This is a genomic window from Pandoraea faecigallinarum, from assembly GCF_001029105.3.
GTDB lineage: Bacteria > Pseudomonadota > Gammaproteobacteria > Burkholderiales > Burkholderiaceae > Pandoraea > Pandoraea faecigallinarum.
In genome coordinates, this window is sequence record NZ_CP011807.3 from 3,687,270 (window position 1) to 3,744,940 (window position 57,671).

The 57,671-nt window shown below is 63.9% G+C and carries 45 protein-coding genes and 2 tRNA genes (2 of these 47 cut by a window edge); 29 read left to right on the forward strand and 18 right to left on the reverse strand.

All coding sequences use genetic code 11. The features are described 5' to 3' along the window. The 4 genes from AB870_RS16125 to AB870_RS16140 form a co-directional block, all read left to right on the forward strand. Window positions 1-562, forward strand: partial view of a branched-chain amino acid ABC transporter ATP-binding protein gene (locus AB870_RS16125; protein WP_047905497.1) — the 3' portion only. 80 nt of this gene lie to the left of the window's left edge; the window shows 562 of its 642 coding nt (coding positions 81-642); its start codon lies beyond the left edge, outside the window; it ends in the stop codon at window positions 560-562. Window positions 563-595: 33 nt separating this feature from the next. After that, window positions 596-1,756, forward strand: a complete 1,161-nt coding sequence (locus tag AB870_RS16130; protein WP_047905498.1) for an iron-containing alcohol dehydrogenase — start codon at window positions 596-598, stop codon at window positions 1,754-1,756. Window positions 1,757-1,914: 158 nt separating this feature from the next. Beyond that, complete coding sequence (locus tag AB870_RS16135) at window positions 1,915-2,295, forward strand: DUF1801 domain-containing protein (RefSeq protein WP_047905499.1); 381 nt, start codon at window positions 1,915-1,917, stop codon at window positions 2,293-2,295. Window positions 2,296-2,777: 482 nt separating this feature from the next. Further along, a complete protein-coding gene (locus AB870_RS16140; RefSeq protein ID WP_237170137.1) occupies window positions 2,778-3,551 on the forward strand; it encodes an autoinducer binding domain-containing protein in 774 nt (257 codons plus the stop codon). 63 nt (window positions 3,552-3,614) lie between these two features. On the opposite strand, the gene AB870_RS16145 is transcribed toward AB870_RS16140, so the two are convergent. Further along, window positions 3,615-4,259, reverse strand: coding sequence for an acyl-homoserine-lactone synthase (locus AB870_RS16145; protein WP_237169961.1), 645 nt, complete (start codon window positions 4,257-4,259; stop codon window positions 3,615-3,617). Window positions 4,260-4,654: 395 nt separating this feature from the next. Further along, window positions 4,655-9,034, reverse strand: a complete 4,380-nt coding sequence (locus tag AB870_RS16150) for an Ig-like domain-containing protein (protein WP_047905501.1) — start codon at window positions 9,032-9,034, stop codon at window positions 4,655-4,657. 54 nt (window positions 9,035-9,088) lie between these two features. Here AB870_RS16150 and AB870_RS16155 point away from each other — a divergent pair, with 54 nt between their 5' ends. The 3 genes from AB870_RS16155 to AB870_RS16165 all read left to right on the forward strand — a co-directional run bounded on the left by AB870_RS16155 (window position 9,089) and on the right by AB870_RS16165 (window position 13,139). Further along, window positions 9,089-11,608 (forward strand): hypothetical protein, encoded by a 2,520-nt coding sequence (locus tag AB870_RS16155; RefSeq protein ID WP_157112359.1) that lies wholly within the window; start codon window positions 9,089-9,091, stop codon window positions 11,606-11,608. A gap of 104 nt (window positions 11,609-11,712) precedes the next feature. After that, on the forward strand, window positions 11,713-12,588 hold the full coding sequence (locus AB870_RS16160) for a winged helix-turn-helix domain-containing protein (RefSeq protein WP_047905503.1): 876 nt from the start codon (window positions 11,713-11,715) through the stop codon (window positions 12,586-12,588). Beyond that, on the forward strand, window positions 12,585-13,139 hold the full coding sequence (locus tag AB870_RS16165) for a hypothetical protein (protein WP_047905504.1): 555 nt from the start codon (window positions 12,585-12,587) through the stop codon (window positions 13,137-13,139). The genes AB870_RS16160 and AB870_RS16165 overlap by 4 nt, the downstream gene beginning before the upstream one ends. A gap of 128 nt (window positions 13,140-13,267) precedes the next feature. Here the strand turns inward: AB870_RS16165 and AB870_RS25710 are convergent. Then, window positions 13,268-14,066 (reverse strand): IS5 family transposase gene (locus tag AB870_RS25710; RefSeq protein ID WP_418303969.1). Its coding sequence is split into 2 segments (ribosomal slippage): window positions 13,268-13,796 and window positions 13,795-14,066, totalling 801 coding nucleotides; the frame shifts between segments, so codons are not numbered across the junction. Between the two features lie 42 nt (window positions 14,067-14,108). Beyond that, window positions 14,109-16,058: an autotransporter outer membrane beta-barrel domain-containing protein gene (locus AB870_RS16180; protein ID WP_237170138.1), complete on the reverse strand. Its 1,950-nt coding sequence runs from the start codon at window positions 16,056-16,058 to the stop codon at window positions 14,109-14,111. Between AB870_RS16180 and AB870_RS27150 the strand changes: the two genes are divergently transcribed. After that, window positions 16,008-16,535 carry a hypothetical protein gene (locus tag AB870_RS27150; RefSeq protein WP_237170164.1) on the forward strand — a complete coding sequence of 176 codons (528 nt, stop codon included), beginning with the start codon at window positions 16,008-16,010 and terminating at the stop codon, window positions 16,533-16,535. The genes AB870_RS16180 and AB870_RS27150 overlap by 51 nt on opposite strands. Here AB870_RS27150 and AB870_RS16185 read toward each other — a convergent pair. The 5 genes from AB870_RS16185 to AB870_RS16205 form a co-directional block, all read right to left on the reverse strand. Beyond that, entirely contained in the window at window positions 16,523-18,784 is a 2,262-nt protein-coding gene (locus AB870_RS16185; protein ID WP_053059410.1) for an autotransporter outer membrane beta-barrel domain-containing protein, read from the reverse strand. The genes AB870_RS27150 and AB870_RS16185 overlap by 13 nt on opposite strands. A 309-nt stretch (window positions 18,785-19,093) precedes the next feature. Further along, a complete protein-coding gene (locus AB870_RS16190) occupies window positions 19,094-20,317 on the reverse strand; it encodes a glycosyltransferase family 9 protein (RefSeq protein WP_053059411.1) in 1,224 nt (407 codons plus the stop codon). Window positions 20,318-20,472: 155 nt separating this feature from the next. Continuing rightward, on the reverse strand, window positions 20,473-22,116 hold the full coding sequence (locus AB870_RS16195) for a rhodanese-related sulfurtransferase (protein WP_047905506.1): 1,644 nt from the start codon (window positions 22,114-22,116) through the stop codon (window positions 20,473-20,475). A gap of 60 nt (window positions 22,117-22,176) precedes the next feature. Further along, window positions 22,177-22,860, reverse strand: coding sequence for a cysteine dioxygenase family protein (locus AB870_RS16200; protein ID WP_084663773.1), 684 nt, complete (start codon window positions 22,858-22,860; stop codon window positions 22,177-22,179). Next, the gene (locus AB870_RS16205; RefSeq protein ID WP_047905507.1) at window positions 22,857-24,128 is read right to left on the reverse strand and encodes an acyl-CoA dehydrogenase family protein; all 1,272 of its coding nucleotides are present in this window, start codon (window positions 24,126-24,128) and stop codon (window positions 22,857-22,859) included. The genes AB870_RS16200 and AB870_RS16205 overlap by 4 nt, the downstream gene beginning before the upstream one ends. A 251-nt stretch (window positions 24,129-24,379) precedes the next feature. Here AB870_RS16205 and AB870_RS16210 point away from each other — a divergent pair, with 251 nt between their 5' ends. From AB870_RS16210 to AB870_RS16250, 9 genes are all read left to right on the forward strand, one after another. After that, complete coding sequence (locus AB870_RS16210) at window positions 24,380-25,477, forward strand: LLM class flavin-dependent oxidoreductase (RefSeq protein ID WP_047905508.1); 1,098 nt, start codon at window positions 24,380-24,382, stop codon at window positions 25,475-25,477. A gap of 28 nt (window positions 25,478-25,505) precedes the next feature. Continuing rightward, the gene (locus tag AB870_RS16215; protein ID WP_084663775.1) at window positions 25,506-26,387 is read left to right on the forward strand and encodes a class II aldolase/adducin family protein; all 882 of its coding nucleotides are present in this window, start codon (window positions 25,506-25,508) and stop codon (window positions 26,385-26,387) included. A gap of 59 nt (window positions 26,388-26,446) precedes the next feature. Continuing rightward, the gene (locus AB870_RS16220; protein ID WP_084663777.1) at window positions 26,447-27,508 is read left to right on the forward strand and encodes an ABC transporter substrate-binding protein; all 1,062 of its coding nucleotides are present in this window, start codon (window positions 26,447-26,449) and stop codon (window positions 27,506-27,508) included. A 23-nt stretch (window positions 27,509-27,531) separates the two neighbouring features. Continuing rightward, entirely contained in the window at window positions 27,532-28,677 is a 1,146-nt protein-coding gene (locus tag AB870_RS16225; protein WP_084663779.1) for an ABC transporter permease, read from the forward strand. Next, the gene (locus AB870_RS16230; protein ID WP_084663781.1) at window positions 28,671-29,525 is read left to right on the forward strand and encodes an ABC transporter ATP-binding protein; all 855 of its coding nucleotides are present in this window, start codon (window positions 28,671-28,673) and stop codon (window positions 29,523-29,525) included. Before AB870_RS16225 ends, AB870_RS16230 begins: the two co-directional genes overlap by 7 nt. 93 nt (window positions 29,526-29,618) lie before the next feature. Next, the gene (locus tag AB870_RS16235; RefSeq protein ID WP_047908298.1) at window positions 29,619-30,914 is read left to right on the forward strand and encodes a c-type cytochrome; all 1,296 of its coding nucleotides are present in this window, start codon (window positions 29,619-29,621) and stop codon (window positions 30,912-30,914) included. An 83-nt stretch (window positions 30,915-30,997) separates the two neighbouring features. After that, complete coding sequence (locus AB870_RS16240; RefSeq protein WP_047905509.1) at window positions 30,998-31,966, forward strand: ABC transporter substrate-binding protein; 969 nt, start codon at window positions 30,998-31,000, stop codon at window positions 31,964-31,966. Between the two features lie 180 nt (window positions 31,967-32,146). Beyond that, window positions 32,147-32,788: a LysE family translocator gene (locus AB870_RS16245; protein ID WP_047905510.1), complete on the forward strand. Its 642-nt coding sequence runs from the start codon at window positions 32,147-32,149 to the stop codon at window positions 32,786-32,788. 15 nt (window positions 32,789-32,803) lie between these two features. Further along, window positions 32,804-33,046, forward strand: coding sequence for a DUF3820 family protein (locus AB870_RS16250; protein ID WP_047905511.1), 243 nt, complete (start codon window positions 32,804-32,806; stop codon window positions 33,044-33,046). Between the two features lie 67 nt (window positions 33,047-33,113). Here AB870_RS16250 and AB870_RS16255 read toward each other — a convergent pair whose 3' ends face one another. From AB870_RS16255 to tcuC, 3 genes are all read right to left on the reverse strand, one after another. Next, window positions 33,114-34,604, reverse strand: a complete 1,491-nt coding sequence (locus AB870_RS16255; RefSeq protein WP_047908299.1) for an amidase — start codon at window positions 34,602-34,604, stop codon at window positions 33,114-33,116. A 135-nt stretch (window positions 34,605-34,739) separates the two neighbouring features. Further along, entirely contained in the window at window positions 34,740-35,543 is an 804-nt protein-coding gene (locus tag AB870_RS16260) for a substrate-binding domain-containing protein (RefSeq protein WP_084663783.1), read from the reverse strand. A gap of 84 nt (window positions 35,544-35,627) precedes the next feature. Then, window positions 35,628-36,947, reverse strand: a complete 1,320-nt coding sequence (gene tcuC / locus AB870_RS16265; protein WP_047905512.1) for an MFS transporter — start codon at window positions 36,945-36,947, stop codon at window positions 35,628-35,630. Window positions 36,948-37,268: 321 nt separating this feature from the next. On the opposite strand from tcuC, the gene AB870_RS16270 reads away from it, so the two are divergent. After that, a complete protein-coding gene (locus tag AB870_RS16270) occupies window positions 37,269-38,186 on the forward strand; it encodes a LysR family transcriptional regulator (RefSeq protein ID WP_047905513.1) in 918 nt (305 codons plus the stop codon). A 197-nt stretch (window positions 38,187-38,383) separates the two neighbouring features. Next, window positions 38,384-38,812: a hypothetical protein gene (locus AB870_RS16275; RefSeq protein ID WP_047905514.1), complete on the forward strand. Its 429-nt coding sequence runs from the start codon at window positions 38,384-38,386 to the stop codon at window positions 38,810-38,812. 20 nt (window positions 38,813-38,832) lie between these two features. On the opposite strand, the gene AB870_RS16280 is transcribed toward AB870_RS16275, so the two are convergent. Together AB870_RS16280 and AB870_RS16285 are read right to left on the reverse strand one after the other, a co-directional pair. Next, window positions 38,833-40,020 (reverse strand): alpha-hydroxy acid oxidase, encoded by a 1,188-nt coding sequence (locus tag AB870_RS16280; RefSeq protein ID WP_047905515.1) that lies wholly within the window; start codon window positions 40,018-40,020, stop codon window positions 38,833-38,835. A 66-nt stretch (window positions 40,021-40,086) separates the two neighbouring features. After that, the gene (locus AB870_RS16285) at window positions 40,087-40,560 is read right to left on the reverse strand and encodes an Lrp/AsnC family transcriptional regulator (protein WP_044456604.1); all 474 of its coding nucleotides are present in this window, start codon (window positions 40,558-40,560) and stop codon (window positions 40,087-40,089) included. A gap of 268 nt (window positions 40,561-40,828) precedes the next feature. Between AB870_RS16285 and AB870_RS16290 the strand changes: the two genes are divergently transcribed. Together AB870_RS16290 and AB870_RS16295 are read left to right on the forward strand one after the other, a co-directional pair. Then, window positions 40,829-41,917, forward strand: a complete 1,089-nt coding sequence (locus tag AB870_RS16290; RefSeq protein WP_047905516.1) for a porin — start codon at window positions 40,829-40,831, stop codon at window positions 41,915-41,917. 210 nt (window positions 41,918-42,127) lie between these two features. Further along, entirely contained in the window at window positions 42,128-43,597 is a 1,470-nt protein-coding gene (locus AB870_RS16295) for an amino acid permease (protein ID WP_047905517.1), read from the forward strand. A gap of 176 nt (window positions 43,598-43,773) precedes the next feature. Here AB870_RS16295 and AB870_RS16300 read toward each other — a convergent pair whose 3' ends face one another. Then, complete coding sequence (locus AB870_RS16300; RefSeq protein ID WP_047905518.1) at window positions 43,774-44,541, reverse strand: CerR family C-terminal domain-containing protein; 768 nt, start codon at window positions 44,539-44,541, stop codon at window positions 43,774-43,776. A 102-nt stretch (window positions 44,542-44,643) separates the two neighbouring features. Here AB870_RS16300 and AB870_RS16305 point away from each other — a divergent pair, with 102 nt between their 5' ends. The 3 genes from AB870_RS16305 (at window position 44,644) to AB870_RS16315 (ending at window position 48,964) form a co-directional block, all read left to right on the forward strand. Further along, window positions 44,644-45,849: an HlyD family secretion protein gene (locus AB870_RS16305; RefSeq protein ID WP_053059412.1), complete on the forward strand. Its 1,206-nt coding sequence runs from the start codon at window positions 44,644-44,646 to the stop codon at window positions 45,847-45,849. 76 nt (window positions 45,850-45,925) lie between these two features. Next, the gene (locus tag AB870_RS16310; protein WP_047908302.1) at window positions 45,926-47,488 is read left to right on the forward strand and encodes a DHA2 family efflux MFS transporter permease subunit; all 1,563 of its coding nucleotides are present in this window, start codon (window positions 45,926-45,928) and stop codon (window positions 47,486-47,488) included. Between the two features lie 6 nt (window positions 47,489-47,494). Next, on the forward strand, window positions 47,495-48,964 hold the full coding sequence (locus AB870_RS16315; RefSeq protein ID WP_047905519.1) for an efflux transporter outer membrane subunit: 1,470 nt from the start codon (window positions 47,495-47,497) through the stop codon (window positions 48,962-48,964). A gap of 52 nt (window positions 48,965-49,016) precedes the next feature. Here the strand turns inward: AB870_RS16315 and AB870_RS16320 are convergent. Both AB870_RS16320 and AB870_RS16325 read right to left on the reverse strand, forming a co-directional pair. Then, window positions 49,017-49,093, reverse strand: a tRNA-Arg gene (locus AB870_RS16320). Between the two features lie 146 nt (window positions 49,094-49,239). After that, window positions 49,240-49,316, reverse strand: a tRNA-Arg gene (locus tag AB870_RS16325). A 401-nt stretch (window positions 49,317-49,717) separates the two neighbouring features. On the opposite strand from AB870_RS16325, the gene AB870_RS16330 reads away from it, so the two are divergent. Beyond that, window positions 49,718-51,370 carry an AMP-binding protein gene (locus tag AB870_RS16330; RefSeq protein WP_047905520.1) on the forward strand — a complete coding sequence of 551 codons (1,653 nt, stop codon included), beginning with the start codon at window positions 49,718-49,720 and terminating at the stop codon, window positions 51,368-51,370. 259 nt (window positions 51,371-51,629) lie between these two features. On the opposite strand, the gene tcdA is transcribed toward AB870_RS16330, so the two are convergent. Continuing rightward, window positions 51,630-52,466, reverse strand: coding sequence for a tRNA cyclic N6-threonylcarbamoyladenosine(37) synthase TcdA (tcdA, locus tag AB870_RS16335; protein ID WP_047905521.1), 837 nt, complete (start codon window positions 52,464-52,466; stop codon window positions 51,630-51,632). On the opposite strand from tcdA, the gene AB870_RS16340 reads away from it, so the two are divergent. The 4 genes from AB870_RS16340 to AB870_RS16355 form a co-directional block, all read left to right on the forward strand. Next, window positions 52,465-54,579 carry an AsmA family protein gene (locus AB870_RS16340; protein WP_237169962.1) on the forward strand — a complete coding sequence of 705 codons (2,115 nt, stop codon included), beginning with the start codon at window positions 52,465-52,467 and terminating at the stop codon, window positions 54,577-54,579. The genes tcdA and AB870_RS16340 overlap by 2 nt on opposite strands. Window positions 54,580-54,876: 297 nt before the next feature. Next, entirely contained in the window at window positions 54,877-55,524 is a 648-nt protein-coding gene (pdxH, locus tag AB870_RS16345; RefSeq protein WP_047905522.1) for a pyridoxamine 5'-phosphate oxidase, read from the forward strand. A gap of 112 nt (window positions 55,525-55,636) precedes the next feature. After that, a complete protein-coding gene (locus AB870_RS16350; RefSeq protein ID WP_047905523.1) occupies window positions 55,637-56,848 on the forward strand; it encodes an SAM-dependent methyltransferase in 1,212 nt (403 codons plus the stop codon). Then, window positions 56,845-57,671 carry the 5' portion of a DUF72 domain-containing protein gene (locus AB870_RS16355; protein ID WP_064674855.1) on the forward strand. It continues 325 nt past the right edge of the window, so 827 of the gene's 1,152 nt are visible here — the first part of the coding sequence; the start codon lies at window positions 56,845-56,847; its stop codon lies beyond the right edge, outside the window. The genes AB870_RS16350 and AB870_RS16355 overlap by 4 nt, the downstream gene beginning before the upstream one ends.

Below are 57,671 nucleotides of genomic sequence, written 5' to 3' on the forward strand. Positions count from 1 at the left end.
CGCGATCGTCGGCCTGATCGGGCGCAATGGCGCGGGCAAGACCACAACGCTGCGCGCCATCATGGGACTCGTGAAGGCGAGCGGCGGCACGTTGACGTTCGACGGCACCGATCTGATGAAGGCGCCCTCGCACGAGCGCACATCGCTCGGCATCGGCTACGCGCCGGAGGATCGCCGTCTCATCCCGGACATGACCGTCGAAGAGAACCTGTGCGTGCCGGCCTGGGCGCTCAAGGCAACGGACGTGCAAACCCGGCTGGACAAGGTCTACCGCATCATTCCCGAAGCGCGCGAATGGGCGCCGCGGCGCGCCTTGCAATTGTCCGGAGGCCAGCAGAAACTGGTGGCCGTCGGGCGCGCGCTGATGACCAGCTCGCGACTGCTCATGCTCGACGAGCCGTTCGAAGGCGTGGCCCCCGCCCTGTCGAAGCGCATTGCCGAAGTGATCGGCCAGATGCGCGGCGAAGGTCTCGCGGTGATTCTCTCCGGTGCTGACTTGCAGCACGCCGGCGCGGTGCTCGATACCGTCTACCGGATCGATCGCGGCCAGATGGTCGCATAGCTCTCAACACAAGGTTTCAAGAGGAAAACGATCATGAACGCGTTTCGTTTCCAGACGGTCCCCACCGTCGTTGTCGAATTCGGCGCCGCGCGCCGCCTCGGCGCACTGCTGCGCGAACACTTCCCCTGCGGCAAGCGCCTGTGCGTGGTAACGGACGGCTTCCTGCACAAAAGCGGTTTGCTGGCCCCCGCGCTGGCCGATCTGGCCCGGCACGACTGGCAGGTCTCGGTGATCGACGACGTGATCGCCGATCCGCCCGAGCATGTCGTGCTCGAAGCCGCCGAGCGCGCCCGCGCCGCGCACGCCGAGATCGTGCTGGGTCTGGGCGGCGGCTCGTCGATGGACGTGGCCAAGCTGCTCGCCGTGCTGTTGCCGGGCACGCAGTCGATCAAGGAGATGTACGGCGTCAAGAAAGTGACGGGCACGCGCCTGCCGCTGGTGCAGATGCCCACGACGGCCGGCACCGGCTCGGAAGTGACCGCCGTGTCGATCGTGACCACCGGCGAGACGACGAAGATGGGCGTGGTCGCACCGCAACTCTTCGCGGATCTCGCGATTCTCGACGCCGAACTGACGCTCGGCTTGCCGCGCGCGGCCACTGCCGCGACCGGTATCGATGCCATGGTTCACGCCATCGAAGCCTATACGTCGGCGCACCTGAAGAACCCGATCTCCGACATGCTCGCCGTGAAGGCGCTGGAGCTGCTTTCGCGCAATCTGCTGCCGGCCTGCAACGACGGCAACAATCGCGACGCCCGCGAAGCGATGCTCCTCGGCGCCATGTTCGCCGGGCAGTCGTTCACCAATTCGCCCGTGGCCGCCGTGCATGCCCTCGCTTATCCGATTGGCGGCATTTTCCATGTCGCTCACGGGCTGTCCAACGCGCTGGTGCTCTCGCACGTCATGCGCTTCAACGCGCCGGCCGCATGCAAGCTGTACGCCGAACTGGCCGACGTGATCCTGCCGGGCAAGGCCTCGGGCAGCGATGAAGCGAGGACCGACGCACTCATCCGGCATATCGAGTCCATGATCGTTGAGACCGCCATTCCCCGCACCCTGCGCGAGGTCGGCGTCAAGCAGGACGACATTGCGCGCATGGCCAGCGACGCGATGCTCCAGACGCGCCTGCTGGTGAACAACCCGCGCGAAGTCTCGGAGGCCGACGCGTTCGCCATCTATAGCGCTGCGTACTGACCCACGCCAACGCGCCTTGCGCTCAACGGCCCGGTCGACGGTCAATCGTCGCCCGGGCCGTTTCCTTATCGCTTATCATCCCCTTCGGCTCCGGTCCGCTCGGGACACGCTTCCTGTCTGCCCGGGTCCGCATCGCACTGCATCGCTGGAGACACGCCATGAAGAAAACCTTTCCCGACGCCGCGCAAGCCGCCACCCTCATCGACGCCCGCATCCGGGAACTCGCGGACTGGCGCGGCGACATGCTCGCCCGTGTGCGCAAGATCGTGACCGGCGTCTCGCCCGATATCGTGGAGCAATGGAAGTGGCGTGTGCCCGTCTGGTCATGTCACGGCATTCTGTGCACCGGCGAGGCATACCAGCGCGCCGTCAAAATGACATTCCCCAAAGGCGCCTCGCTTCCCGACCCTACAGGCCTCTTTAATGCCAGCCTCGAAGGCAATACGCGCCGCGCGATCGATTTTCACGAAGGCGACGTTATCGATGAAAAAGCCCTGACCAGTCTTATTCGTGCCGCGATCAATGCCAATCAATCCTGATCAAGCAAAAAATTAATTATCCATTTAATTCATACATTCAATTCATCTCGGATTTTCAACGAAATCGGGATAGGCAACACGAACTGAAATCGCCCAAAAAAATCGGATAGAACCCGCTCGATTTTCGAGGGTTCTTCAAAACAAAACCCTTAATTCTACGGCACCAAATCCAACAAAATAATATCTTGAAATTCGAGGGGTCTCGTTTTTTAATATTTTCGATGCACGCATTGAAAACGTGCAAACCGGTTGATATTCTTCAACGCATCGGTGTACGGATTCAAGTTCATACAAGCGGCGACTGGCCGCCCGGCCTCGATACGTAGCTTTCGGTTTATTGCATTGCCACGGCGTGCGAAGCGATTGCCAACGTCAGCAACACCATCCTGTTGTTGTATTCAATTTAAAACTCCGACGCTTTTATGACCCAGGGGCCGACATGGCGATAACGCCATGGTGGCGTCGTACGCGCGTCGGATTTGGTGTCGCTGCAAAACACAGTTGAACGCACAAGCATCGGACCCATTCCCCTGGAGGCCATCATGTCTGCCTTGATGCATTTACTCGAAACCATTCACGACGACTGCAGCGGAATAACCGACTCGCAGAAGCTTTTTCAGCAAATCGATTCATTTTCGAAGCGCATCGGGTTCGAATTTTGCAGTTATGGCTTTCGCCATCATCGCAGTGCTACGCAATCGGAAGTTCGCGTCTTCGACAGTTACCCTGAAGGCTGGATGGCGCACTATGGCAAGTGCGGGTATCTCGACGTCGACCCGACGGTCGCCGTAGGCGCTCACACGGAAAGCCTCGTGTTGTGGCGCGACCCGGCATTGCCCAAGGCCGATGCGCTGTGGCGCGACGCGCATGACTTCGGTCTGAACCACGGCATCGCGCGCTCCAGTTGGGGGCCGCACGGAGAGTTCGGTTTGCTGAGTTTCAGTCGTTCGACCGAATCTCTCACTCCCGTCGAACTGAATTCGTTGCAGGTTGGCATGGGCGTGCTGGCGAACTACACCCATGAATCGATGAGCCGCCTGCTGCGCCCGCAGCGCCCTCCTTTCGACATCACCTTGCTGTCGGTGCGCGAGCGCGAGGTGCTGCTATGGACAGCCGAAGGGAAAACCGCCGATGAAATCGGCGACATCCTCGGGATCTCGACTCGCACGGTCAATTTTCACATTCGCAACTGCCTCGACAAGACAGGCTGCCGGAACAAGGTGCAAAGCGCCATTCGACTCGTGATGTGGCGCTAGCCACCCGCGCCGACGCAAACGCGATAGAAATTGAATGAGCGGGGAGTCCGGCGGCGCGGTGCCTCAGTTGGCCGAGGCATTGCCCGACAAGCCGAGCGCCGACCGGGTGGTCGCGTCGATGTCGATGCGGTAAGCCGCTACCAGCCGGCCGTCGATACGATACGCCGCACCGAGCTTGTGGGTCGGCACGCCAATGCGCACGAACAGGCGCGCCAGGCTCACGAACGTGACGCCGATCAGCCGGCGCGCGCCCAGCGAACTTGCGGTGAACACCGCGGCACGCAGCAGTTCACGCGCCCCCTGCAGGGATTGCTGCCCCGGTGCGCCGTCGTGCAGGGCCCGATCGGCCTGGGGTGCCTCCCATGCAAACCGGGAGAGTTCCCAGACGGGTGTGGGAGGTGTCGAGGACGTCTGCGACGTTGCGGACGTTGCGCACGTCTGGGACGTGTGGCACGTGAGGGACGCGCCGTGGGCGTAGGCGCCCTCCCCCATGTCGAAACCGTCTCCCATGTGGATCGCAGCAGGAAGATCGTCTACGAGATGGGGAAAATGATCGCCGAGCAAACAGCGGTGCGTCGCCGGCAACAAGCGCGCGCACCCGATAATGGCGTCCTCATGGCGAAGCGTGACGTAGATCGTATCGTCGCGATCGTACTCATTGGACTCCTCACCGTCCGGCGACATCCCGTACTGGGACGACGTTTTCATTTCCCACCCCAGTTTTTGCACAAAAACGCGATGGCGAAAGCGCGCAATTTCGCCTCGTGCAGAAGGGATCAGTTGAGCACCGCGCATGACATCGACCCGCATTCCAAACCTCCATCGTTAGTAGATGGAGGCAGATTAGCGACGCCGAAATGCAGCGAAAACTGTCAAGGTTAACAGGTACCCAAACGTCAACGCAACGCGCGAAGGATGCGCCTTCAATAATCACTCATCTGTCGCGCCGACAGCGATTCAATGTGTGAATTCGGCGTTTTCACGGTTTTTCGAGAGATTCACCGGCACAAAAAAGCCACGGCGCGAACGCCGTGGCGAATGCTGGTGAATCGACTTGGGGAGCGGCAATCGACGACCGGTCGAACAGCCACAGGTCCAAGCCGTCAACCGTTCAAGGGCGTAAGGGCGGCAGCCTTGGCAAAAGCCCCGTGACCCGGGCCCACTCCTGGGTTGCTGAGCACGCAGCCGGACAGGGTAATGGTGTCCCACCCCATCTGACGGCCGTAGTTCGAGCCGCACCCGGCTTGCGACGATGCCCAATAGAAGAAGCTCTCCGGCCTCACCCCTCGCGAATAGACCTTCCTCAATACCGCGATTTCGGCGTCGCCAATACCGCGACCAACGCTATTGGCCCAACTGATGGCCTGCTGAATGCTAAGCCCCGGCACGTCCCAGATAATGAACTGGAAGACGTTGCTCACCACCACCGTATAGGACTTCGACGTACCTCTGCTGTCTTTTACGGTAATGGTTGCGGTGCCGTTTCTTTCGCCGACAACCTTGCCTTGCGCATTGACCGACGCAACGGATGGCTTGCTCGAGGTGTAGGTATACGGCGGCACACCGCCCGTGGCGGCACGGGTCTGCGCATTTCCGGGGGCGTCCTCTCCGGTCTTCGGCCAGCCCGTCTTGATCGCCAGACCGTTCAACACCATCTGCGTATCCGGCAACGTGAAGTCCGGAATCACTTCCATCTTCACCGTCAGTTCGGGGAACGGGATGGCGTTCGCCTCGTTGCTGCTGCCGTCGAACGTCACCTTCATCTCCACCCTCAGGTTCGACCCGTTGCGCAACGCCTCAAGGCGCGCTCGCGGAAGCGCCCTGTTGATCCCGGCGTCGACTTCCGCGGCAGTGACACCCACGCCCTCCGCCAGCACGATCGTATCGCTCGCGCCGCTCGCCAGCGTGCCATGGCACCGCAACCAGAATTTCTGGTCAGCGGCGATCGCCGGCCACTGTTTGACCGTGACCGCGGCGTTGCCGGTGAAGCTCGACAGTTTGAGCTGGCCGTTGGCCGCTTGCGGAATGACAGGCGTCGGCAGGTCTCCCGCCGCGAAGTCGTTGATGGTCAAATCGAGAATCCCGGACGCGGTCGTCTGACCGTTGCGAGTGACCGTGTAATAGACGGGCAGGGTCTTGCCGATGTAGGGCAGCACCTTGTCCGCGTCTACGGGTATGTCAACGGTGCCGCTCGCATCTCCCGCCACCGTATCGAACGACGCGTCGCCATCCCACACGAGCTGGATCGAGTCGGTTGCCTGCATGTCCTCATAGGTCACGCGAACCGTGACACCGTCGATCGCATCGATCGCGTCGAGCTCCCCGTCCTGTGCTTCGGTCACTTCCGGCGCAAACAGGTCCAGACCGTCCGAGAACCGGAGCGTGCGAACGCGGAACACCACGGCGTCGGCCTCGTTCGGGCTGCCATCGAACGTCACCTTGACCTCAAGCGTGAAGTTCGAGCCGTCCTGCAGCTTTTCCAAATCTACGCGGCGCAGCGTCCGGTTGAGTGGCTTGCCCGCTTCCTCGGCGGTAACGACATGCCCGCTCTCCAAGGTGATCGTGATTCGGCTGCCGCTGATTTGCGTCCCATGCAAACGCCACCAGATGCGCTGGCCTTGCGCCATGAGCGGCCACGCCGGCTGCCGTGCCGTGGCGTCTCCCGCGAAATTGGACAGATTGAGTACGCCGCCCTTTTGCTCGACGACCGTCGCGAGCGGCAGATTGCCCGGCAGGAAATTCTCGACCACGAGATCGAGCACCGGCGACTCGACGTCGATGCCTTTGCGCGTAACCACAAACGACACCGGCACGGTACGTCCGAGGCACATCGCGACCTTGTCCGGTGGCACGGTAAACGTCACCGTCCCCGACGGATCGCCCGGCACGGCGGGGAAGCTCGTGTCGCCGTCCCAACTCAGCTGAATCGAATCTTCCGGCGACATGTCTTCATAGGTGACGCTCACGGTAGCGCCCTGTTTCGCATCCACGGGTTTGAGCACGTTGCCCGTGGCTTCGAGCACCTCGGGCGCACTGAGGCCGGGTAACGGCAGTGCAACGCGCAGGTTCAGCACTTCGGACTTGAATACCCGATTGCCGCGCGTGATCGTATAGCGCACGGGCACGATTTCTCCGTGCCAACGGTCGATCACATCCTTTTCCACGCGGAATGGATAGTCCATTGGCGTGACGATGCCGATACTGTCGTGGTACTCGCGGCTGCCTTCTCCCCAGTAAAGATCGATTTCGTCGCCGGGGCGCATGTCGCGGAATTCCGGCACGACCGTCGTCGCGCCGCGCAGATACGCATCTTCCGGCAGGAAATCGCCGTCGGCCTCTTCCACGTGCGGGGCGGGCCAGATTTCCGCTTCGTGAATCTCGATGAGCAGTTCCTTCGACGTCTGTTCGCCGTCGGCGTTGGTCACCGTGTAATACACCGCGACCATCCGGTTGTTCAGCGCGAGAATCTTGTCCCTGGGCACGTACATGTTGACGGGGTTACCCACCATGTTGTCGGTGATCGCAAAGGACTGGATATGCTCGCCGGCGGTATTTTCTCCGAACCGGATCTTCACCACATCGTTGCGCGCCATCCCTTCGTATGGCGCGACCCGCACTGTCGCATCGATTTCCAGTTCGCTCGGATCGAGGATGCCGTCGACCGCTTCCACCACAATCGGCGCGGGCAGCGTAGTCTCCAGCGGCAGCACCACGAACGTCTTCGCCATCGATCCGGTCTTGCCGCCCGAGGCATGCGTGACTTCGTACAGCACGTTGACGGTATCGCCGCCCATCGCGTTGATTTCGATGACGTTCCGGTCGGCTACCACGACGATATCGCCCACCGCCGTCACCTGTTCGGTACCGGTCTGCTGGCCGCCCTCCGAAGTGCCGAGCCAGAACCAGGTGACGCTGTCACCTACCGCCATATCGGGCCAGGCCGGAATCGTCACTCTGGCGCCGGCGGGCACGAAGATCGGATTCAGCTCGCCGTTCACTTCCCCTTCGACCAGCGGCGCCGGCAAGGCGTCGGCCTTGAACACGGTCAGCGTCAGTGTGGACGACTCCCTGAGGCTCGTTCCGGACTGCACCGTGTACATCACGTTCACCGTACCGCCACCCAGCGGCCCGATCTTGCTGTACGGCACCGTGAAGCGAAGCGGCTCGCCCACGTTCTCGCGACTGATTTCGATGATGTCGAAGTACGTCACCGGATCACCGCCCTGCGTGGTTCCCTCCCACCGCAAACGCAAAAGATCGCCCAACGCCAGATTCGGCCACGGTTCGACGTCGACCGTGGCGCCATTGGGCACGTCTGCGGGGTCCAGCGTCGCGTCGTCGGACGCTTCGAGCACGCGCGGCGCGGGCAGCAAGACCGCCGTGCCCTCGACGGCGAAATTCGAGCGATACGAGCGTCCCTTGTGCACGCCGCCCGCGGTGCTTACCCGGTAGTACAACGACCCTTGTCCGGGCACGATCTGCGCGAGCGTCGCATTCGGCAGATCGAACGACAGAATCACGCCGCCGCCGAGCGTTTGCGACGCCGTATAAGTGACCTCCAGCCCTTCGTACGATCGGCCTTCGAAGACGAGTATCACGCCATCGCCCTGCTCCATGTCACCATTTTTCATGATGATCACTTGCGCATCGGCGCCGTCGAGCAAGTCGTAATCGAGCACGTCGTTGCTGACTTCCACGACAGCGGGCGGGTCATAGATCGCGTCGCCCATTTCGACTTCGATGAATGAAGACAGCGCCCGCCCTGACCAGTTACTCACGGTGTCGCGGATTTCGTACGTCACGGCGACCGCCTCGCCATCGCCTCCCGCCTCGATCACTGCTGCGGGCACCATCAGGATCAGCGGTTTGTCAACCTGCGATTCGTCGATGGGCGGCACTTCCCACGTCGCGGCGCCCCAGAACAGCTTGAGCCGGTCGCCGGCCGTCATGTTGAGCCACGGCGGAATCTCCACGCGGATGCCCTCCGGGGGAACGGCATCGATCGGCCCGGGGGGCAGAATCGCCTTCTCCAGCCCTTCGTTGACCGGCCACGTCGACTGATCGGGATCGTCACCGCCGGGCACCGAGAGTTTCACGAGCACAGACGTAATCGGCGACGGTGCCGGCGCGGGGTCGCCGAACGACGAGATGCGCTCGTACCAGACGTCCACGATGCCGTCGCCCACGTCGATGACATCCTTTACCGGCACCTTCATCTGAAAGTTCGGGTCGTTGGGAGACTCCACGATCATCAGATCGACAATGTGACCGACGCGCCCCCAGTACAACCGCAAGGTATCCCCCTTGAGCATCAGCGGGTTCCATGGCACCAGCACGTCGAGATAGCCTTCGAGATCCGCGTAGACCTCCTGTTTCCGGATACCGCCGTTGGCCTCGGCCAAAGGCACCTGCGGTGCCTGGAGCACCAGGGTTTCCTCGAGTTTGTCCGGCGCTCTGAGGAAGAAACTGTCGCGTGTATTCATGACCGACCTCCGGTTTGCAGCACGATTGCTGCGGGTGGAATCCGGCCCCTGACCGTGCGATCGGAGACCGGGAGAAACGCAGACACGGGGTCTCCATCTCGCCACCGCAACCGTCGCCCGGCAACTGTCAACGTTGACAGTTTTCCGTCGCGAATCCGGGCGCGACACTCTGCAAACCATTCGCCCACACCGTGGAGGTTCATCATGAGCGTCAAGCGTAAGGCCCTGCTTCGCACCGATAATGCCCCGGCTCGTCAGAGCACGCGCTCCCCCACCCGCGAGGGTCGCGTTGCCCCGGATCCCGCCGACATCGATGAGACCGTCGTGGTCGCCAACCCCGCCGACTTCCCGCCCGACGCGGCCCCGTACAACCTGATCAGATCGGATACGTTGACGCAACCGCTTCTGTTCAAGGGACCGATAACGGCCGCCATGTATCCCAGGTGTCTGTTTCGCGTCTACTACGACGGCGGTCTGGACACCGCGGAACACGAGATGCAACCCGCTGATTTCGAGAACGGCTACATCTCCATGACGCTCGCGCCCGAGGTCTACGCCCGCGAAGACGGCATGCATACCTTCAAGTGGGACTGGAAGTCCGATACCGAAACCAACTTTACAGACCCTTCCGATGTCACCTTCTTCACCATCGACCGGCAGAAGCCGGGAGTGCCTATGCTGGGAGACATCGAGTTTCCCGACGATGTGCATGAGAATGGCCTGACGGATGCGCGCCTCACCGAGCTGGGCAACAAGCTTCCCGGCGAAGTGCCCAGCTATACGGACCGGATTCACGGCGACACGGCGGTGGGCATTGTGCGCAATATCGCCGGTGACGAAGAACGAACGGCGCCCTTTCAAATTCCCTACATGCAGGCGGGTGAACCGGTCGTGCTTGAATTCACGCGCGAGATGCTCGCGCGGCTTGGCGACGGGTTGCTGACTTTCACGTACATCGTGACGGACCTCGCGGGCAATGTGAGCGACGAATCCGAGCCGGTCGTCATCGACGTCTTCCTGAAGCCTGGCATTCCGGATCTCGATCCGCCGCTCGTACCGCTCTACGACGACGATGCCCCAACCCCGCCCGATATCAAGCTCATTGACGAAGTCGATGCACGCACGCCCGTCGAAGTGCACATCCCCGGGCATCCCGAACTGGCGACCGGCGACGTGTTCGTCGTATGGTGGGGAACCCGCGAGCAGCCTCCGGTCATCTTTACAGGCGACGACGCGAGTGCGCCCGTGATCCTGCAAATCAAGATTCCGTACGGCGAGGTCTCAGGCGAATGGGCAGACGCCGCCCAGGACGCGGATGGCTTCGCAACCATTCCGGTCAACTACGTCGTCTTCCGCGCCAACAAGGAAGTCGGGCGTCCGCCGGCGCCTCATAACGTGGTGGTCAATCTGAGTCAGGCTGGTGGTGTCGACCCCGATCCCGAAACTCCCGAAAACGAAGCGCTGGGATTCCCGTACGTACACCATTCCCAGTGGAACAGCGACCGGATCAATTACATCCCCGACGCATCGCTTCAGGAAGACCACGAGTTCTTTGTGCCGTGGTTCGCACGCAATCCCGACGGCACCCCGTCAGGCGACGATGCCTTCCGGGGAGGCGACGATGTCATCGTCATGTACAACGGTGAGGTATTCGATGAACGTCCCGTATCGGGGTCGGACGTAAGCGCCAAACAGGACCTGAAGTTTGTGTTGCCGTGGGAAGTGGTCAAAGCTGCGGGCAGCGGGATCAAACCGATCCAATATCTCGCAATACGGTATTTTGACGACAATCGCAGGGAAAACACGTCCGTTTCGCCGCCAGCCGACGTCGAGGTCGAGGACAGCAGCGACATTCCGGGCGGCCCAGACGGTCTGTTGCCTGCCCGCTTCGTTGCCGACATCGTACGCTGGAGCGAAGTCTCGGTAGTGGGGCACGCCCCGCTGACTGTCAAAGCTTATGAAGGGATGCGAGTGGGCGACAAGGTGCGGGTCCATGTCACCGCCGACGAATTCTTTCCGAATGATCAAACCTACGGCGATCCGTACCCAAGAGCCGAATGGGGAGGCGACCAGAACAAGCATCCGCATCCGGTGTACCCGCACGAGATCGTCGTCACAGACGACAATATCGATACCGACCTTACGTTCGGGTGGCCGCAGGAGCTCGTCCACTGGACCTATATTTACGGAATGGCGCGTATTACCTATTCCGTTACGAGGCCCGATGGCAAGCGAGCCGATGCACGTGCCGGGGCCGATCAGCGCACGGACGTGTCGCAGGCCGGGCAGCCCGAGCCCGACTCGTACGGCCTCACGGCGCCCCGGATCACATTCTCCGAAGCGAACCGGACAGGCGCCAGGAATTCGCCGCAACGGATGGCGGCGCTCAACGACTTCGCCAGCCAGTTCCGGACCAGCCGGCAGGCGCGCGCACATTTGCGCCAGCGCCGGATGCAGGCCGGAAAGGTCAAACACGCGGCTGTCGCTGCGCGCGACGACAACCTCACGCCGATTCAGGCGAAGCTCCGTGAGATTGCCATGCGCCCGATCCCAAAGACCAAACGAAACGAGTAACATCTGGTGAAACAAAGTGCGCAGTGCAACGCGGGTTATGCGTGCCTGCGCACCCCATCCACCATTCCCACAACGCCAGGGCGCCTGTCGCCCTGGCACTTTCTATGGTCAAGTTTCTGCTCGGCGGGACCGCCGGCTTCGATACGGATACGTTCGCCCTCGTTTCCCGGCACGACAGCACGCAAAGCGTGCCACTCGGCGCCGCCGCCGGCCGCTGTCTGCAGGTGCTGCTCGAAGCCGACGGCGAAATCGTCACCAAGAAAACACTGCTCGCCCAGGGCTGGGAACAGTACGGCGCCGTCGTCTCCGAGAACAACCTCAGCCAGGCCATCGTTCGCATTCGCAAAGCGCTGGTACAACTCGGAGCCGACCCCGCCGTGTTGATCACCTTGCCGCGCATTGGCTATCGCATTACAGGCGTAGAGCGCGTGTCCGCCCATAACTCCGGACAATGGACAACGCCCTCCGGCATCGTTTCCGAAACCGGAACACACGTCGAAGACGAGGAAATCACCCAAAAATCAACGCCGTCCGAGGAAATTTCTACGCGGGAAACGGAAGCCCTCGATGGGATCGACAAGGCGGCGCCGCGCAAGGCGGTGCGTCTCGATGCAGCGGTCTTTGCGTGGATCGCCGCCGCGGCGCTGAGCACCGGCATCGCGTTGTGGGTCATCCCGAAGATTCACGGCGACCTGCGCTCGAACGCCCCCGAAGTTCGATGGGAAGCGCGCGATGCCAGCCCCGGCAACCGTGTGTTCGTGCCACCCGAACTGAAACAGGTCAAGTCCTTTATCGACGAGCGGCTCGACAGGCTTGCCCGCACGCCGCCGACATCCGTCGACGACCATGCGAAGCGCCTCGTGTATCTGAACGGTTCGCAAAGCAATGAAGTGGCCAGCTACTTTCTGTGCCTTCGCCCCATCACGCAACCGGATCCCGGCTGCGTGTCGTATCTGCTGATCGATCATCTTTCGCCATGAGTTTTTCCGCCGCTTCCGCCCCCCTCCCGCGTCGATTTGTCCGGCGAATTTCGCGCCGCGCGCTGTGGCTCGGCGTGACCGCCGCCGTCGTCGTCCCCTGGCTTGCCGCTTGGCCGCTTGTGCCGGACAGGCGCATCGACTGGCAATGCCTGTCGGATATCGAATTCGACACGGTGACACCGCACGGCAAGTTCGTGCAGGTTACCGGCACGATGGCGTCGGACTACTCGCACAATGGCACGGGAACGGCGCGTTTTTCCGGCCGCATACGTCAGGTCGACACCGTGAATGTAGTCCATCGCATGGCCGAATTCGACTATGTGGCGCTCGACAGCATGGTGCGCGTGAACACCATACGTGCGAGCCGGCTTGCCACCGACGATGCGCCGGACGACCTCGTCTTCCAGTATGTCTACGGTGGTTTCCGCCCCGGGCATACCGACTATTTTCAGGCGATGCGCACTGGCGCTGGCATGAGCGTCGGCTTCAACCAGCAGCCTCGCGTGTTCTGCGCAGCGCCGCCTGGCGCTCGGGCCGCAGGCGCGCGATGAATCGGGGCAATTGTCGAACTCGCAAAAAAGCCTGACAGCGGCAAGGCTGTCAGGCCAAGGTGCACCTGCGGTGCACGAAGTGGGGCGGTCATATGCACCACACCCCTTCGGAGATTCTTAGAGCCGGTTTACGATCTCCTGAGCAGCAGTGCCAAAAAGGCGAGATGGACAAACTGCAAGCTGGTGTTGAGCAAACGCTCACAGTTCTTCCATAAGCGCCGGTTCTTCTCCAGCCAGGCGAAACTGCGCTCGACGACCCAACGCTGCGGCAGGACCTTGAAAGTATGCAGTTCGCTGCGTTTGGCGATCTGCACCGTGACCCGCTCGCCCAAGATCTCGCGCACGCCCTGCGCGAAGGGTTCGCCCACGTAACCGCCATCGACCAGCACACTTTGCACCTGTCCCAAGCGAGGCTTGCCGTGCTCGAACGCCAGCAACGCTCCTTTGCGATCGTTCACCTCGGCAGTGGTTACCGCCACGGCGTGCGGTAAGCCCTGCGTGTCTACGGCAATATGACGCTTGATGCCCGACACCTTCTTGCCCGCGTCATAACCCTTATGCGCTGCCGTGTCAGTGTTCTTCACGCTCTGCGCGTCCACGATCAAGAACGTCGTGCTGGCGCTGCGTCCCTGTCTTGTGCGCGCCGCGCCAACCTGATTTTTTGAGTGCCTGCTCCAGCACGCTCACGCCGTGCTGGTCAGGCTGACTCCATTTGCTGAAATACGCGTAGACGGTTTGCCACTTGGGAAACTCGCTGGGCAAGAAGCGCCATTGGCAACCGGTACGCAACAGATACAGCACCGCGCAAAACACCTCGTACAAGTCCACCGTCGTGGGCTTCGTGCGCCGGCGCACGCTGCGCAACAGCGGCTCGATCTCCGAGAACTTCTCTCGGCTTATGTCACTCGCGTATTTCTTTCTCGTCATCCTCGAATTATCAGGGATGACCAGAAGATCGCAAACACGTTCTTAGAAGCGGTAGCGCACCCCCACATTGACGCCCCACGGTTTATCCAGCCGCTTGCCGAGCGAATAGCTCGCGTCGGCGTAGGCCTGGAGATTCTTCGTCATCTGCGCGGCCAGACCCGCACCGACTTCGACGCGCGTGCCCGAGATATCCTGCTGCAATTCGATGCCGTTCACGCGCACCGAGTTGCTGCGCACGAACTCTTGGGTGAGCGCGAGCTTGCCGTAAGGCTGGAACGTGCCTTTCGCGGTCTCGAACGTCTTGCCGAAATGCATGCCGATTGTGCCCAGCAGCGACTTCGTGCTGCTCGTCTTGGCATGCATGCCGTTATCCAGCGTGAAATCCGAGCCGTTGGCCCACATGCCCGTCACTTGCCCGAACGGTTCGATGAACCAGCGGTTGCCGAACTCGATCTTGCGGCCGACTTCCGCCGAGAGACCCACGCCATGATTGACGAAGTCGCCCTTGCTGCGCATGCCGTCGCTCATGCGCACATCCAGTTCCGAGCCAAAGCGGTTGTACTTGAGCACACCGTCGAAGTAGTAGCCGTTGTTGCCTAGCCAGGTCGCGTAAGCGCCCACCGTGTGGCTGTCGATCGTGCCACGCGAACCGTTATTGAATTTCAACTGGCTCGTGCTGGTACCGAACATGCCGCCGACGAGCCAGCGGCCCGCATCGTTTTGCGCAACGACCCTGTCGCTACCGCCGACCACCCCCCATTGATTCTGGTTGTAGCCGGAACCCGCCGAAGGACGCGCGTTGTACTTGCCGCCGAATACGCGCGCCCAGGTACCCCCTTTCTCGCCGTCGCCCAGACGCACTTCGCCCAGTCGCGTGCGCAGCACCGTGTGCTCGCCGAGCCACGCCGTCGGCAGCGCGCTGTGCACGTTCACCACCGCGTCGGTACCCGGCGTAATCTCTTCGGTTTTCTCCAGATACCACGATTGCTCGCCCCCGGCCTCGCCGCTGGACTTCAGTTCGTAGGAATACACACCAGCATCGACCTTGCCGCCCACGAGCGAGAACTTGCCGTCGCCACCGCCCTGCTCGACCAGAAGCTGCGTCTGGACGCCGCCTTCCGTCCCCGTATTCCTGACGTGCAACTGGTGCTCGCCGGTGGCGTTCTCCACGTCGAGCAGGTCGGCGCCGCCCAGTTGCAGATCGGCTTGCATCTGGAAGGTGCCGTTGCCGGACAGGTCAGCGACGTCGAGCGTATGGAACGTGCCGTCGGCCGCCGTGCCGTGAATGTCGATCAGGCCGCCGTCCATCGTGATCCGGGCCATTTCCTGGTCGGCCGTCAGGGCCCATTTGCCGTTCGAATTGACCGCCAGCGAATCGACGTTGATCAGCTTGCCGGTGATCGATCCGTAATTTTGCAGCGTCAGATCCATCGTCGCACTGCCATCGCTCACGATGTCGCCGGTGAGCTGGGAATTGTCAACGGTCACGGTCGAATCGACGCCCTTACTGAGTTCGATCAGCACGCCGTCGCTGCCGGTGATTGTCGTGCCGTTCGCAATCATGAGCGACACCCTCTTGCCCTCGACATGCGCCGCGTCGGCCTCGATCAGAATCCCCGCGCCGTTCCTGCCTACGATATGTGTGCCGTTCAGCACAGCGAAGGATTCGTCGCCTAGCGAACCACTCGACAACCAAAGTCCCTTGTCGCCGGTGATCGATCCGCCATTGACGAAAAGCTGGGCGTCGCGAACGTAGGCCCCGATATTGTGTCCGCCGAGGAACCCTTCGTTGGCGGTGACGTGCGAATCGTTGAGCACAAGCGTCGCCTCTCTGCCCATATGAACGCCAGACCCTTTACCGCTGATCGTGCTGTTTGTGACCGTTGCGGTGGAAGGCTTTGCGCTCCCCGCGGCCTGTCCCAGCCATAGACCACTTCCGTTGTGACTCGTGACACTGGAGTTGGTAATCGTCGCGGACGCACTTTCGAGCATTACGCCGCTGTTCGCCCCGACAGTGCTGACGACCTGCGCGCCGTCCAGGATCAGGCGGCTGTCCGCGCCGACATGGATCGAGTTGGTTGCCGTGCCCGGTTTGACGGTCAACTGACTGCCATTGACCACGCTCCAGACTTCGTCCGGATTGCCGGGGGCATCGAGCTCGTGCTCTCCCCCGTCGTCAATCCTTGCGGCGTGGGCGGTCGCACTCAGGCAGGCGAGAAGAATCGCAACGGCTCCTGCGATTCGGCTCGGGAAAGGCGTTGCGGCGATGCGCCGCAGATTTGTCGTACGCATAATGGTCGTTTCCAAAAAGAAATCAAAAACGACGCGAAGCGTACTAAAAATCGCTCAAAAACCTCCAATGAAATGGAGAAAAACATCAATATTCACGATAATTCATCGATATTCCACCATATTCACCAAAACACACCCACCCCCTTTGAGGGTCCTGAATCGGCTCAGAACGTGTAGCGAACGCCCAGTTGCACGCCCCACGGCTGGTTGATATGACGTCCCACGCTCGACTCGACTTCCGAGTAGATCTGGAGATTGCGGCGCACCTGACCCGTCACCCCCGCACCGAACTCGAAGCGGGTGCCGGACAGATCGTTGTTAAAGGAGATCGCGTTGACGGTGACCCGATTGCTGGAAATGAATTCCTGCACCAGGGCGAGCTTGAGGTAAGGTTGAATGACACCACCGCCGCTCAATGACACGGTCTTGCCGAACGCCGCGCCGACTCGCGCCTGCACCGATCCCGTATGGTCGGTGTTCGACGCCATGCCGTTGGTCAGGGTGAAGTCGTCGCCGCCCACGCGAAGCAGCGCCAGATGCACGTATGGCTCGACGAACCAGTCGTTCGCGAATCTCATGTGGCGGCCAAACTCGAACGTAATGCCGAAACTGTTTTCACCAAAGCTGCCATGCGCGCCTTCGCCGTCGCTCATGATGACATTGGCGTCGTTCTGAAAGTGGTTGTAGCGCGCCACCGTCTCGAAGTAGTACCCCGTCGGCCCGAGCCATGTGCCATACAGACCAGCCGTATAGCTGTTCACGCCGCCGGTCGAACCGCCATCGAAAGACAGCTTGCTGTGGCTGGTGCCGAGCAATGCCCCCACGAGCCAAGTCCCGCCCCAAGCCTTGCCGACAACAGCGTCGGCACCGCCCATCACGCCATATTGCGTCTGGCGATAATCCACGCCGGAGACCGGTGTCGCATGAAACTGCTTGCCGAACGTGCGGACCCACACGCCGCTGTTGCTCTGATCCGCGATACGCACATCGCCGAGACGGCTTCGCAGGATAGCCTGTTCGCCGTACCAGACCGTGGGCGCCACGCCCGAGATACCGATGACGGTCTGGGCGCCCGGGGTCAGATCCGGACCGCCCGGATCGCCGGGATCGTGCGGATCGGTCGCGAGCACCCAGTTGTTGCCGTCCTGGCGCAGGTCATAGCTGTAGACGCCCGCGTCGACCTTGCCGCCGACCAGCGAAAAGGCCGCACCGCCCCCGCCAGTCGTGACCACCGTCAGCGGCGTCAGATCGGTGGGCTCCGCCCCGCTATTGCGAACATGCAGTTGATATGCGCCTGTGGCGTTGCCCGTGACCGCCAGCAGGTCGCCGGTGTGCGCAGCGATGTTCGTGCCCATCCGGAAATCGCCATTGCCGGACAGAGAGCCGAGCGTCAGCGTGTGAAACGCGCCAGTGCCGGCGGCCGTGCCGGAGATATCGATGGTGCCGGCATTCATTGTGACGGTAGGCACCGAATTGTTGCCGGTGAGCATCCATTGCGATCCTGAATTCACCGCAAGCGAGGTCAGGTTCGTCAGCGATCCAGTCAACGACGTGTTGTTCTGCAAGGTGAGGTTGACAACCGCGGTGCCATCGCCGGTCACATTGCCGGTGAGCGGCGTATTGTCGATCGTGATCGCCGACGTGATCGGGCCGACGGCGCTGATGAGGTTGCCGTCCGACCCCGAGATCCTGGTTCCGCCGTCGATCAGCAGCGTTGCGGAGCGGTTCCCGGTTTGGCCAGGCGACGGTTGAATCAGGATCCCGGCCCCGTTCGTGCCGACGATATTGGCGCCGGAGAGGGTCGTCGACGACGATGATCCGCCGGCCCCCGTAGTGACCCAGACGCCGTTCCGGCCTGTCGACGATCCGCCATTCATGATCACGGTGGAATCGAAATTCGCCACCCCGGCGTTGAACTGCCCACCGCCGACCAGACCGGTGCCTGTGCTCATCGTGCTGTTGTTCAAGGTGAGCGTGCCCTTCCAACTGACCTGCGCGGCAATGGCGAAACCGGAAATCGTGCTGCCGGTGACGGTGGCGTTTGGTGCAATCGCATTCGTGCCTAGCGTTCCGAGCGCCAATCCCGCGCCAGCCGCGCTGGTGATCGTCGAATTCGTGATGACACCGGAGGTATTCAGAAGCTGCACGCCAGGGTTGTTCCCGGTAGCGCCGACCGTCGCGCCATTGAGCGTTAGCGTGCTGCCCGTATCGACCACGATGGCGTTGGTCGCCGCGCCCGGCTCTACCGTGAGCGACCCGTTGTTGTGGACCTGCCATGGTTCGTTCGGGTCGCCCGGCGCCGTCACTGTCTGCGAAACGCCATCGACGATGCCAGCATGCGCCTGAGCCGCCAGACAGGCCAGCACCACGCCGACGGCCAGGGAGATCTGATGACGCGGCGGCGTCGGGGACTTTGACGTTTTCATACGGTTCTCCTATGCAAAGGCATGACAAACCGATCGATACGACAAGACCGGCGGACGCCCCCACCAAGCGATCCGCCGTAAACCAGGCCCCCGGGATCACGGACTGTCACGCCGCTTGTTGTGTGCAGGGAAAACCCTATGCAATCATGGAGTTGCGGCGTCTTTATTGATTGAAAGTTAGGTTCCGATGCACGAAACCGCACCTGTCAACGTTGACAGGTGTCATCGCGGGGCTTTCGTGCAATGCTCGGGGCGCGGCCATCCGGGCGCCTATGGCGTGCGGGTACGGCGCAGGGTGGAAGAACTGTCCTAGTGCGATGCGCCGGGCGTTGGGGAAGACAGCGATGCCGGCGATGGCCTTGGCGATTGTGGCGTTTGCGACGATTGCGACGATTGCGTCTGCCCCGCAAGATTGGGCACGAACGACGGCATGGCCGACAGCGTGGCCAGGATCGTGTCGGCCAGTTCGACCGGATCGAGCGCGCTCACGTCGCTTTCCGTCTGCAACGGCGTCGACCGGCAACGCGGTGTGAGGCGAAGATACGGTGGCTCCGCCGCCGCGAACAGGGTGACGCTCGGGGCGCGCGTGGTGTGCGCCACGTGCATGAGCCCACCGTCCGCCCCAACGAACAGCGACGCGTTGGCAATCACGCGCTTGGCGTCGCGCAACGTCAGTTCCCCGACGAACGACACCAGCTCCAGGTGCTCGAAGGTCGCTTCCATGAGCACGCTGGCCGCGTCCGCACCGTTGCCCGAACCCAACAGGACAATGCCCGTGGGCAGGTCCGGGGTCCACGCCGCGTCGTAGGCGTCCAGGCACGCCCGCCAGTGCGCATACGTGCGTCGCGGCTCGACACCGCCCATCGCCAGCACGATGAACGGTCCCGGCGGCAACCGGTTCACGACCGCTTCCGGCAAGTCCGTCTCTTCGCGCAGATAAGGCTTCGCGCGCGCGAAGAGTTCGTCCGCCGCGAGTTGCAGACCGAACACATCGTTGACGGCGGCCAGACTGAACTGTGTCTGATTACGGTCCGGGCCGTGGAAGAAACGGAACAGGCACGCGAACGGCAGCGTCGCGAAAAAGCGGCGTTTGATGCGCAGCGTCGGATAGTTGAATTCCTGGAGGACGACGACGTCGTAGTCGGCCGGATTCACGGCTGCCGGATCGTCGAAGATCTTGCGAAAGATGTCGTCGCCCTCGAACACGGCCTTGAGGTTCGGCCCAACGAGCAAATCGATGTGACCTTCGCGATCGCGCAGCAACGCGCGACCGGACATGTCCATCACGGCATCGCCGACCGACGCCTTCCCGCCATAGATCCACAGGACGCGCGCGCCCGGCGCGACATGACGCACCTCGCGGCGTGCCTGTCCGCTAAGCGCGAGACGCACGCGTCGATGGAGGTACTTCTTGGCGACGGAAAGCCGGGACGTGCGCTGCAAGAAGACGTCGGGCTCGTGATACACCCACTCGTAAGGTATGCGGGTGCACGGATCGATAAGGCTGGCGAAGCGGCGCTGCGGCTGTGACATGGTCGGATCGAGGGCAGGTCGGCCGCAACGCGGCCCCCGTCCGGCATATCGGACCGACGGGGCACGCGGGGCGGCGTTCGAAGTTCGGGAGTATGCCACGGGTGCCGGCCCGGGACGGTCGCCCACCTCGCCTTCTCGCGCCGCCTGCGCACGTGTCACACGACCTGGAAGTGGTGCGTGCCGTCGCGCCGCAGTTGCTCGACGAGGCCGAACTCCCAGTCGAGATACGCCTGCATGGCGGCCGCCGCATTGCCGGTGCCTTCGTACGGACGGCGATAGCGATCGTCGCGCGCGCTGGCCAGATGCGTCTCGCCCGAGGCCAGCGGCAGCCCGGTATGGATCCACGCCTGCGTACCGCCTTCGAGCACGACGATCTCGGCATCGGTCAGACGCCGCAGGTCGGCGGCCGCGAAACGCGCCAGCAGGCTGGAACCGCACGTCAGCACATAACGCTGCACGGGACCGATCTTGCGCAAGGCCTCTGCGAGCCGGGCGCGAATCACGAACCACGCGCCCGGAATGTGCCGTTTGACGTAGTTGACGCCCGACGTGAAATCCAGCACGGCAAGCTGGCCCGGCGCTGCTTCGTCGAGCCAGCGCGCGAGCAGGGCCGGGGTGACGGTGGCCACGTCCGGCGCGCTAGGCGTGTGAAGCGGCCAGCCGCCCTGCGCGCTGCGTGCGTCGGCGCCATGCGGCTCGACGACGTAGACCGTCCAGCCCATCTGCGCGAGCCACGAACCGGTCATGTCGGCGCGCACGCCGTCGTCATCCGTCAGCACGATCCATGCGCCGCGCACCGGGGCGTGATGATCCGTTTCCTGCACGAGTTGTCCGCCGGGGGCACTCGCGAAATCCGGCAGATGCCCGGCCGCGTATTCTTCCGGCGTACGCACATCGAAGCGATAGACGGTGCGCCCCGGCACGTTCAGCGAAGGCACCGCTTCCAACGCAATGCGGCGCACGCCCGCACGATCCGCAACGGCCCGGGCGCCTTCGCGCGCCACGGCCAGCGTGGCCTCGCGCACCGTCGCCGGGTGACGGCGATGGGCGCCATGTTCGAGCGTCTGACCGGCGAGGGTCCAGCCGATGGTACCGTTGCGAAGCGCGGCCACCGGATTCGGCAGACCGGCGTTCACGAGCGATTGCGTGCCGATGATGCTGCGCGTGCGGCCGGCGCAATTGACGATCACACGCGTGGCCGGATCCGGGGCGAGTTCGCGAATGCGCAACACCAGCTCGGCGCCGGGCATGCTCGTCGAACCGGGAATGTTCATGGTCTGGTATTCGTCGAAACGGCGTGCATCGACGACGACCACGTCGGCTTCCGAATCGAGCAGCGCCTGCACCTCCTGCGCGCTGAGCGAGGGCGTATGCCGCAGCCCTTCGACCCATTCGCCGAAGGCTTTGCTCGGCACGTTCACGTCGCGAAACACCTCGCCACCGGCAGCGATCCAGCCGTCCAGCCCGCCGGCGAGCAGATTGACGCCGGTGTAGCCGAGTCTGCGCAGCACGGCCGCCGCACGCGGCGCAAGATCTTCGCCGTCATGTGCGCCGTAGAGGACGATGCGCGTGTCGCGGCGCGGAATGCGCGCCCACGCGTCGATTTCCACGCGGGACAACGGCAGGTTCGCGGCCCACAGGGGGTGCGCCTGCGCATAGGGATCTTCTTCGCGCACGTCGAGCAGCGCGATTTCCTCACGGGCGAGCAGCGCGGCACGCACGTCGGCGTAAGTCAGTTCGGGGAAAGTGGCGTCTGCGGCCTGCGACGGCACGTCGGTCGATTGAACGGACACGGTCATTCCTTGAATTCGTCAGAAGTTGATGCGGAGCTGCCTGTCGATGGTCGGTCCATCGCCGAATTATGGCTTGCCGTCAGGGGGCGCAGCCTTGCGCCAAGGATTCGGCAACTGCGCGTTGGCATAGCCGGACACGAAGCCCTTGCGCTCGCCCGTCTCGGTGAAGACGCTGCGATGCACCACGCCGATGTTCGCGCCATACACGTGGATGCTGACCGACACCCGGTCGTCGTACGCGTTGCTGACGCGGTGAATGTCGCCCAGACGCGGCGACAGCACCTCCACGTCGCCCGGCGAGAGCCGGACCGGCTCGCCGGCCACGACGGGAATGCCGTTCGCATCGAGCACATACGGCTGGGAATTCTCTGCGCCGCGCAACATGCCGATCAGCCCCCACACCGTGTGGTCGTGAATCGGTGTGCGCTGTCCGGGGCCCCAGACGAAGCTCACGATGGAGAAGCGCTGTGCCGAGTCGCAGTGCAGCAGGAATTGCTGGTAATGATCGGGATGCGGCGCGGCGAAGGCATCCGGCAGCCAGTCATCGCGGGCAACGAGCCGGGCGAGCAGCCCCGCGCCCTCTTCGAGCAACGTCGTCTCGTGCGGACGACGTTCCAACAGGCGCGAGAAGGCCGCGACGAAGTTGCGCAACGGGTCGAGCGGGTCGAGCGGGTCGAGCGCGTTGTATTCATGTGCTGGCAAATCGCGCGACAAGGCGATGCCATCCAACACTTCGGTAGTACCTGTCATGCAGATTCCCGGAAAGCAGCGAGCGCCTGCCGGCCGGCAGCGCCCAGAATGGTGTCGTTTTGCGGCGTGTGGATACGGCTGCACAGCACGTCGCGATGATAGCGCTCGAGCGGGTTGTTGCGCGACAGCCCGTGGTTGCCCGAGAGCTGCAAGGCCAGTTCCAGCACACGGATCGCGTTGCCCGTCACCGTGAACTTTAGCGCACCGCTGGCGATGTCGTCATCGGGTTCTCCCGTATCGGCCGCCTGTGCTGCCGCGTCGAGCAGGCGCCGATTGACATGCAGCAGCGCGGCGATCTCGCCAACGGCCTCCTGAACGCGAGGCAAGGTCGCGAGCGGTGCGCCGAGATTGCCGGGCACACGCGTGTTGAGAAAGGTGACGAGCCAATCGACACCGGCGCGCGCCACGGCGTCGTACAGCGTGCCGAGCAACACGCTCATCCACGCCTGTTGCTCGACGTGAGCGTCGTTGTCGCGTTGGCCGATACCGGCGCTCGCCCATTCGCCCGGCAGCCGGATATCCACCGCATTGCCGAACGGCAAATCGATGTCTTCGAGCACCACCTCGTGACTGCCGGAGGCGCGCAGGCCGAGGTGATCCCAATTCGGGACGACGCGAATCCCCGGTCGATCTGGCGACGCTTCGGGTCCGGCCGGACGCGGCACGAGAAACACCCCGACGCGCGGCTCCGCTTCGTCGGTGCGTGCCCAGACCGACAGCCAGCGCAACGCCGGAATGCCCGTGCAATAGAGTTTGCGGCCGGACAAACGCCAGCCGGTTTCCGTGCGGCGCGCCATCGTCGATGGCAAACCGCCACGCGCAGGCGTGCCGAGATCCGGTTCGACACGCAGCGCATTGATGAGCGCGCCGTCGCGCACCGCGCTCTCGAACACCATGCGGCGTTGCGCCTCGGGCCAGCGTGTACCGGCACGCGCGAGCGAGCGGTGCTGGAGATACGTCATGGTCAGCACGAGCGCCGTGGCCGACTCGCCCGCGGCGATGGCGCCGACGATGCGGCGCGCCGTTGCCAACCCGCCGCCACCGCCGCCCGCAGCGCGCGGCACGACCTCGGCGATCAGGCCGTGACGATGCAGGAGCGAGAAGTTATCGAACGGAAAGCGCGCATCTCGGTCGAGCGACGCGGCGCCTTCGGCCAATGCGCGTGTGATGGGCGGCAGCAGTGCGTCCAGTTGCGCCAGACGTGCCGGGCCGTCGGCACGCGGCAGGGGCAGCACCGCCCCGGAAGGTGCGAGACCGGAAGAAGACATGATTTTGGAATAAGCAAATACGCGTTCGACGCAGGACGCGCCGATCTACGCAATGCCCATAGCGTAAGGCCCGGCACAGTCCGCCCCAACCATCCATATCGAATAATCTTTGCGGAAATGATTATTTAACGGCCGAAGATTGTTTGCGTAGGCTCACACCCATTCACCGTCTGTTCCGATCGATGGGCGTGTAGCGCAAACCGACCCACGTCGCCGTGCACGCGCCCCTGAGTCCACATAAGGAGAGCGTCATGAGCGTCGAGATCATCGGCATGATTCAAAGCAGTAAGCAGTCCGAAATTCATCCGAAGCAAGGCCCCGCTGTCGACCGCGATTACGTGCGCAACTTTGCGCGCGCCCACGAGCAATCGGGCTTCGACCGGATTCTCGTGCCGCACCACTCGACCAGCCCATCGGCCACACTCACGATTGCGTACGCGTCGACCGTGACCGAGAACATCCATTTCATGCTCGCGCACCGCCCCGGCTTCGTCGCGCCGACGCTCGCCGCACGCCAGATCGCCACGCTCGACCAGTTCAGCGGCGGACGCCTCGGCGTGCACTTCATCTCCGGCGGCTCCGACGAAGAACAACAGCGCGACGGCGACTTCCTGCTGCATGACGAACGCTATGCGCGCACCGACGAGTATCTGGGCATCCTGCGCCGCATCTGGACGGAAGACACGCCGTTCGATCACGACGGCAAGTACTACCGCTTCAAGCAGGGCTTCTCGGAAGTCAAGCCGGTGCAGCAGCCGCACGTGCCGATCTTCTTCGGCGGGGCGTCGGAAGCGGCGCTCGAAGTTGCGGCCAAACATGCCGACATCTATGCGCTGTGGGGCGAATCGCTCGATCAGGTGCGGGACATCACCACGCGCGTACGCGCCGCCGCCGCGGTGTACGGCCGCGTGCCGCGCTTCTCGGTGTCGTTCCGGCCGGTGCTGGCCGAGACCGAGGCCAAGGCGTGGGAGCGCGCCGAGAAGATTCTTGCGCAGGCCAAAGCCATTCGCGAAGCCGCCGGTCTGCCGCAGGGCTCGGCGCTGCAAAGCGAAGGCGCGCGACGCCTGCTCGCCGCCGCCGACAAGGGCGCGCGCCTGGACAAGGTGCTGTGGACCGAGATCGCCAAGCTCATCGGCGGGCGTTCGAACTCGACCGCGCTCGTGGGCACGCCGGAGCAAGTCGCCGACGCCCTGCTCGACTACTACGACCTCGGCGTGACGACATTCCTCATTCGCGGCTTCGACCCACTGGGCGATGTCATCGACTATGGCCGCGAACTCATCCCCCGCCTGCGCACGCTCGTGGCCGAACGCGACCGGCAGAACGACGCCACGCGTCGCGCGGCCTGATGCCCTTTTGACGCATAGGAGAAACCCAATGGCTGCCGTTCTGCCCGTCGACACCCCCGGTTTCGGACGTAGCGCGTACGTGCCGGACACCCGCACCACGCCGACCGGGCTCGTGCTCAATGCCGCCCCGCGGCAACGCTTCTGGTTCGATACGCCGCCCGTGCGCAGCGACATCGTCGCCGAGCGCCGCCATCGCCAGACTCGCCTGGCCGCGGCCTTCCGCATCTTCGCCCGCCACGGCTTCGATCTCGGTCTGGCCGGGCACATCACCGCGCGCGACCCCGAGTTGACCGATCACTTCTGGGTGAACCCGCTCGGCGTGCATTTCTCGCGCATCAAGGTCTCGGATCTGCTGCTCGTCAATGCGAACGGCGAGACGGTCGTGGGCGACCGTCCGCTGAACAAGGCCGCCTTCGCGATCCACGCGGCGATTCACGAAGCGCATCCGCATCTGGTCGCCGCCGCTCACACCCATTCGACCTACGGCAAGGCGTGGTCGACGCTGGGCCGTACGCTCGACCCGCTCACGCAGGATGCATGCGGCTTCTTCGAAGACCACGCGCTGTTCGACGACTTCACCGGCATGGTGGTCGACGGCAGCGAGGGCGATCGCATTGCGCAGGCGCTGAACAAGCCGGACGGCAACGGCACGGTCAAGGGCGTGATCCTGAAGAACCACGGCATTCTCACTGCGGGGCCGAGCGTGGAAGCCGCCGCATGGTGGTACATCGCGTTGGAGAACGCCGCGCACACGCAGCTGCTCGCGCAAGCGGCCGGCACACCGCAGCCCATCGACGAAGCGACGGCGCGCCACACGCACACTCAGGTCGGTGGCCCCGAAGGCGCGCTGTATTCGTTCGAAAGCCTTTACGAGGGTCTCGTCGAAGCCGAACCCGACCTGCTCGACTGACGTCATCGACCGAAGCACCAGACCTACAGACAACAGAAATCAACAGGGGAGTCGTACCCATGAAGTTCCGTCGCACCGACAAGATCGCCGGCATTGCCGGTACCAGCACCATCGCCACGCCAACCGATGTGTACACCGGTCGCCGCAAAGTGCTGCGTGCGGGCGCCGCTGTCGCGCTCGCCGCGCCCGCTCTGCTGCTCGGGCGTCAGGCATGGTCGCAGCCGAAGAAGCTCACCTTCGCGTGGAACCAGAACTCGTTTTGCCTGACGCCTATCGTCGCCGCACAGGAGCGCGGCTTCTTCGAGAAGAACGGCCTGCAAGTCGACCTGATCAACTACAGCGGCTCGACGGACCAGTTGCTCGAATCGATCGCCACCGGCAAGGCCGACGCGGCCGTGGGCATGATTCACCGCTGGCTCAAGCCGCTCGAATCGGGCTTCGACGTGAAGATCATCGGCAGCTCGCACGGCGGCTGCGTGCGCCTGCTCGGCTCGAAGGCGGCGGGCATCACATCGCTCGCCGCGCTCAAGGGCAAAACGGTCGGTGTGTCGGATCTCGCGGCACCGGGCAAGCACTTCTTCCAGATTCTGCTGGCGAAAAACGGTATCGATGCCGAGCGCGACATCACGTGGCGTCAGTACCCGGCCGACCTGCTCGGCGTGGCCGTGGACAAGGGCGAGATTCAGGCGATTGCCGACGGCGATCCGAACCTCTATCTGCTGGAGAAGCGCACCAACGGCGCTTACGTCGAACTGGCGACGAATCTCACCGGCGAGTACGCCCGCAAGGTGTGCTGCGTGATCGGCGCGCGCGGCGATCTGGTGCGCAACGACCGTGCCGCAGCGAGTGCGCTGGCGCGCTCCATCGTGCAGGCCACCGAGTTCGTCAACGAGAACCCGAACGAGGCCGCAAAGATCTTTGCGAAGTATTCGCCGAAGATCAGCCCGGAGGATCTGCGCAAGCTGTACGCCACGCTCACATACTCCCATCACCCGACCGGCGTGGACCTGCGCGATGAGATCGCGTACTTCGCCGACGACTTCCGCCGCATCGGTGTGCTCAAGAAGACGACCGATCCGCAGAAACTCGCGCAACACGTCTACGCCAACGTGCTGGGCTGAGCGCACCTCCGGGACAAGTGATCATGAGTGCCATTCTCGATAACGCCGCCCTGCGCGGTGCATCGCCCGCCAGTGCGCTTGAGCTGACGGAACAGGCCGGGGGGTCCGCGCTGCGGACCGGCGCGGCAAGCGCGGATGACGTGCCGCGCATCCCGGCCTTCGACGAAACCGAAATCGAGCAATTGTTTGCCGCCTCGCGTACGTCTGCGCTGTGGGGTGTGGGCTTCGCCGCCGCGCTGGCGTGGGCGGCCTTCGGTGCGATCACGCTGCGCTGGCCGAACAAGGTCGCCGGCTTCTCCGACTGGGCATTCACCGAGGAGTTGGGCGTGTTCGCGCTGGCTGTGGCCGCATTGCTTGCGGTGCTGTCCGTCGCTGGCCGTGCAACGCCGCCGCTGCTGCGGCTGCGTAAAGTCCTGACCGGTGCGGGACCATGGCTCGTGGCCATTCCGTTGGCGCTCTCGGCCTGGGAAATCCTCACCGCGAAGACCGGCTCGCTGCCCACGCCGTTTTTCGCACCGCCGCAGGCGCTCATCGAGGTCTATACGGAAGACTGGCGACGTCTCGGCGACAGCGCCGCGAACACGCTCAAGCTGCTCGGGCTGGGCTTCGGCTTCGGTGCGATCGCAGGCTTTCTGATCGGTGTGTCCATCGGCTGGTCGCGCGCCATCGGCTACTGGGTGCATCCGGTCCTGCGCGTGCTCGGCCCAGTGCCCGCCACGGCGCTGTTGCCGCTCACGTTCTACTTCTTCCCGTCGAGCTATTCGGCGGCGGCCTTCCTCATCGCCTTGTCGACGGCCTTTCCCGTGGCCGTGCTCACGTGGTCGGGCGTCGCAGGCGTCAACAAGAGCTACTACGACGTGGCACGCACGCTGGGCGCGTCCGAAGCGTTTCTGGTGCTGCGCGTGGCAATTCCCGCTGCGCTGCCAAATGTCTTCGTGGGCCTGTTCATGGGACTGGGGGCGTCGTTCTCGGTGCTGGTGACCGCCGAAATGATGGGCGTGAAGTCCGGTCTCGGCTGGTATCTCACGTGGGCGCAAGGCTGGGCGTCGTACGTCAATATGTACGCCGCGCTGATCGTCATGGCCCTGCTTTTCTCCGGCGTCATCACGCTGCTTTTCACTGTGCGCGACCGTGCACTCGCCTGGCAGAAAGGAACCGTCAAATGGTAAGCGCCGCCAATGCATCTCCGACATTTTCCGGCGTTCGTCCCGAGTCTTCGACGGCGAACGGCACCCGCCCTCACGGCGCGCCGGCGAACGACACGGGCGCGCAGATCGATATCCAGGGGGTGAGCCACTGGTTCGGCTCGCGCCAGTCGCCATTGCAAGTGCTCGACGGTGTCGATCTGAGCGTCGCGCCCGGCGAGTTCGTCGCGCTGCTCGGCCCGAGCGGGTGCGGCAAGTCCACGTTGCTGCGTCTGGTTGCCGGTCTGGAGACGGCCACGCGCGGCGCGATCACGCAGGACGGCACGCCGATCACGCGCCCCGATCCGTCGCGCATCGTCGTGTTTCAGGATCCCACGCTGTACCCGTGGCGCACGGTGCGCGATAACGTCGCGCTGGGGCTGCAAGCGCGGGGCGTGCTCGCGAAGGAGCGTCCCCGTGTCGATGCCGCGCTGGCACGCGTGGGCCTGTCCGAATTCGCCAGCGCATTTCCGCACCAGCTCTCGGGCGGCATGGCGCAACGCGTGGCGCTGGCCCGTGCGCTCGTCAACGATCCACGTCTGCTGGTGCTCGACGAGCCGCTCGGCAAGCTCGACTCGCTCACGCGGCTGGCGATGCAAAGCGAACTGGTCGATCTCTGGCAACGCGCCGGATTCTCCGCATTGCTCGTCACGCACGATGTGGAAGAAGCGCTCTTCCTCGCGCAGCGAGTGATCGTGTTCAGTCCGCGTCCGGCAAGGATCGTGGCGGAGTTACGCGTCGATCTGCCGTATCCGCGCCATCGCGGCGACGCGCGCATTACCGAACTGCGCCACGAAGCGCTCCGACACCTTGGTCTCGATGCAAGCTGGTAAGGCTCCCGATGCGTTCGCAGGTCGCAGTTTCGCTGTGCAGCTGAAGTCGATGCGCAGGCGGTCGTCGTGGTGCTCGCAGGCGGAGCGGATTCGATGACTTCGCCGCCCGCCCATCTCTGGCTCAATGCACTGCTGCAAGGCGTGCAGTTCACGCAGTCCACGTCGCTGCGCGCGCTATATGCGCTGGGCATGACCGACGACTCGCACGGCGCGCCGGCGTGGCCATTCGCCTCGCGCATCGCCGGAGAAAATCTGATCATCGACGTTGCCCTCGCCCGGCAGTTCGCATGGATGCTGGCAGCGATTGCGTTTGCCCTCGTCTGCCTGGCGGCCGCGCTGCTGTGGCGACGCGCATGGCGCTGGTTGACGGCGGCCGCCGTGGGCGCGCTGGCGCTCGCGCCCTGGCCGTCGCCCTCGCTATGGCTCACGGCGGCCGTGCCGACCAGCTTTCATTCGAGTCCGACAGGCTTCACGGTGCAGAGCATTGCGCGCGGCTCGCGCGTGTATTCGGCGCAGTGCGCCGCATGCCATGGCACCGACGGGCGCGGCGAGGGGCCGCTGGCCGCCACGCTCGATCGCTGGCCGCCGACCATGGCCAGTGCGCTGCTGAGTCGTCGCGCGGATGGCGAGCTGTTCTGGCATGTGCTGTACGGCATGCGTGACGGGCACGGCGTGACGATGCCCGGCTTCATCGGCCGTCTCAGCGACCGCGAGGTATGGGCCGCGCTCGATTACATGCGCGTGCTCTCGGCCTCGGCGGGCATGGCCGCCGGCGGCAGTTGGCCGGTGCCGATTGCGTTGCCGTCCGTCGCCGTGAAATGTGCAACCGGCCCGGCCCGCCAGATCACCGCATGGCGCGCTCGACAGCGGGTTCGGGTCGTGGCCGTGGATGCGCAGCATCCGGCACCGTTCGAAGACCCTCGTTTCCTCACGCTGCTGATCCGGCCCGGCGAGGCGCAGACGCCAACGCGCACGCCAGAGCAGGCGGTAGCGGCGGTTCGTACCGTCGCATCCTCGCGCAAGGCATCGAACGTCACACCGCTGTTCGGCACCCGGGCGGATTGCGTCGCGGACTCGCCCGAGGCCTGGCAAGTCTTCGCGCAGCTTGCAGGCACCTCGGCGTCGGCGCTTGCCGGCACCGAGTGGCTCGTCGACCGCGATGGCTGGCTGCGCGCGCTCGCCCCGGCCGGGCGTCGCGGCTGGGCCGACGGCGCTCTGATGTGCACGACGGCGACCGCGCTGCCCGGGAACGGTGCGAGCGAACCGGCCGGCACCGGCGCACGAGACGGCGGGAGTCTTTCCCGCGGGCCACGCGATGCGCTGAGTGCGACATTGCGCCAGATGGACGACGACCCGGTGCGCTTCGTCAAGGGCGGCTTCGTCCATTAGCGCTCGATTAGCGCTCGATTAGCCCTCGCCATCGCCATCTCACCAGGTTTTTTCCACATCCCAATCCAACTCAGGCTTTGACCATGACGATTTCCCGACGCCGTTTCCTGCAGTACGTCGCGACTTCCAGCGCCGCCGGTGCCATGACCACACTCGCGCTGCCGGGCACCTCGTTCGCCCAACCGGGACGCCCTGTCCTCAAAGCTGGCGACCAGAAAGGCGGGCTGCGCGCACTGCTCGAAGCGGCCGATGAACTGAAGCAACTGCCCTACGACATTCAGTGGACGGAATTTCCGGCAGCTGCACCGCTGGCCGAAGCGCTCAATGCAGGCGCAGTCGACTGCGGACCGATTGGCGACGCCCCGGTGATCTTCGCGCTGTCCGCCGGTGCGGCGATCAAGATCGTGGGCGCGAACCGCTCGGACGCGTACGGCACGGCGGTGCTGGTGCGTCCCGACGCGACGCTGCGCACCGCCGCCGACCTCAAAGGCAAGAACATCGGCACGACGCGCGGCTCCATCGGGCACTTCGTCACGCTCAAGGCGATCACGGCGGCAGGGCTTGCACCGGGCGACGTCAACTTTCGCTTCCTGCCGCCGGCCGACACCGTCACGGCGCTTGCCAGCGGGTCGGTGGATGCCTGGGCCACGTGGGAGCCGTACACCGCCGTGGCGGAGACGACCGGACGGGCGCGCGTGCTCGTGAACGGCCGGGGACTCTGGTCGGGGCTGAGCTATCTCGCCGCCACGGACGCCGCCATCGCCGCCAAACAGGAAGTGCTGCGCGACTTTCTGGCCCGGGTGGTGCGTGCGCAAGTGTGGTCTTACCAGCACGTGGACGCGTTCTCGGCCGCGATGGCGCGCATCATCGGCATTGCGCCGGAGGCGGCGAAGCTCCAGTTTTCCCGACGCGCCACGAAATGGCGCAACATCGACGATGCACTCGTCGCCGAGCAGCAACGCACCGCGGACTTCTACGCGCAGGTCGGGTTGCTACGTCAACCGCTCGATGTCCGACCGACCTTCGACCGGCGCTTTCCGATCAAGGTGTGACAGGGCGGAACGTCTGAACGGATAGCGAGCGGGTCAACACCCAGCGAACTGGCACGGTAGAAAACACGCGAACTGTCTATGGCGCGGGGCGAGGCACGCCCCGACACTCTGACGATTCCCGTCAGATTGCCCGTCTGCTTGCCCCTCACCGGGTATCGGCCGTCGGGCATCAGGTCCGCCATGATCGTCAGCACCGCGCTCTGCGCCCATCTTGTGGTCGCCTTCACGGCGTACTTCGTCAACGCCGCGAGTCCCGGCCCGAGCAATCTCGCGATCCTGTCCATCGCCGCCCACCATGGCCGCCGTCCGGCGCTCACGTTCGCACTGGGCGTCATGTCCGGCTCGTTGTTCTGGGCGACGGTCGCCATGCTTGGGATCTCGGCCACGCTGCTTGCCTACGCGCAGTTTCTCGTCGCGCTCAAGCTCTTCGGCGGTGCCTATCTGCTGTGGCTGGCGTTCAAGTCGGGGCGTGCAGCGCTACGTCCGTCAAAGGCAGCGGCGTTCGTGCCGACGGACGCCAACGGGGTGTTGTCCCTCAAGCGCCTCTACGTGCGCGGCGCGCTGTTCCACCTCACGAATCCGAAGGCGGTGCTGGGGTGGATGTCCGTGGTCGCGTTGTCGTCGGGGCCGGACGGGAGCATGCCGGTCGCCGTCGTGCCCGGCTGCGCGGGGCTCGGATTGATGGTCTTCTGCGGCTACGCGATGTTGTTCTCGACGCAAACCGCACGGCGTGTGTACCTCGGAATCCGCCGTTGGCTCGACGGCTGTCTGGCCGTCGTCTTCGGTGCGGCAGGGTGGCAGTTGCTGACGTCGCGGGTTTGAGCTATACCTGCGTTCATGCTTAATTTCGATGCCGACGCGCTGATGCGCCTCGTAACCACGCCCATGCCCTATGGCAAGCACAAGGGCACCATGATCGCCGACCTGCCGGGAAACTACCTCAGCTGGTTCGCCCGCGAAGGCTTTCCCCCCACCGAGATCGGCCGTCTGCTCGCGCTGATGCACGAAATCGACCATAACGCGCTCGGCGAACTGCTCAAGCCGCTGCGGGCACGCGCGCAGGCGTCACGTACGAGATAGGACGTTGCCTGCGCGGTTGGGTGCAGCTCGGGGCCGAGCGGCATGTCAGCGGCATGTCGGCGACGTGTCAGCGCCCCGCCAGCATCGGCGGCAATCGACGCCGCACCCACTGTGTCTGCTGCTCATGCGCATGCGCGAGTTGCAGCACCGCGAGATCGGCCTGCGCCGGTCCGATAATTTGCAGGCCCATCGGCAGCCCGCGCGCGTCGAACCCGACCGGCACGCTGATCGCGGGCAAGCCTGCGAGCGTCGGCCCGATCACGACCTCCATCCAGCGGTGATAGGTGTCCATTGGCTTGCCCGCGACCTCGGAAGGCCAGTGCATCTCGGCATCGAACGGGAACACCTGAGCCGACGGCAGCAGCAGGAAGTCGTAACGCTCGAACAGACGCGCCAGCGACCGGTACCATTCGCTGCGGTCGATCGACGCGCGAAACACGTCGGCCGCACGCAGCGTTTCGCCGCCTTCCACTTCCCATCGCGCTTCCGGTTTGAGCTTCTCGCGCCGGGCGGGATCGGCATACATCTCACCGAGCGAGCCGTTCACCATCCAGTGACGCAACGTGAGCCACGTTTGCCAAAGCCTGTCCGGGGCAAAGTCGGGCGCGCAGGCTTCGACCTCGCACCCCAACGCGGCGAAATCCTTGAGCGACGCCTCGCAAAGCGCCATCACGCCGTCTTCCATCGGCAGATGACCGCCGTAGTCACCGAGCCAGCCGAGTTTCACGCCCTTCATGCCGCGTTGCAGCGCACCGACGAAGTGCGATGCATCGCTCGCCATCGACAGCGGACTGCGCTTGTCATAGCCCGCCTGAGTGACGAGCAGTTGCGCGACGTCCGCGACGGTGCGCCCCATCGGCCCCTCGGTGCTCATTTGCTGCACGAAGAGTTCCGGTGCGGGACCGTACGGCACACGGCCTTGCGACGGCCGGAAGCCGTAGACGTTGCCGAACGCCGCGGGGTTGCGCAGCGAGCCCATGAAGTCGCTTCCGTCGGCCACGGGTAACAGACGCATGGCCAGTGCGCTGCCCGCGCCGCCGCTGCTGCCACCGGCGATGCGCGTAGTGTCGTAGGCGTTGCGGGTGGTGCCGAATACGGGGTTGTAGCTGTGCGAGCCCAGCCCGAACTCGGAAACGTTCGTCTTGCCGATGAAGATCGCCCCGGCCGCACGAATGCGCGACACGCTGATGCTGTCCTGCGTGTCAGGCGCCGCGGAGGTCAGCGGCGAGCCCTTGCGCGTGGGCAATCCGGCGCAGGACGCGATGTCCTTCACGGCGTGCGGCATGCCGTGCATCCAGCCCAGGTATTCGCCGTTCGCCAGTTGCCGGTCGCGCGCGTCGGCTTCGGCCAGCAGCACGCCGGCATCGCGTAGCGACACGATGGCGTTCACAGCCGGGTTGTATTGCGCGATGTGTCCGAGATATGCCTGCATCACCTCGCGGCACGATACGCGGCGCTCGCGGATGGACTCGGACAACGCGAGCGCGTCGAGCGCGACGATGTCGTTCAGCGAATGCTGCGAAGGCGAGGAAGCCTGCCCTGTTGGCGCTGCGGCCATGTCTGTCTCCTTGGCGGTGGCATCGAGCGGTGCGATGCGAACGCCTGACATTGTCCCTCAAACCTGCGCGCGATGCCGATGCCGATGCCGATGCCGAATCGCCAGATCGTTGCGGATCTGCGGATCGGGCGAAACTCAATGAGCCAGCGGATCGAGCCCGGTCGACGCCACGTCCCCGGCCACGGCAGGCGCGGCCATGTACGTCAGCAGCTTCTTCCCGGCCTCGGGATGCGACGCCGTCACGGGCACGCCACCGGCAAAACGCGTGACCGATTGCAGCGACTCGGGAATCTTGCCCGCGAAGGCGACGCCCTTGACCGGCAGCAGTTCGCTCACTTGCTGCAAACCCAGCGCGTAGTCGCCCGCGGCGACCTTCTCGGCCACCGGCGTCTTCTGCACCATCACCGCCTTGCCTCGCATCTGTTCGGCAATCCCCAGCCTGGCGAACAGTTCGCGCTCGACGTACACGCCGCTCGCGCTGTCCGAATAGGCCACCGACTTCGCAGCGAGCAGCGCCGCCCTGAGTTTGTCCGGGGTGCTGACGTCCGGCACCGGCTCGCCTGCCTTCACGACGACGCCGATGCGCGAATCGGCCAGATCGACACGCGAATCCGCGCGCACCTTGCCCGCCTTGATGAGATCGTCGAGTGCATAGCCGACCATGATGACGACATCGGCCGACTCGCCGCGCGCCAGACGGTTGGGAATCGCCTCGGGCGCCTTGCCCATCGAGGGGCCCCACGCCGTGTCGACATGGTCGCCGCTGGCCGCTTCGAACTTCGGCAGCAACAGCTTGTACGCGGCGGTGAACCCGCCGGAGTTCATCACGCGCAAATCTTCCGCACGGGCGGGGGCGGCGCCGAGCAGCGCCGTCACGGCGATGCCTGCGCCCAACACATTCAGCGCGCCACGCAGACGTCGCATCGAAATAGCCTTCATGGTGTTGTCTCTCTCGTCGTTATTGTCGATTCATGCGGAGTGGCATGGGTTGGCGCGAGTCCGTGCCGGTCCCGGCGTACCGCTTCAGCCCGCCGCCAGTCCGGCGCGATTGCCCTGTCCGCCACGGCGGCCACGGTACAGCGCGAGCGTCGCGCAGATGGCGCACAACGCCGCGAAGCTCATCCAGTAGCCCGGCGCTGCCTTGTCGCCCGTCGCATGGATCAGAAAGGTCGACAGCGCAGGCGTGAAGCCACCGAAGATCGCGGTCGCCAGGCTATAGGCGAGCGAGAAACCGGCCACACGAACGTCGGGCGGCATGACTTCGGTCAGTGCCGGGATCATCGCGCCGTTGTACATGCCATACAGGAACGAGAGCCACAGGAGCGCGACGAGCATGCGCGTGAAGCTCGGCGCCTGCACGAGGAACGACAGCACCGGATAGGCCGTCACGAGCGTGAGCCCCGCGAACAGCAGCAACACGGCGCGGCGGCCGATGCGGTCCGACAGCGAACCGCCAACGGGCAGCCAGATGAAATTCGACACGCCCACGCACAGTGTGACGAGCAAGGCGTCGGCGCTCGACAGGTGCAGCACGCTCTTGCCGAAGGTCGGGGCATAAACCGTAATCAGATAGAACGCCGTGGTGGTCAGCGCCACGAGCATGGTCCCGCCGATCACGACGCCGAGATTGGCGGCCATCGAACGAAACACTTCCTTCACCGACGGATGACGCTTGCGTTGCTTGAACTCGTCGCTCTCCTGCAACGAGCGGCGCAGCGCGAAGATCACCGGCACGATCATGCAACCGACGAGGAACGGCACCCGCCAACCCCACGAAGCGATCTGCTGCGCAGTGAGCGTGAGCGACAGCACGAAGCCGAGCGCTGCCGAGACCACGATGGCAACCTGCTGGCTGGCCGACTGCCAGCTCGTGTAGAAGCCTTTGCGTCCCGGCGTGGCGATTTCCGCCAGATACACGGACACGCCGCCAAGCTCGGCACCGGCCGAGAAGCCTTGCAGCAGACGCCCGAGCAGCACCAGTGCCGGAGCCGCCAGACCGATGGTTTCGTAACCGGGAACGAACGCGATGAGGATCGTGCCGCTCGCCATGATGGCCAGCGTGGTCACCAGCCCTTTACGGCGGCCGACGTTATCGATGTACGCGCCCAGGACGATGGCGCCGAGCGGGCGCATCAGGAAGCCTGCGCCGAAGACGGCGAAGGTCAGCATGAGCGACGCAAACTCGCTGTCCGTCGGGAAAAAGACCCGGGAAATCTGCGTTGCGTAGAAGCCGAACAGGAAGAAATCGAACTGCTCGAGGAAGTTGCCAGCCGTGACGCGAAGCACCGCGCCAGCTTTCGAGGGGCGACGCGAAACCGCGTCTTCTTGGGGGCGCTGTGACATGCGCTGTCTCCGTGTTGCGTGCGGCCCCGGAGGCAGGACCGCCAATAGTCGTCGTCGCACTTGCGCCTTCGCCGGGGACGTGTCGAGCCGTCATGGACGCATTTTGAAGCCGCCAATGTTGCGCCGGAAGTTCCACGCTTGTGAATTGCAAGTTTTGGAACGATTGATGCGCACACGCTATCAATCGTAGGATGCTAATGCACCAACCGAGCGGTAACAGGCTACACTGCGACACCCCGCCGCAATCGCTCGGCGTTCCCTTGCCGGCAAGGGTTTTCCGGGCCTCATCGGCGCCTGTCCGGCATTTGTCCTTTCCACGCCATGGCGATCAATTTCGACCTGAACGATTTACAGGCCTTTCGCGCCGTTGCCCAGCTTTCGAGCTTTCGCCGCGCAGCCGAATCGATCCACATTTCCCAGCCCGCGTTGTCGCGCCGTATCGACAAGCTGGAAGACGCGCTGGGCGTCAAACTCTTCGAGCGCAGTACACGGCGCGTGGCGCTGACCAACGTCGGACGAGCGTTTGCGCGCGACGCCGAGCGCATTCTCGACGACCTGGACAACGCGTTGCTCGGCATTCGCGACGTGGCCTCGTCGAGCCTCGGGCATGTGACGATCGCCTGCGTGCCGTCTGCCGCCTATTACTTCATGCCGGAGGTGATCTCGCGGTATCACAAGGCGTTCCCGCGCATCCGGATCTCGGTGCTCGATGCGAGCGCCAACGAGGTGCTGGCTGCCGTGGTGAACGGCGATGCTGACTTCGGGCTGAACTTCATCGGGAGTCAGGAACCGAACATCGAATTCAAGTTGCTGTTGCAGGAGCGTTATGTGGCGGCGTGTCGTCGCGATCATCCGCTCGCGGGCAAGAAACGCGTGACGTGGCGTGAACTGTACGAATACGACTACATCGCCGTAGGGAAGGTCTCGGGCAACCGGCTGCTGCTCGATCAGGCGCTTACCGGACTGCCGCAGCGGCCACCGAGCATTTGTGAGACGCAGCACGTCACGACCATGATCGGGCTGGTGGAAGCCGGCTTGGGCGTGGCGGCGGTGCCGACGATGGCGATGCCCGGCGGCGATCATCCGGTACTCACGAGCGTGCCGCTGGTCGAACCGGCGGTTTCGCGGCGCGTGGGCATGATCCGCAGCAAGGCACGTCCGCTCTCGCCCGCCGCCGCGCAGTTGTATCGCTTCGTCGCCGAGATGAAGACGACGTCTCGACGTCGGGTAGCCGGGTAGCCAGCGAGCCAGCGAGCCGGGAGCGGATTCTCACACGCCCGGCGATACGGCACGCGCACTTATCGTCGGCGCGCCGTGATTGCACGTGCCGAAACACTTTGTTACCCGTCTTACGAGAAGCGAAACATTGCGTGGATGGCGGCATGACGCGGCGTCTTTATACTTGCGTCGCGTCAATCCGATCTTACTCAAGACACATGTTCAAGCGAATTTTCCCGATGGTGGCGATCGCCACGCTGGCTGCAACGACTTCCCTGACGGCGACGGCCGGTGATATGAACAATGCCCTCGGCGGCGCACTGGGGGGTGTCGCGGGCGCGGCCGTCGGCGGTGCGCTGGGCGGCAGCACCGGCGCCGTGCTGGGCGGCGCGGTCGGCGGCGGCGCCGGCGGTGCCATGACGTCCAACCGTCGCGAACGCACGGGCGCGATCATCGGCGGCGCGCTGGGCGGCGGGGCCGGTACGGCCGCAGGCAATGCCATGGGCGGCCGCTCGGGCGGCCTGATCGGCGCCGCGGTGGGCGGCGGCGCAGGTGCCGCGCTCGGCGGCAACATGTCGCGCTCCAGCTCGTACGACGACGATCACTATCGCGGCAAGCGCCGCGGCCACCGCAAGCATCATCATTGAGTCGCTTCGGCCGGGAAACGTTACGGGTTGCCCGGCTGCGCGAGATACGGTCCGATGCCCGTCGGGTAGCTGCCCGGGATCAGCATCGACGGATCGAGCCGGTCGATGGTGGTGCGCCCCGTGAGGGCCATCGTGACATCCATCTCCTTCGCGATCACCTCCAGCGCCCGGCGCACGCCCGCTTCGCCCATCGCGCCCAGTCCGTACAGGAAGGGCCGGCCGATGAGCGTGCCCTTCGCGCCCAGCGCCATCGCCTTGATGACGTCCTGTCCGGAACGAATCCCGCCGTCGAGCCAGACTTCGGTGTCACGCCCGAGCGCCGCCACGATGTCCGGAAGCGCGCGAATCGTCGAGATCGCGCCGTCGAGCTGACGCCCGCCATGGTTGCTCACCACGATGGCGTCGGCCCCCGTGTCGCGGGCCGCGCGCGCATCCTCCGGATCGAGCACGCCCTTGATGACCAACTTGCCGCCCCAGCGCTTCTTGATCCACTCAACGTCGTCCCACGATAACCGCGGGTCGAACTGCGCCGCCGACCACGCCGCGAGCGACCCGATGTCGTCCACCCCCTTCGCATGCCCCACGATGTTGCCGAACGTGCGACGGCGCGTGCCGAGCATGCCCAGGCACCAGCGCGGCTTGGTCATCATGTTGGCGATGTTCGGCAGCGTCAGCCTGGGCGGCGCGGACAAACCGTTCTTGATGTCCTTGTGACGCTGACCGCTGATTTGCAGGTCCATCGTCACCATCAACGCCGAACACCCGGCAGCCTTCGCGCGATCGATCAGGCGCTCGATGAAGTCACGGTCCTTCATGACGTACAACTGGAACCAGAACGGCGCCTTCGTGTGCGCCGCGACGTCCTCGATGGAGCAGATCGACACGGTCGACAGCGTGAACGGCACGCCGAACGCCTCGGCCGCGCGCGCCGCGAGAATTTCGCCGTCCGCATGCTGCATACCGGTCATGCCCGTGGGTGCGAGCGCCACCGGCATGGCCACCGGCTGCCCCAGCATCGTCGTGCGCGTGCTGCGATGCTCGATATTCACGGCAACGCGCTGACGAAACTCGATGCCGGCGAAATCCGCCGCGTTCGCCCGATACGTCGACTCTGTCCATGAGCCGGAATCGACATATTCGTAGAACATGCGCGGTACGCGCCGTTGTGCGAGAACCCGCAAGTCCTCGATAGTGGTGATCACTGCCATGCTGCGTCTCTTGTTTTAAGAATGCATTCTCGCAATTCGAGAATAGTTAATATCTTCTAGAATTTTTTATTTCTGTTTTACGAGGTCGACGAGCGACTGCGTATGCTTAATTGTCTTGAGGACAATGTTCGATTGAATCGACATGACGGCTGGCGCGCGGTAAAGCTCATTGACGATGAAGTCGGAGTAATGCGCGAGGTTACGCGCTCTTACCGTCAGGATGTAATTCGCCGAGCCGGTGACGATGCGCGCCGTGACCACTTCGGGCCAGTTCTGTACGGCGGCCAGAAACTTTTCGTGCCACTGATCGACATCCGGACGCAACGTAATCTGGACTAGCGCTTCGAACTCCAGCCCGATATGCTGTGCGTCCACGATGCAGCGGTATCCGGAAATCACTCCCCGATCCTCCAGCAGCTTCACCCGGCGCAGGCATGCCGACGGCGACAGGCCAACGGCGTCGGCCAGTTCCTGGTTGGAGATGCGGCCATTGAGTTCCAGATGGCGAAGGATGCGCAGATCGGCAAGGTCGAGGTTCATTGGCAGAATCCATCAAGTTTCCCGGGATTCTGGCAGATCCTTCGATTCTCCGCCAGTTGCTTGATAGAAATAGCAAGCAAATTCAATTTTTGCGTTGATATGATAGCTCTCGGCCCGAGGCCGGATGGGTAAGGCGTCCTCGTCGGAGCCGTTTCAGATATTGCAGTCGCCGTGCCGAAAAAGTTCGTCAGCTCCTATATCGGAAGGAGCCGCGAATCGATTTAAAGAACATCCATAAAAGCGTCTAAAAGACGCATCAAGGAGACCCATGAAGTCTGCAATTCCGGCCAGTCTGGCCGTTCTCTCGGCCGCCTGCGGCCTTGCCTTCAGCACTACGGCAGCAGCACAAAGCTCCGTCACGCTTTACGGGATCGTCGATCAGAGCGTGCGCTATCAAACGAATGCCAACGCCAACAACGACGCCCTCTGGCAAGTCGCCAACGGTGCCGTGACCAACAGCCGCTTCGGCTTCAAGGGCTCGGAAGACCTCGGCGGCGGCATGAAGGCGATCTTCCAGCTGGAGTCGGGCATCAACCCGCAGAACGGCACGCTCGCCAACAGTCCGCGCCTGTTCGATCGCTACGCCTTCGTCGGCCTGCAAAACCAGTACGGCACGATCAAGATCGGCCGTCAGGCGACCGAAGGGTTCAATGTCTACGGCGACTTCGACCCGCTGACGATCGGCAACTACGCGAACAATGCCTGGATGTACAACATCACGCGCGGCCGCGTGGACAACGCCGTGAGCTACGCCGGCACCTTCGGCGGCCTGTCGGTCGGCGCCACCTACGGCTTCGGCAATACCGCCGGCACGATGGCCGCCAGCAATTACTGGGGCGCCCGGGCCGCGTACGCCATGGGCCCGTTCCAGGTCGCCGGCGTGTACCAGCAAGCGCGCGACGCCGCCAAGCGCGTACAGCAGATGTGGGGTCTGGGTGGCATCTACAGCGTATCCATCGCCAAGGTGTTCGCCGGTTACATGGGCGGGCGCGACCGCAGCGGCTGGCTCGACGGCACGCTCAACGACCCCGCGCACCCGGTCACCACGGGCAATCTGAACGACAACCCGCGCAAGGACATGACGTTCTATCTCGGCACGACCATTCAGGCCATGCCGAATCTCGCCATCACCGGCGCAGCCTATTTCGACGACATCAAGAACATCAACGCCCAGGCCGGCGATGCCGGTTCGGGTCGTCGTTACACCTACGTGCTGCTCGCGGAGTACGCGTTGTCCAGACGCACGCAACTTTACGGCACCGTCGATTACAACAAGGTCAGCGGCGCGGCGCGCGTCGAGCTGCCGGGTAATTCGACGCAAGTCGGCGTGGCCACCGGCATCCGTCACATCTTCTGAGCGTCGGACGCGACTCGCTCGCGCCCTGCCTGCCGGAAGACTTCGGCATTTTGCAGTTCGTATGAACCGCCCCGGATTCGACCGGGGCGGCGGGGCCCGTTCGTGCCTGCGTTTGGACGCAGCGCGATCGGGCAATGACAAGCAACGCAGTACTCATGCGGATGCCGTGCGCGCCGCCGGACCGGCGCAGCGGTATCCAAGAGGTGTGTCATGACGCGTACTCCCCAGGCTCCTCAGTCCTCCTCCTCATCAGGCAAGCCCCGCGACTTTTCGCACATTACGAAGCGCGAACAGGGCCTGCGACGCTCGCTCACCGCCAGTCAGATGGCGATGATCGCCATCGGCGGTGCGATAGGCACGGGACTGTTTCTCGGCAGCGGTTTCGCCATCGGCTTCGCCGGTCCCAGCGTGCTCGTTTCGTATGCCATCGGCGCGCTCATCGCACTCATGCTCATGGGATGCCTCGCGGAGATGACGGTCGCGCACCCGACGTCCGGTTCGTTCGGTGCGTATGCCGAACACTACATCGGCCCTTGGGCGGGATTTCTGGTGCGCCACGCGTACTGGTCCTGCATCGTGCTCGCCGTGGGCACCGAGGTCAGCGCCATCGCCGTCTACATGAAGTACTGGTTCCCGCAAGTGCCGGGATGGTATTGGGTCGCGGGTTTTTCCGCGGCACTGGTGCTCGTGAACGCCATGTCGGTGAATCTGTTCGGTGCCATCGAATACGGCTTCTCGCTCATCAAGATCACCGCCATCGTCGGCTTCATCCTGATCGGTGCCTATGTGGTGTTCGTCGCGCCGAACTCGGTGGCAAACGCCGCTCATGCCCCGGCCGGATTCGCGAACTACGCCGCGCATGGCGGCTTCTTCCCGAAGGGCCTCTGGGGCATGTGGGTTGCCGTGATCATTTCGATCTTCAGCTACCTGTCCATCGAGATGATCGCCGTGGCGGCGGGCGAAGCCGAGAATCCCGAGCGCGCCGTAACGCAGGCCTTCCGCTCGACGGTCGTGCGTCTCGTGCTGTTCTATCTGCTCACGCTCGCGCTGATGCTCGCCATCGTGCCGTGGACCGCCGCCGGTCAGGACGAAAGCCCGTTCGTGAAGGTAATGCAGGCCATCAACATTCCCGGCGCGGCGGGCGTCATCAACTTCGTGGTGCTGATTGCGGCGCTCTCGTCAATGAACAGCCAGCTCTACATCACCACGCGCATGATGTTCTCGCTCTCGCGCGCCGGGTACGCGCCCGCCCGCTTCGGCGAAGTGAACAGGCGCGGCGTGCCGCTCGCCGCATTGTTGCTCTCGACGCTCGGCATTGCGCTCGCGACGCTCGTGAACTTCCTGTACCCCGACTCGTCGTTCACGTTCATGATGGCGATTTCGATGTTCGGTGCGATGCTCACCTGGATGATGATCTTCGTCACGCACTACTTCTTCCGTCGTGCATGGCGGCGCGAGTCCCGCGCACCGCTTGCCTTTCGCATGTGGGGCTTCCCGTGGCTCACGCTGCTCGGCGCGGGGCTCATGGCCGCTATCATGGTCACGACGCTCTTCACCGGCGTCTTTCGCATGACCATGATCTTCGGCGTGCCGTTCGTCGTCGCCGTGCTGCTGATTTACTTCCTGTGGTATCGCAAACGCGACGGTGCGCCGCAAGGGCGCACGATGACGCAGTCGTAAGCAGTCATAACAGACGTAGGCGGTCGTCGGCGGTCGTGGGGGCGTGGGCGGTCGTCGACGCAAACGTGGTCGAAACGACGCCGAACCGAACTCGAAATGAGACGGGCATGAAAATGGGGCGCCCGATATTCACCATCGGGTGCCCCATCCATTTTCGATGCAGATGCTTTTGCGCTCTACCGCGGCGCGGCTGACCGGCTTGCCGCCTTGCGTTCCTTGACCGTGCGCTCCAGCAGATAACGTGTCTGCTCCAGCACCGCCTCACGCACCATGCGGTTGCGCTCCGGATTCGGCTCGGTCCCCCATCCCATCGAACAATCGACGGAGCGGCGCATCACGCGAAACGCCATGCCCAGCGTGCTGATGCATACGGCGCGAACGCGCATCGCTTCGTCGTCGGGATCGACACCCGCGAGCCGCGTAACGATGTTGGCGCCGACCGACGCGAGACGGCTGGAAAAGCGCTCGTGAAACACCTTGAACCCCGCTTCGGGACCCAGCCCCGCCTGCTCGCGCGCCATGAACATGTGCCAGCCGTCGATCTCGGGCCCCTTCTCCATGAAACCGCCCTTGCGGTTCTGAAGCTCGCAGAAGGCGTCGATGAGTTGCTTGTCGGTCGCGTTCGGGTCGGCCACGACACGCTCGGCCACGTCGATGGCTTCGCCCATCTGCCCGAGCACCAGTTCCAGGATGTATTCGACGCACGCCTTGTACACCCCTTCCTTGTTATCGAAGTAATACTGAAGCGCGGGCGCATTCACGCCTGCCGCATTCGCGATGTCGCGCGTGGACGCGCCGGTAAATCCGTATTCGCCAAAACACTTGATCGCCGCGAGAACGATGCGAGCACGCGTTTCCTCGCCACGTTGATAGCCAGTGTCGACCGCATGCCGCGGACGCGCGGCGGTGCTCCGAACACGCCCGGCACGTGAAGTCCTTGTCATGTATCTCCTTGCTTGCAGAAACTTTCGTCAAAAATATAACACTTGACATAAATCGATCAACTGGAATAATTCTGCCAACTGGAATAATTTGAGGAAATTCCCATGACCACGGCAGCACAGGTCAAACCGCTCGACGCGGCGCAGACGGTGGAGAATCCGGCGCAAGCCCCTGTCGGCAGGGCACAGGAAAGCGCCGGCAAGCCCGGCCAGACAACGCCGCCGGCCAATCCGCGCCGCAAGACGATGTTGCTTGGCGCGCTGGCCATTGGCGTCGTCGTCGGGCTCGGCTGGGGAGCGCACTGGTGGTTTGTCGGCCGCTTCATCGAATCGACCGACGACGCGTATCTGCAAGCCGACAGCATGACCGTCGCCCCGAAAGTCGGCGGCTACGTCACGGAAGTGCTGGTGCGCGACAACGAAACGGTCGGCGTCGGGCAGCCACTGGTGAGGCTCGATGCGCGTCAATATCAGGCCGCCTACGACGAAGCCACCGCCACCGTCGTGGCACGTGAAGCGGATGTCGCGCGGGCGCAGGCCGAGTTGTCGCAGCACGCCGCGACCATCGCGCAGGCACACGCCGAATTCGACAGCGCCCGCGCCAATGCGGCGTATTCGGCCGGTCAGGTCAGGCGGTACGCGCCGCTCGTGGCGACAGGCGCCGAGACGGACGAGCGTCTGGCCGAACTGCGCAACACGAGCACACGCGCGCAGGCGTCGCTCAAGAGCAATGAAGCGAACCTTCAGTCCACCGAGCGCCGGACCGGCACCCTCACTGCGGCGCTGGCACAGGCCAAGGCCCAGTTGGCGGTGGCGCAGGCGAGTGCGCGCAAGGCGGAACTCGATCTCGCCGACACGGTGGTCAGGAGCACGCTGGCCGGGCGCGTCGGCGACCGTGCCGTGCGCGTCGGCCAGTTCGCGCAGCCCGGCACGCGTCTGCTCACGGTCGTGCCGGTGCAGAACATTTATCTGACGGCCAACTTCAAGGAAACGCAGGTCGGCCACATGCGCCCCGGGCAACCGGTAACGATTCACGTCGACGCCTTGCCGGGCGAGCCGATCCACGGCGTGGTCGACTCGGTCTCACCGGGTACCGGCTCGCAGTTTGCGCTGCTGCCCGCGCAGAACGCGACGGGCAACTTCACGAAGATCGTGCAGCGTGTGCCCGTGCGCATTCGCCTCGAAGCGCCGGACTCGCTACGTGCCGTGCTGCTGCCGGGCCTCTCGGTGACGGCCGACGTCGACACGCATGGCACCGGTGCGTCGGGCGCCGATGCCGCCTCATCGGGCGCGGGAGTGCAACGTGGCTAATCCAGGCACGGGTGCGGGCGCGGGCGACGCCGCCCCCGGCACGGCGACGCCCCCGGCGCCTGCGGCGCGACCGGCACTGCCACGCACAGCGCCCAAAGAAGCAAACGCGTCGGCATCGGACTGGATCGCCGTGGCGGCCGGTGCGCTCGGCGCATTGCTGGCCACGCTCGACATCTCGATTACGAACTCCGCACTGCCGCAGATTCAGGGGCAGATCGGGGCGTCGGGTACGGAAGGTACGTGGATTTCGACCGGCTATCTGATGTCGGAAATCGTCATGATTCCGCTCGCGGCGTGGCTCACGCGGGTGCTCGGTTTGCGACGCTTTCTGATGCTCAACGCCGTTTTCTTCACGCTGTTTTCGATGATGTGCGGCGCGTCGGGCAGCCTGGCCGAAATGGTCATTGGCCGCATCGGCCAGGGCTTTGCGGGCGGGGCCATGATCCCGACGGCACAGATGATCATTCGGACACGTCTGCCACGGCACCAGATGGGTATCGGCATGGCGATGTTCGGGCTGATCGTGCTGCTCGGCCCGCTCCTTGGCCCGGTCGTCGGCGGCTGGCTCACGGAGAATGCCAACTGGCGATGGTGCTTCTTCCTGAACCTGCCCCTCTCGGCGGCCATCGTCGCGCTGCTCATGCTCGGACTCAAGCGCGAACCGGCCAACGTGCAGGCATTCTTCAAAGCCGACTGGCTCGGCATCGTGGGCCTTGCCATCGGATTGAGTTCGCTCACTGTCGTGCTCGAAGAAGGCCAGCGCGAGCGCTGGTTCGACTCGCACATGATCGTCTGGCTGTCGGTACTGTCCGTCATCGGCATCGGCATGATGCTGGTCGCCCAGTTCACCGCCGAGAAGCCCATCGTCAAGCTCTCGCTGCTGGGCAACAAGAACTACGCGAGCGTGATCTATATCGTGTTCACGGTCGGCGCGGGGCTTTACGGCGTGTCGTACCTGTTGCCACAGTTCCTCGCCACCATTGCGGGCTACAACGCGCAGCAGTCGGGCAACATCATGCTGCTCTCCGGACTGCCGGCGTTTCTGATGATGCCGTTTCTGCCCCGGCTCATCAGCCGCGTGGACATTCGTCTGCTCGTGATTCTCGGGCTGCTCAGCTTCTTCGCCAGTTGCATGCTCGATATCGATCTGACGGCGCAGAGCGTGGGGCACGATTTCACGATCTCGCAGTTGTTGCGCGGTGTCGGCCAGATGCTCGCGATGATGCCACTCAATCAGGCATCGATGGCCGCCGTCGAAGCGCAGGATGCGGGCGACGCCGCGGGGCTCTACAACATGGGCCGCAATCTCGGCGGCTCCGTCGGGCTTGCGCTGCTGGGCACACTGATCGACCGTCGCACCGACTATCACGACGCCGTGCTGCGCGAATCGCTCACCGCCAACAATCCCTTGGGACAGGAACATCTGTCGGCCAATGCCGCGGGCTTTTTCGCGCAGTCGGGCGATATGGTTCACGCGCAATTGCAGGCCACCGCGCAACTTGCCGCCGAGATCGCGCGACAGGCGAGCGTGATCACGTTCTCCGAGACTTTTTACGCACTGGGTATCGCACTGCTGCTTTGCGTGCCGCTTGCCCTGATGCTCAAGCAGCCGGCCGGCTTCAGCGCTGGCGGGCACTAATCGATCATGACTTTTCATCTCAGAACGATGGCCGTCGCGGCCGCTTTTCTCGTCGCCGGCTGCACGGTCGGCCCCGACTATCGTGGCGCGCCCGATGTCGCCGGCGACGCCCTGCGCACCGGCGGGACCTTCGCTCACGCGGGGCCGGGCGTGCAGGCCCATACCCCTGGCGTTGCACACTGGTGGACAGCGCTTGGCGACCCGCAACTCACGGCGCTTATCGACGATGCCATCGCGCATAGCCCCGATATTCGCGCGGCGCAGGCGAAAGTGCGTCAGTCGCGCGCGAGTCTGCGCAATCATCAGGCCGATCTGCTTCCGAAAGCGACGGTGGATCTCGCGACCCTGCGGACTCGCTCACCGGACCTCGGTGCGTTGACCGGCAATGGTGGCGGTGGCGGGCGCGGACCGCTCGACCTCTACATCGCCGGGTTCGACGCCAGTTGGGAAATCGATTTGTTCGGCGGGACACGTCGTGCCGTGGAAGCAGCCGGCGCGGAGGCGGACGCCGCGTCGGAAGACCTCGCCGACGCTCACGTGCAACTCGCGGCCGAAGTTGCGCAGACGTACGTCGCACTGCGCGACCAGCAAGCACGCCTCGCGCTGGTACGCGACTCCGCGCAGTTGGAGGGCGAGATGCTGGAACTGACGCGCCAGCGTCGCGCGGGCGGCGTGGCATCGGAACTGGACGTCGAACGAATTTACACGCAGGTCGAGCAAACGCAATCGCGCGTGCTGCCGCTGGAGGCCGACGTGATCGAATCGCTCGATCAGTTGGCGCTGCTCACGGGCCGCACGCCGGGCGCACTCGACGACAGATTCAAGACCCCGCAGACGTTGCCGAGCGTGCCGGCGAAGGTCGCCATCGGCGATCCGTCGGCGTTGTTGCAGGCGCGCCCGGACATCCGCGCGGCCGAGCGGCGTCTGGCCTCGCAGAATGCGCAGATTGGCGTGCAGACGGCGAACTGGTTCCCCAAGCTGTCGATCATGGGCGAGCTCGGCTTTTCGGCGCTGGACCCCGGGCACCTCGTGCGCAAGGACAACTTCAGTTGGATGACGTTGCCGCGCCTGCAATGGAACGTGCTCGACTTCGGACGCGTGCAGGCGAGTGTGGACGGTGCCCGGGCGGGTCGCGATCAGGCACAGGCGAAATACGAAAGTGCGGTGCTCACAGCACTGCGCGACGCCGACGTGGCGCTCGCCCGTTACGGACATCAGCGCGAGAACGTCTATCGTTTGCGCAGCGTGGAGGCCTCGGCATCGCGCGCCGCGACACTCACGCGTCAGCGCTACCGCGCCGGTACGGCCAGCACGCTCGACTGGCTCGACGCCGAACGTACGCGCTTTTCCGCGGAGCAGGACCGCATCGCGGGCGATGCACAACTGCTCAAGTCGTTCGTGACGCTGCACAAGGCGCTAGGCCTGGGATGGCAAACGGCGTCGGCGGACGAACCTGCCGTCGAAACGGCGAGGTAAACGAAAAACGCTCCAGAAGCTTGCGCCTCCGGAGCGTTTTTGCCAACTAAGTTGGCGCGGCTGGCAGGATTCGAACCCACGACCCCTTGGTTCGTAGCCAAGTACTCTATCCAACTGAGCTACAGCCGCACTTACTGCACGAGATACCGATCAGACGATCCTGCTGCTGCCGGCCTACCTTCTCATCAACGCCACCGGTGCATGACACCTGGTACGCCACAGGAAGGACTCTCCCGAAAAACTAAGGGTCTCCGTGAGGAGACCCTCGAAATAGGTGGCGCGGCTGGCAGGATTCGAACCCACGACCCCTTGGTTCGTAGCCAAGTACTCTATCCAACTGAGCTACAGCCGCGCTGTGAGAACAGAATTATGTAAGAAAGCCGCCAGCCACGCAAGTGTTTTTTGCAATTCTTTTGCCATATCCCCGATTTGCCCGCCGCATCCGCCTTTCCATGCGGGATTAGCGCGGAATCGCCCCGGCTGGCAAGCCTTTGCCGCTAGAACAATTACTCCACGCAAACCCGCGTCAAATCAGGGCTTTCCATGTGCTCCGCCCGGATACGGCACGGTATGCTACGGCTTTTTGCAACGCATCGAATGGCGCACCCGCTGCGCAGGCGAGACAGCATCGGGCAAGGAGACGCCCCGCTCGCCGCCCCCCACATACGACATGCGATGAAACGACGCATCGGACCGCCCTGTTCTTCCCCCGGCGCTCACGATGCGATAAAAACCACACTCAAGGAGGCGCTCATGGAAAAAGTCTGGCTCAAGAGCTATCCGCCCGGCGTGCCGGCCGAGATCGACGTCAACACGTATCGTTCGCTGAACGATCTGTTCCTGCAAAGCTGCCAGAAGTTCGCGAATCGTCCGTCGTTCACCAATCTGGGTGTCACGCTGACCTTCGCCGACCTCGAGCGCAAATCGCGTGATTTTGCCGCCTATCTGCAGAGCCTGCCCGGTTTGCAACGCGGCTCGCGTGTGGCCATCATGTCACCGAACCTGCTGCAATATCCCGTTGCCGTGTTCGGCATCCTGCGCGCCGGGATGGTCGTCGTCAACGTCAATCCGCTATACACGGCGGGCGAACTCGAGCATCAGTTGAAGGACGCGGACTGCGCAGCGATTCTCGTGATCGAGAACTTCGCCGCCACGCTGCAAAAGGCGCTGCCGAATACGCCGGTCAGGCACGTCATTACGACGGCCATCGGGGATCTGGTGCCCGCGCCCAAGCGCTGGATCGTGAACTATGTCGTGCGCCACGTGAAGAAGATGGTCCCCGAGTGGAGCATTGCGCACGCCGTGCCGTTCCGCACGGCCATGGCGCTCGGCGCACGCTCGACGTTGCAGGAAGCGCAGCTCGGTCATGACGACATCGCGTTCCTGCAATACACCGGCGGCACCACCGGTGTTGCCAAGGGGGCGATGCTCACGCACCGGAACATGATCGCCAACATGCTGCAGGCGCGGGCATGGGTCGGCTCGGGTCTCGAAGAGGGCAAGGAGATCATCGTCACCGCCCTGCCGCTCTATCACATCTTCTGTCTGACGGCGAACTGCCTGGTGTTCCTCCAGCTCGGCGCGCTCAATCTGCTCATCACCAATCCGCGCGACATGCCGGGCTTCGTGAAAGAGTTGAGCAAGTGGAAGTTCACGTTCATGACCGGTGTGAACACGCTCTTCAATGGGCTGCTCAACACGCCGGGCTTCGACCAGCTCGATTTCAGCGAACTCAAGTGCGCGTTGGGGGGCGGCGCCGCTGTGCAGCGCGCGGTGGCCGAGCGCTGGCAGAAGGTGACCGGGCACCCGTTGATCGAAGCCTATGGATTGACGGAGACCTCGCCCGCGGTGTGTATCAATCCCCTGGGCAGCGAGTTCAACGGTTCGATCGGTCTGCCGATTTCGTCGACCGAAGTCAGTATCCGCAACGATGCCAACGAAGCGCTCGGCTTCGGTCAGGAAGGCGAGATCTGCGTGCGGGGCCCGCAGGTCATGAAGGGCTACTGGAATCGCCCCGACGAAACGGCCAGGACCATCGCGCCGGACGGCTGGCTGCGCACCGGTGACATCGGCACGATGGACGATCAGGGCTACGTGCGCATCACCGACCGCAAGAAGGACATGATCATCGTGTCCGGTTTCAACGTTTATCCGAACGAAGTCGAGAGCGTACTGGCGATGTGCCCGGGCGTGCTGGAGTCGGCGGTGGTCGGTGTGCCGAGCGAGCGTACCGGCGAAGCGGTGAAGGCGGTGATCGTCAAGAAGTCGCAGGATCTCAACGAGCAGGCCATCATCGATTTCTGTCGCCAGCATCTGACGAACTACAAGGTGCCGCATGTCATCGAGTTCCGCACCGAACTGCCAAAAACGCCCGTAGGCAAGGTGCTGCGCCGTGAGCTACGCTGAGCGCGAGTGAGGTCCGCGCATCGACGCGATGTCGCTCTCGCGTTGTTTCGGCCGGCATGACGAAACGCTGCGCAAGGAAATCATGCCCCCTCAAAAACGGCCTTACGGCCGTTTTTGCTTTGGACATCGAGGGATCTTTCAGGGCGGCGCCCCGCCGCCCTCGCGCGCCACGCCCGCTTGCCGCTCAGGCCGTTGGTAACTTTTGGTTACAGACGGCGCGCGTCAGGCTTGGGAAAATCCCGGGCACGTCAGTGCCCTCTCAACGTCCGACCTTCGTCACCTGCTTCAAAACGTGAGCAGCGGCTGCCATGCCGAACGTCGCTGTCACACACATGCTCGAACCGAAACCGGCGCAGTTCAGGCCCTGTGGCCCCGCAGCGGCATCGGGCGTTTCTCCCGGCGCGCAGGCCGCTTCCGGATACTGCAACGGTTCATCCGAATACACGGCCGGCACGTTGAACTTGGCTTTGGGGCCACGGACAAAACCATGTTGCTTGCGTAATTGCGCACGCACTTTCGCAAGCAGCGGATCCTGGATGGTGCGGGCGAGATCGTCGATGCAAATCCGTGTCGGATCGATCTGACCGCCCGCGCCGCCAACGGTGATCAGACGCTGCTTATGCGCGACACACCATGCGATGAGCGCCGTCTTTACCCGTACGCTGTCGATGGCGTCGACCACCCAGTCGAAGCCGCCGCCCAACATGGCGTCGAGATTTTCAAGCTCTACGAAGTCCTCGACGAGCGTAAGCTGACAACCAGGATTGATGGCCACGATACGCTCGGCCATCGCGGCAACTTTCGGTTTGCCATAGTTGCCATCGAGTGCGTGCACCTGACGATTGGTATTGCTTTCGGCGACGTTATCGAGATCGATGAGGGTAAGCCGTCCCACGGCGCTGCGCGCCAACGCTTCGGCCACCCACGAGCCAACGCCGCCGATACCGATGACGGCCACGTGCGCGTCGCGCAGACGCGCGAGGCCGGCGTCGCCGTACAAACGCGCGAGGCCGCCGAAACGGCGGTTCGCGTCATAATCCACCTCCGATGACGTGGCAGGCACCGGAGCAACAACGATCGACGGGGTACTGTTCATGATGCGATGGGTAACGTCCTTGAAATGGCTGGCGATCACGATAGTCGCCATCGTGCTGGCATTCGCGGCGTTCATCACGTGGTTTGACTGGAACTACGCCCGGCCCTTCATCAACCGGGAAGTGAGCACCGCGACTGGGCGCCCCTTCGAAATCCGGGGCGACCTCTCGCTGCACTGGCTGGCGCCGAATGCGCAGGCCCCGGGGCTGGGGCGCTGGCTGCCGCGGCCTCGCCTGATCGCGAATGATATCGTGTTAGGCAACGTCGCGTGGAGTCAGGAGCCGAACATGATCTCGGTCGGCCGCCTCACCTTCTCGCTCGAATGGTTGCCGCTGCTCGACAAGCACGTGGTCCTGCCCGAAGTGGCCCTCTCCGCGCCGAAGGTCGTCGTGGAACAGCGGGCCGACGGGCAGAACAACTGGACATTCACGAAGGGCGACGGCAAGCCTTCCCCGTGGAAACTTCGTATCGGGCGCCTGATTCTCGAAGACGGTGTCATTCGCGCGAACCTCGTACCGCAACAACTCGACCTGACGGCGAACATCGCCACCATCGACGGTCAGGCGCCGTATGGCATCGGCGTCACTCTGAAAGGCACGTTCCGAAAAGTAGCCGTCACCGGCAAGGCGCGCGGTGGCGACGTGCTCTCGCTCGAAGACGCCGGCGAACCGTACCCGCTCGACGCCAGCGTGCGCATCGGCCGCACACAGATCGCCGCCAGGGGCACCTTCACGAACCCGGCCACGCTTTCGGCGCTCGACATGCATCTGCGGCTGGCCGGCCCCACGATGGCCGACCTGTACCCGATCACCGGCGTGTTGCTGCCGGAAACGCCCTCATACGAAACCAACGGCCATCTGCTGCATACGGCGGGCGTTTGGCGTTACGAGCGCTTCCAGGGCAGGGTCGGCCAGAGCGATCTGTCGGGCACGCTCGTGTTTCGTCAGCGCGAGCCGCGCAACATCCTGCAAGGCGCCGTCGTGTCGAATCAGTTGCGGCTGGCCGATCTCGGCCCTGCCATCGGCGGGCAGAATCCGTCCGGCGGCAGCGATCTCTCCGGCAAGCCGAAAGCGCCGCCGTCCGACAAGGTATTGCCGGTCGACCCGTTCAGGACGGACCGTTGGCGCGCCATCGATGCGGACGTGCAGTTCACCGGCCGCAAGATCATCAGGGACAAAAGCCTGCCGATCGACAATCTCGTCACGCACCTGGTGCTGGACAACGGCGTGCTCTCGCTGCGTCCGCTGGAGTTCGGTGTGGCGGGTGGGCGCATCACCTCGACACTCGTGCTCAACGGGCAGACCGAACCGATGAAGGTCGACTCGCAGGTCTCGTTGCGCCATCTGAAGATGAAGCAACTGCTGCCCGAGGTCGATCTGATGAAGACCAGCGTTGGCGAGGTCAACGGCGACGCCGCGCTCACAGCCACCGGCAATTCGGTTGCCGCGCTGGCCGGTTCGTCCAACGGCGAGATCAAGACGCTGATCGACCGTGGCTCGGTGAGCAAGCTGTTGCTGCAATACATGGGACTCAACGTGGGCAACATCGTGCTGACCAAGCTCTTCGGCGACAAGCAGGTCGAGATGCGCTGCGCGGCGGCAGACTTCGCGGTGCGCGATGGCATCATGGACACGCGTACCTTCGTCATCGACACCGACGACACGAGCATCGGCGTGACGGGTCAGGTCGACCTCAAGCGCGAGCACTTCAACCTGACGATCCGTCCCGAACCGAAGCACTTCGGTCTGCTGTCGTTGCGCTCGCCGCTGTACGTGCGCGGTACGTTCAAGCACCCGGACGTCGGCGTGAACGTACCGACACTGGTCGCACGCGCGGGCGGCGCGATCGCCCTCGGGGTGCTCGCGCCGTACACCGCGCTCGTGCCGCTGCTCGAACTCGGTCCCGGCAAGGACAGCCCGTGCGGCGAACTGCTGGCCAGTCTGCAACATCCGCCGAGCCGGAACCCGGCCAACGTCAAGGCCGCACCGGATGCCAACGGCACCGGCAACGGCAACGCGCACAAGACCGGTAGTGCGGATAGGACCGGCAACAAGGGACGAGCCGGTCAGCCCGCCGCAGCCGCCGGGGTCGAGGGTGTTCGTGAGAAGCCCTGAGTCCTTGCCGCACACGGCAACGACGTCACCTGTTGCATGCCACGGGCAAAGCAATGCCCATGCCCGCGTGATGGATTTGGTGTCGCCGGCGTCTGTGATGCTCGGAACGGCGGTGGCTTCATCACGCAGTTACTTCATTCATTAAATATCAAGCACATAGCGCGAGACGCCCATACCACGGGGCGTTCGGAGGATTGATATTCGTTCCACGCGACAAATCGTCACGTGCGCACATTTGTCGACTCTTCGCTATACTGTGTCGCAATCCCCAACCGCTACAGACCGACTACGATCGTCGTGACCCAGACGCTTTCACTCGCGGACCTGCGCAAGAACTATGCCCTCGGCTCGCTTTCCGAGACCGACGTGGCATCCAGCCCGTTCGACCAATTCCGGCTTTGGTTTGAGCAAGCGCTCGCGGCCCGGTTGGCCGAGCCGAACGCGATGACGCTCGCCACCGTCACACCCGACGGACGCCCGGACGCGCGCATCGTGCTGATCAAGGGGGCGGACGAGCGCGGGTTCACCTTCTTCACCAATTACGAGTCGCGCAAGGGGCAGGAACTGGCGGCCACGCCGTACGGCTGTCTGCTGTTTCACTGGATCGAACTTGAGCGTCAGGTGCGCATCGAGGGACGCGTCGAGAAGGTGAGCGCGGAAGAAAGCGACGCCTATTACCATTCACGCCCGGTCGGCTCCCGTCTGGGTGCCTGGGCTTCGGTGCAAAGCGCCGAAGTCGCGGACCGAACCATCATCGAGCAACGCGAAGCGGAGTTCCGGCGCCAGTTCGGCGACGCCCCGCCGCGCCCGCCGCACTGGGGTGGCTACCGGCTCGCGCCGGATGCCATCGAATTCTGGCAGGGTCGCGAATCGCGACTGCACGATCGCATCAAATTTTTCCGGCTTGCCGATGGAGGATGGCGCGTCGCGCGCCTGTCTCCTTAAACGTTGTGTCGGCTACGCCGACGCGGTACGCCTGCCCGCCCGCTTGACGAGGAGACGTCACCGTGCCGACGGTACGGATTGAAGTTTTTTTGGTGACACTTGGAGCACATCCATGTTGTGGGAGAAAAAACTCGAAAACTGGGTAAGCGGTGTCAGGACATCGTCGAACCTGCCTATTCGCCTCGCGCTCTGGAATGGACAGCAATACGATTTCGGTGCCTTCGACAATCCCAGCGTAACGTTGCGCATCAACGGCCCTGCGGCCATGACGCGCCTGCTCAGTCCCAGTCTCGACAATCTCGGCGAGGCCTATGTGAAGGGCGAAATCGACGTCGAGGGCAAACTCGCCGACGTCATCGACATGAGCTATGCGCTCGCCGGTAGCAGTCTGACGACTATCGGTCCGCTGGAGCGTGCCGTGCGCCACTTCAATCACAGCAAGAAATCCGACAAACGCTCGATCGAGTTCCATTACGACGTGTCGAACGAGTTCTACCAGCTCTGGCTGGACAAGAACATGGTCTATTCGTGTGCCTACTTCGAAAATGGCGACGAAGACCTCGACACCGCGCAAGAGAAGAAGATCGATCACATTCTCACCAAGATCGGTCTGCGCCCCGGGCAGACCTTGCTCGACATCGGTTGCGGATGGGGGGCACTGGTGATTCGCGCCGCGCAGAAGTTCGGTGCGAAATGTGTCGGTGTCACGTTATCGCAGAACCAGTTCGATCTGGCCACCGAGCGCGTCAGGAAGCTCGGACTGGAAGACAGGATCGAAATCCGCATCCAGGATTACCGCGACGTGGAAGGTCAGTTCGACCGCATCACGAGCGTGGGCATGTTCGAGCACGTGGGCCGGAAAAATCTGAAGGACTACTTCGCGAAAATGGCTTCGCTGCTCAAGGACGACGGCGTGGCGATGAACCACGGCATCACGTCGACCGATCCGGATAGCGGCGAGACGGCGATGGGCGGCGGCGAATTCATCGACAAGTACGTCTTCCCGAACGGCGAGTTGCCGCACATCAGTCTGGCGCTGGAATCGATGCAGCGCGGCGGGCTTGAAGCGAGCGACGTCGAAAGTCTGCGCCGTCACTATGCGCGCACCCTTACGCTGTGGTCGGAACGCTTCGAAGCCCATGCCCCGCGCCTGCGGGAACTTGCAGGCGAGGAACGCTTCCGCGTGTGGCGTGTGTATCTCGCGGGCTGCGCGTATGCGTTCGAACACGATCACGTGTCGATCTATCAGGTCGTCTGCCGCAAGGCAGGAAAGTCGGCCACGCAATTGCCGTGGTCGCGCCGTTACATGTACGAGAACCGATGAGCCAGTTCGATCTGTTTGGCACGCCGCCTGACGATCCCCCGCCAGGGGGACGTGCCAGGCAGATCGACGGCGATTGCGCCCCTGCCCCTTCTTCATCTTCGCAGGACGCCGGCGCCGCTCCCGCCCGGAGGCCATCGCGCCGCGGCGGCGTCGGTGCCGCCGACATCTCGGCCGCCACCCGCATGCTGGGCGATCGATTGCCCGGCAACATCCGTCTCGGCACCTCATCGTGGTCGTTCCCCGGCTGGAAAGGCATCGTCTGGGACGACGATTACAGCGACACCAAACTCTCGCGTCAGGGACTCACGGCTTACGCGAGTCACCCGGTGCTGCGTTGCGTCGGTATCGACCGGTCGTTCTACAAGCCGATGTCGATCGTCGAGTATCAGAAGTACGCCGAGCAGGTGCCGAAGGATTTCCGTTTTCTGGTCAAAGCACCGAGCGTCGTGACGGACGCCGTCGTGCGTGGCGACAAAGGTGAACGGCTAAGCGCGAACCCTTGTTTTCTCGACGCGCGCGTTGCCGGGGAACAGTTCGTCGCGCCCTGCCTCGCGGGCCTTGGCCCCAAGGCCGGTGTGCTGGTATTTCAGGTGTCGCCGCTGCCCGCCGAGCTACTGCGCGACGTACCGGCACTGATTCGGCGCATCGAAGCGTTTTTCTCGGCACTACCGCCGCTCCCCGCAGGCGAGGTCATGCCGGATGGCACGACGGCGCCGGGGCCTTGCTACGCACTGGAGATCCGCGACGGGGCATTGCTCACGCCGCGTCTCATGCGGGCATTGGGGCCGTTGGGTGTGCGTTACTCCGTTGGGCTACATGCGCG

Excerpts from the sequence above, each read along its gene's own strand:
- AB870_RS16165 (WP_047905504.1), top strand. The coding sequence starts at position 12,585 with ATGAGTTTTTCCGCCGCTTCCGCCCCCCTCCCGCGTCGATTTGTCCGG.
- AB870_RS16305 (WP_053059412.1), top strand. The coding sequence starts at position 44,644 with ATGACCACGGCAGCACAGGTCAAACCGCTCGACGCGGCGCAGACGGTG.
- AB870_RS16225 (WP_084663779.1), top strand. The coding sequence starts at position 27,532 with ATGAGTGCCATTCTCGATAACGCCGCCCTGCGCGGTGCATCGCCCGCC.
- AB870_RS16215 (WP_084663775.1), top strand. The coding sequence starts at position 25,506 with ATGGCTGCCGTTCTGCCCGTCGACACCCCCGGTTTCGGACGTAGCGCG.
- AB870_RS16340 (WP_237169962.1), top strand. The coding sequence starts at position 52,465 with ATGATGCGATGGGTAACGTCCTTGAAATGGCTGGCGATCACGATAGTC.
- AB870_RS16330 (WP_047905520.1), top strand. The coding sequence starts at position 49,718 with ATGGAAAAAGTCTGGCTCAAGAGCTATCCGCCCGGCGTGCCGGCCGAG.
- AB870_RS16260 (WP_084663783.1), bottom strand. The coding sequence starts at position 35,543 with ATGAAGGCTATTTCGATGCGACGTCTGCGTGGCGCGCTGAATGTGTTG.
- tcdA (WP_047905521.1), bottom strand. The coding sequence starts at position 52,466 with ATGAACAGTACCCCGTCGATCGTTGTTGCTCCGGTGCCTGCCACGTCA.
- AB870_RS16190 (WP_053059411.1), bottom strand. The coding sequence starts at position 20,317 with ATGTCACAGCCGCAGCGCCGCTTCGCCAGCCTTATCGATCCGTGCACC.
- AB870_RS16290 (WP_047905516.1), top strand. The coding sequence starts at position 40,829 with ATGAAGTCTGCAATTCCGGCCAGTCTGGCCGTTCTCTCGGCCGCCTGC.
- AB870_RS16145 (WP_237169961.1), bottom strand. The coding sequence starts at position 4,259 with ATGAAAACGTCGTCCCAGTACGGGATGTCGCCGGACGGTGAGGAGTCC.
- AB870_RS16135 (WP_047905499.1), top strand. The coding sequence starts at position 1,915 with ATGAAGAAAACCTTTCCCGACGCCGCGCAAGCCGCCACCCTCATCGAC.
- AB870_RS16270 (WP_047905513.1), top strand. The coding sequence starts at position 37,269 with ATGGCGATCAATTTCGACCTGAACGATTTACAGGCCTTTCGCGCCGTT.
- AB870_RS16295 (WP_047905517.1), top strand. The coding sequence starts at position 42,128 with ATGACGCGTACTCCCCAGGCTCCTCAGTCCTCCTCCTCATCAGGCAAG.
- AB870_RS16275 (WP_047905514.1), top strand. The coding sequence starts at position 38,384 with ATGTTCAAGCGAATTTTCCCGATGGTGGCGATCGCCACGCTGGCTGCA.
- AB870_RS16180 (WP_237170138.1), bottom strand. The coding sequence starts at position 16,058 with ATGCTCGAAAGTGCGTCCGCGACGATTACCAACTCCAGTGTCACGAGT.
- AB870_RS16250 (WP_047905511.1), top strand. The coding sequence starts at position 32,804 with ATGCTTAATTTCGATGCCGACGCGCTGATGCGCCTCGTAACCACGCCC.
- AB870_RS16285 (WP_044456604.1), bottom strand. The coding sequence starts at position 40,560 with ATGAACCTCGACCTTGCCGATCTGCGCATCCTTCGCCATCTGGAACTC.
- AB870_RS16185 (WP_053059410.1), bottom strand. The coding sequence starts at position 18,784 with ATGAAAACGTCAAAGTCCCCGACGCCGCCGCGTCATCAGATCTCCCTG.
- AB870_RS16245 (WP_047905510.1), top strand. The coding sequence starts at position 32,147 with ATGATCGTCAGCACCGCGCTCTGCGCCCATCTTGTGGTCGCCTTCACG.
- AB870_RS16350 (WP_047905523.1), top strand. The coding sequence starts at position 55,637 with ATGTTGTGGGAGAAAAAACTCGAAAACTGGGTAAGCGGTGTCAGGACA.
- AB870_RS16220 (WP_084663777.1), top strand. The coding sequence starts at position 26,447 with ATGAAGTTCCGTCGCACCGACAAGATCGCCGGCATTGCCGGTACCAGC.
- AB870_RS16255 (WP_047908299.1), bottom strand. The coding sequence starts at position 34,604 with ATGGCCGCAGCGCCAACAGGGCAGGCTTCCTCGCCTTCGCAGCATTCG.
- AB870_RS16130 (WP_047905498.1), top strand. The coding sequence starts at position 596 with ATGAACGCGTTTCGTTTCCAGACGGTCCCCACCGTCGTTGTCGAATTC.
- AB870_RS16210 (WP_047905508.1), top strand. The coding sequence starts at position 24,380 with ATGAGCGTCGAGATCATCGGCATGATTCAAAGCAGTAAGCAGTCCGAA.
- AB870_RS16200 (WP_084663773.1), bottom strand. The coding sequence starts at position 22,860 with ATGACAGGTACTACCGAAGTGTTGGATGGCATCGCCTTGTCGCGCGAT.
- tcuC (WP_047905512.1), bottom strand. The coding sequence starts at position 36,947 with ATGTCACAGCGCCCCCAAGAAGACGCGGTTTCGCGTCGCCCCTCGAAA.
- AB870_RS16280 (WP_047905515.1), bottom strand. The coding sequence starts at position 40,020 with ATGGCAGTGATCACCACTATCGAGGACTTGCGGGTTCTCGCACAACGG.
- AB870_RS16240 (WP_047905509.1), top strand. The coding sequence starts at position 30,998 with ATGACGATTTCCCGACGCCGTTTCCTGCAGTACGTCGCGACTTCCAGC.
- AB870_RS16235 (WP_047908298.1), top strand. The coding sequence starts at position 29,619 with ATGACTTCGCCGCCCGCCCATCTCTGGCTCAATGCACTGCTGCAAGGC.
- AB870_RS16205 (WP_047905507.1), bottom strand. The coding sequence starts at position 24,128 with ATGTCTTCTTCCGGTCTCGCACCTTCCGGGGCGGTGCTGCCCCTGCCG.
- AB870_RS16150 (WP_047905501.1), bottom strand. The coding sequence starts at position 9,034 with ATGAATACACGCGACAGTTTCTTCCTCAGAGCGCCGGACAAACTCGAG.
- AB870_RS16160 (WP_047905503.1), top strand. The coding sequence starts at position 11,713 with ATGGTCAAGTTTCTGCTCGGCGGGACCGCCGGCTTCGATACGGATACG.
- AB870_RS16230 (WP_084663781.1), top strand. The coding sequence starts at position 28,671 with ATGGTAAGCGCCGCCAATGCATCTCCGACATTTTCCGGCGTTCGTCCC.
- AB870_RS16315 (WP_047905519.1), top strand. The coding sequence starts at position 47,495 with ATGACTTTTCATCTCAGAACGATGGCCGTCGCGGCCGCTTTTCTCGTC.
- AB870_RS16195 (WP_047905506.1), bottom strand. The coding sequence starts at position 22,116 with ATGACCGTGTCCGTTCAATCGACCGACGTGCCGTCGCAGGCCGCAGAC.
- AB870_RS16300 (WP_047905518.1), bottom strand. The coding sequence starts at position 44,541 with ATGACAAGGACTTCACGTGCCGGGCGTGTTCGGAGCACCGCCGCGCGT.